Source organism: Mycolicibacterium sp. lyk4-40-TYG-92 (genome assembly GCF_030209435.1).
In the GTDB taxonomy this organism is placed as follows: Bacteria; Actinomycetota; Actinomycetes; order Mycobacteriales; family Mycobacteriaceae; genus Mycobacterium.
In genome coordinates this window covers 286,907-342,268 of sequence record NZ_JARVRX010000002.1, presented here as the reverse complement: position 1 = coordinate 342,268, position 55,362 = coordinate 286,907, and the positions used below count along the sequence as shown (strand labels likewise).

General features: G+C 63.7%; 51 protein-coding genes and 4 pseudogenes (1 of these 55 running past the window's edge). 15 read left to right on the top strand and 40 right to left on the bottom strand.

What is annotated here, in order from left to right; genetic code table 11:
- Both QRN63_RS06310 and QRN63_RS06305 read left to right on the top strand, forming a co-directional pair.
- Nucleotides 1-344: pseudogene (locus tag QRN63_RS06310) on the top strand (nitronate monooxygenase); the annotation flags it as partial.
- Nucleotides 341-742, top strand: coding sequence for a nuclear transport factor 2 family protein (locus tag QRN63_RS06305; RefSeq protein WP_285030003.1), 402 nt, complete (start codon nucleotides 341-343; stop codon nucleotides 740-742). The pseudogene QRN63_RS06310 and the gene QRN63_RS06305, both read left to right, overlap by 4 nt.
- 359 nt (nucleotides 743-1,101) lie before the next feature.
- Here the strand turns inward: QRN63_RS06305 and QRN63_RS06300 are convergent, their stop codons facing one another.
- Nucleotides 1,102-2,205 (bottom strand): Rv3169 family protein, encoded by a 1,104-nt coding sequence (locus QRN63_RS06300; RefSeq protein ID WP_285030002.1) that lies wholly within the window; start codon nucleotides 2,203-2,205, stop codon nucleotides 1,102-1,104.
- 12 nt (nucleotides 2,206-2,217) lie between these two features.
- Nucleotides 2,218-3,291: a phosphotransferase gene (locus QRN63_RS06295; RefSeq protein WP_285030001.1), complete on the bottom strand. Its 1,074-nt coding sequence runs from the start codon at nucleotides 3,289-3,291 to the stop codon at nucleotides 2,218-2,220.
- Between the two features lie 141 nt (nucleotides 3,292-3,432).
- On the opposite strand from QRN63_RS06295, the gene QRN63_RS06290 reads away from it, so the two are divergent.
- A complete protein-coding gene (locus tag QRN63_RS06290) occupies nucleotides 3,433-4,236 on the top strand; it encodes a TetR/AcrR family transcriptional regulator (protein ID WP_285029999.1) in 804 nt (267 codons plus the stop codon).
- A gap of 425 nt (nucleotides 4,237-4,661) precedes the next feature.
- Here QRN63_RS06290 and QRN63_RS06285 read toward each other — a convergent pair whose 3' ends face one another.
- The 7 genes and pseudogenes from QRN63_RS06285 to QRN63_RS06255 form a co-directional block, all read right to left on the bottom strand.
- Nucleotides 4,662-6,203, bottom strand: a complete 1,542-nt coding sequence (locus QRN63_RS06285; protein WP_285029998.1) for an acyl-CoA synthetase — start codon at nucleotides 6,201-6,203, stop codon at nucleotides 4,662-4,664.
- A 1-nt stretch (nucleotide 6,204) separates the two neighbouring features.
- Complete coding sequence (locus QRN63_RS06280; protein ID WP_285029997.1) at nucleotides 6,205-7,449, bottom strand: cytochrome P450; 1,245 nt, start codon at nucleotides 7,447-7,449, stop codon at nucleotides 6,205-6,207.
- 18 nt (nucleotides 7,450-7,467) lie between these two features.
- Entirely contained in the window at nucleotides 7,468-8,271 is an 804-nt protein-coding gene (locus QRN63_RS06275) for an aromatic ring-hydroxylating dioxygenase subunit alpha (RefSeq protein WP_285030027.1), read from the bottom strand.
- 24 nt (nucleotides 8,272-8,295) lie between these two features.
- Nucleotides 8,296-8,565, bottom strand: a pseudogene (locus QRN63_RS06270) (Rieske 2Fe-2S domain-containing protein); the annotation flags it as partial.
- Nucleotides 8,562-9,563, bottom strand: coding sequence for a PDR/VanB family oxidoreductase (locus tag QRN63_RS06265; RefSeq protein WP_285029996.1), 1,002 nt, complete (start codon nucleotides 9,561-9,563; stop codon nucleotides 8,562-8,564). The pseudogene QRN63_RS06270 and the gene QRN63_RS06265, both read right to left, overlap by 4 nt.
- The gene (locus QRN63_RS06260) at nucleotides 9,563-9,784 is read right to left on the bottom strand and encodes a hypothetical protein (protein WP_285029995.1); all 222 of its coding nucleotides are present in this window, start codon (nucleotides 9,782-9,784) and stop codon (nucleotides 9,563-9,565) included. The genes QRN63_RS06265 and QRN63_RS06260 overlap by 1 nt, the downstream gene beginning before the upstream one ends.
- Entirely contained in the window at nucleotides 9,784-11,169 is a 1,386-nt protein-coding gene (locus QRN63_RS06255; protein WP_285030025.1) for an aldehyde dehydrogenase family protein, read from the bottom strand. Before QRN63_RS06255 ends, QRN63_RS06260 begins: the two co-directional genes overlap by 1 nt.
- 533 nt (nucleotides 11,170-11,702) lie before the next feature.
- Between QRN63_RS06255 and QRN63_RS06250 the strand changes: the two are divergent.
- A pseudogene (locus QRN63_RS06250) lies at nucleotides 11,703-11,909 on the top strand (cupin domain-containing protein); the annotation flags it as partial.
- Nucleotides 11,910-11,941: 32 nt separating this feature from the next.
- Here QRN63_RS06250 and QRN63_RS06245 read toward each other — a convergent pair.
- The 18 genes and pseudogenes from QRN63_RS06245 to QRN63_RS06160 all read right to left on the bottom strand — a co-directional run.
- On the bottom strand, nucleotides 11,942-12,604 hold the full coding sequence (locus QRN63_RS06245; RefSeq protein ID WP_285029994.1) for a CAP domain-containing protein: 663 nt from the start codon (nucleotides 12,602-12,604) through the stop codon (nucleotides 11,942-11,944).
- Between the two features lie 28 nt (nucleotides 12,605-12,632).
- Nucleotides 12,633-12,989 (bottom strand): DUF732 domain-containing protein, encoded by a 357-nt coding sequence (locus tag QRN63_RS06240; protein ID WP_285029993.1) that lies wholly within the window; start codon nucleotides 12,987-12,989, stop codon nucleotides 12,633-12,635.
- A gap of 5 nt (nucleotides 12,990-12,994) precedes the next feature.
- Complete coding sequence (locus QRN63_RS06235; protein WP_285029992.1) at nucleotides 12,995-13,645, bottom strand: hypothetical protein; 651 nt, start codon at nucleotides 13,643-13,645, stop codon at nucleotides 12,995-12,997.
- On the bottom strand, nucleotides 13,642-14,271 hold the full coding sequence (locus QRN63_RS06230; RefSeq protein ID WP_285029991.1) for an Rv1363c family protein: 630 nt from the start codon (nucleotides 14,269-14,271) through the stop codon (nucleotides 13,642-13,644). The genes QRN63_RS06235 and QRN63_RS06230 overlap by 4 nt, the downstream gene beginning before the upstream one ends.
- Nucleotides 14,235-15,686 carry an MCE family protein gene (locus QRN63_RS06225; protein ID WP_285029990.1) on the bottom strand — a complete coding sequence of 484 codons (1,452 nt, stop codon included), beginning with the start codon at nucleotides 15,684-15,686 and terminating at the stop codon, nucleotides 14,235-14,237. The genes QRN63_RS06230 and QRN63_RS06225 overlap by 37 nt, the downstream gene beginning before the upstream one ends.
- A complete protein-coding gene (locus QRN63_RS06220) occupies nucleotides 15,687-16,841 on the bottom strand; it encodes an MCE family protein (RefSeq protein ID WP_285029988.1) in 1,155 nt (384 codons plus the stop codon).
- On the bottom strand, nucleotides 16,838-18,145 hold the full coding sequence (locus tag QRN63_RS06215) for an MCE family protein (protein ID WP_285029986.1): 1,308 nt from the start codon (nucleotides 18,143-18,145) through the stop codon (nucleotides 16,838-16,840). Before QRN63_RS06215 ends, QRN63_RS06220 begins: the two co-directional genes overlap by 4 nt.
- Nucleotides 18,142-19,482: an MCE family protein gene (locus QRN63_RS06210; protein WP_285029985.1), complete on the bottom strand. Its 1,341-nt coding sequence runs from the start codon at nucleotides 19,480-19,482 to the stop codon at nucleotides 18,142-18,144. The genes QRN63_RS06215 and QRN63_RS06210 overlap by 4 nt, the downstream gene beginning before the upstream one ends.
- Nucleotides 19,479-20,504, bottom strand: coding sequence for an MCE family protein (locus QRN63_RS06205; protein WP_285029983.1), 1,026 nt, complete (start codon nucleotides 20,502-20,504; stop codon nucleotides 19,479-19,481). The genes QRN63_RS06210 and QRN63_RS06205 overlap by 4 nt, the downstream gene beginning before the upstream one ends.
- Before the next feature lie 39 nt (nucleotides 20,505-20,543).
- Nucleotides 20,544-21,977 (bottom strand): MCE family protein, encoded by a 1,434-nt coding sequence (locus QRN63_RS06200; RefSeq protein WP_285029981.1) that lies wholly within the window; start codon nucleotides 21,975-21,977, stop codon nucleotides 20,544-20,546.
- A gap of 3 nt (nucleotides 21,978-21,980) precedes the next feature.
- Nucleotides 21,981-22,835, bottom strand: a complete 855-nt coding sequence (locus tag QRN63_RS06195) for an ABC transporter permease (protein WP_285029979.1) — start codon at nucleotides 22,833-22,835, stop codon at nucleotides 21,981-21,983.
- A 9-nt stretch (nucleotides 22,836-22,844) separates the two neighbouring features.
- Nucleotides 22,845-23,618 carry an MlaE family ABC transporter permease gene (locus tag QRN63_RS06190; protein ID WP_285029977.1) on the bottom strand — a complete coding sequence of 258 codons (774 nt, stop codon included), beginning with the start codon at nucleotides 23,616-23,618 and terminating at the stop codon, nucleotides 22,845-22,847.
- 517 nt (nucleotides 23,619-24,135) lie between these two features.
- A complete protein-coding gene (locus tag QRN63_RS06185; RefSeq protein WP_285029976.1) occupies nucleotides 24,136-25,197 on the bottom strand; it encodes a helix-turn-helix transcriptional regulator in 1,062 nt (353 codons plus the stop codon).
- A complete protein-coding gene (locus QRN63_RS06180) occupies nucleotides 25,194-26,342 on the bottom strand; it encodes a LuxR C-terminal-related transcriptional regulator (RefSeq protein WP_285029975.1) in 1,149 nt (382 codons plus the stop codon). Before QRN63_RS06180 ends, QRN63_RS06185 begins: the two co-directional genes overlap by 4 nt.
- A gap of 5 nt (nucleotides 26,343-26,347) precedes the next feature.
- Complete coding sequence (locus QRN63_RS06175; RefSeq protein WP_285029974.1) at nucleotides 26,348-27,796, bottom strand: wax ester/triacylglycerol synthase family O-acyltransferase; 1,449 nt, start codon at nucleotides 27,794-27,796, stop codon at nucleotides 26,348-26,350.
- A 161-nt stretch (nucleotides 27,797-27,957) separates the two neighbouring features.
- Nucleotides 27,958-29,526 carry a GMC family oxidoreductase gene (locus QRN63_RS06170; protein WP_285029973.1) on the bottom strand — a complete coding sequence of 523 codons (1,569 nt, stop codon included), beginning with the start codon at nucleotides 29,524-29,526 and terminating at the stop codon, nucleotides 27,958-27,960.
- A gap of 1 nt (nucleotide 29,527) precedes the next feature.
- Entirely contained in the window at nucleotides 29,528-30,139 is a 612-nt protein-coding gene (locus tag QRN63_RS06165; protein WP_285030028.1) for a hypothetical protein, read from the bottom strand.
- Between the two features lie 27 nt (nucleotides 30,140-30,166).
- Nucleotides 30,167-30,298: pseudogene (locus QRN63_RS06160) on the bottom strand (maleylpyruvate isomerase N-terminal domain-containing protein); the annotation flags it as partial.
- A gap of 639 nt (nucleotides 30,299-30,937) precedes the next feature.
- Here QRN63_RS06160 and QRN63_RS06155 point away from each other — a divergent pair.
- The 4 genes from QRN63_RS06155 to QRN63_RS06140 are packed head-to-tail and all read left to right on the top strand — an operon-like array spanning nucleotide 30,938 to nucleotide 34,723.
- Nucleotides 30,938-32,221, top strand: coding sequence for a cytochrome P450 (locus QRN63_RS06155; RefSeq protein ID WP_285029972.1), 1,284 nt, complete (start codon nucleotides 30,938-30,940; stop codon nucleotides 32,219-32,221).
- Nucleotides 32,218-33,657 (top strand): aldehyde dehydrogenase family protein, encoded by a 1,440-nt coding sequence (locus QRN63_RS06150; protein ID WP_285030024.1) that lies wholly within the window; start codon nucleotides 32,218-32,220, stop codon nucleotides 33,655-33,657. Before QRN63_RS06155 ends, QRN63_RS06150 begins: the two co-directional genes overlap by 4 nt.
- A gap of 16 nt (nucleotides 33,658-33,673) precedes the next feature.
- Nucleotides 33,674-33,862, top strand: coding sequence for a ferredoxin (locus QRN63_RS06145; RefSeq protein ID WP_285029970.1), 189 nt, complete (start codon nucleotides 33,674-33,676; stop codon nucleotides 33,860-33,862).
- A gap of 3 nt (nucleotides 33,863-33,865) precedes the next feature.
- A complete protein-coding gene (locus tag QRN63_RS06140; protein ID WP_285029968.1) occupies nucleotides 33,866-34,723 on the top strand; it encodes an SDR family oxidoreductase in 858 nt (285 codons plus the stop codon).
- A gap of 185 nt (nucleotides 34,724-34,908) precedes the next feature.
- Here the strand turns inward: QRN63_RS06140 and QRN63_RS06135 are convergent, their stop codons facing one another.
- Complete coding sequence (locus tag QRN63_RS06135) at nucleotides 34,909-36,114, bottom strand: alpha/beta hydrolase (RefSeq protein ID WP_285029966.1); 1,206 nt, start codon at nucleotides 36,112-36,114, stop codon at nucleotides 34,909-34,911.
- 131 nt (nucleotides 36,115-36,245) lie between these two features.
- Nucleotides 36,246-37,790 carry an acyl-CoA synthetase gene (locus QRN63_RS06130; protein WP_285029965.1) on the bottom strand — a complete coding sequence of 515 codons (1,545 nt, stop codon included), beginning with the start codon at nucleotides 37,788-37,790 and terminating at the stop codon, nucleotides 36,246-36,248.
- Between the two features lie 617 nt (nucleotides 37,791-38,407).
- Here QRN63_RS06130 and QRN63_RS06125 point away from each other — a divergent pair.
- Genes QRN63_RS06125 through QRN63_RS06115 form a run of 3 tightly spaced genes read left to right on the top strand, consistent with a single transcriptional unit; the run spans nucleotide 38,408 to nucleotide 40,555 of the window.
- Complete coding sequence (locus QRN63_RS06125; protein WP_285029964.1) at nucleotides 38,408-38,944, top strand: TetR/AcrR family transcriptional regulator; 537 nt, start codon at nucleotides 38,408-38,410, stop codon at nucleotides 38,942-38,944.
- A 52-nt stretch (nucleotides 38,945-38,996) separates the two neighbouring features.
- Nucleotides 38,997-39,629: a TetR/AcrR family transcriptional regulator gene (locus QRN63_RS06120; RefSeq protein WP_285029963.1), complete on the top strand. Its 633-nt coding sequence runs from the start codon at nucleotides 38,997-38,999 to the stop codon at nucleotides 39,627-39,629.
- The gene (locus QRN63_RS06115; RefSeq protein WP_285029962.1) at nucleotides 39,626-40,555 is read left to right on the top strand and encodes an SDR family NAD(P)-dependent oxidoreductase; all 930 of its coding nucleotides are present in this window, start codon (nucleotides 39,626-39,628) and stop codon (nucleotides 40,553-40,555) included. The genes QRN63_RS06120 and QRN63_RS06115 overlap by 4 nt, the downstream gene beginning before the upstream one ends.
- A gap of 1,400 nt (nucleotides 40,556-41,955) precedes the next feature.
- On the opposite strand, the gene QRN63_RS06110 is transcribed toward QRN63_RS06115, so the two are convergent.
- Both QRN63_RS06110 and QRN63_RS06105 read right to left on the bottom strand, forming a co-directional pair.
- The gene (locus tag QRN63_RS06110) at nucleotides 41,956-43,032 is read right to left on the bottom strand and encodes an ABC transporter ATP-binding protein (protein ID WP_285029961.1); all 1,077 of its coding nucleotides are present in this window, start codon (nucleotides 43,030-43,032) and stop codon (nucleotides 41,956-41,958) included.
- Between the two features lie 22 nt (nucleotides 43,033-43,054).
- On the bottom strand, nucleotides 43,055-43,918 hold the full coding sequence (locus tag QRN63_RS06105; protein WP_285030023.1) for an alpha/beta hydrolase-fold protein: 864 nt from the start codon (nucleotides 43,916-43,918) through the stop codon (nucleotides 43,055-43,057).
- Between the two features lie 661 nt (nucleotides 43,919-44,579).
- Here QRN63_RS06105 and QRN63_RS06100 point away from each other — a divergent pair.
- A complete protein-coding gene (locus QRN63_RS06100; protein WP_285029960.1) occupies nucleotides 44,580-45,629 on the top strand; it encodes an NAD(P)H-dependent amine dehydrogenase family protein in 1,050 nt (349 codons plus the stop codon).
- Between the two features lie 11 nt (nucleotides 45,630-45,640).
- On the opposite strand, the gene QRN63_RS06095 is transcribed toward QRN63_RS06100, so the two are convergent.
- The 9 genes from QRN63_RS06095 to QRN63_RS06055 all read right to left on the bottom strand — a co-directional run bounded on the left by QRN63_RS06095 (nucleotide 45,641) and on the right by QRN63_RS06055 (nucleotide 52,973).
- The gene (locus tag QRN63_RS06095) at nucleotides 45,641-45,844 is read right to left on the bottom strand and encodes a hypothetical protein (protein WP_267319263.1); all 204 of its coding nucleotides are present in this window, start codon (nucleotides 45,842-45,844) and stop codon (nucleotides 45,641-45,643) included.
- 195 nt (nucleotides 45,845-46,039) lie between these two features.
- A complete protein-coding gene (locus QRN63_RS06090; RefSeq protein ID WP_285029959.1) occupies nucleotides 46,040-46,876 on the bottom strand; it encodes a DegV family protein in 837 nt (278 codons plus the stop codon).
- Nucleotides 46,877-46,878: 2 nt separating this feature from the next.
- A complete protein-coding gene (gene octT / locus QRN63_RS06085) occupies nucleotides 46,879-47,631 on the bottom strand; it encodes a diglucosylglycerate octanoyltransferase (protein WP_285029958.1) in 753 nt (250 codons plus the stop codon).
- Complete coding sequence (gpgP, locus tag QRN63_RS06080; protein WP_285029957.1) at nucleotides 47,621-48,289, bottom strand: glucosyl-3-phosphoglycerate phosphatase; 669 nt, start codon at nucleotides 48,287-48,289, stop codon at nucleotides 47,621-47,623. The genes octT and gpgP overlap by 11 nt, the downstream gene beginning before the upstream one ends.
- Nucleotides 48,286-48,699 (bottom strand): ribosome silencing factor, encoded by a 414-nt coding sequence (gene rsfS, locus QRN63_RS06075; RefSeq protein ID WP_267319267.1) that lies wholly within the window; start codon nucleotides 48,697-48,699, stop codon nucleotides 48,286-48,288. Before rsfS ends, gpgP begins: the two co-directional genes overlap by 4 nt.
- Nucleotides 48,696-49,328, bottom strand: a complete 633-nt coding sequence (nadD, locus tag QRN63_RS06070) for a nicotinate-nucleotide adenylyltransferase (protein ID WP_166556114.1) — start codon at nucleotides 49,326-49,328, stop codon at nucleotides 48,696-48,698. Before nadD ends, rsfS begins: the two co-directional genes overlap by 4 nt.
- 52 nt (nucleotides 49,329-49,380) lie before the next feature.
- Nucleotides 49,381-50,823 (bottom strand): vWA domain-containing protein, encoded by a 1,443-nt coding sequence (locus tag QRN63_RS06065; RefSeq protein WP_267319268.1) that lies wholly within the window; start codon nucleotides 50,821-50,823, stop codon nucleotides 49,381-49,383.
- 8 nt (nucleotides 50,824-50,831) lie between these two features.
- Nucleotides 50,832-51,713: an AAA family ATPase gene (locus QRN63_RS06060; protein WP_267319269.1), complete on the bottom strand. Its 882-nt coding sequence runs from the start codon at nucleotides 51,711-51,713 to the stop codon at nucleotides 50,832-50,834.
- A 12-nt stretch (nucleotides 51,714-51,725) separates the two neighbouring features.
- Nucleotides 51,726-52,973, bottom strand: a complete 1,248-nt coding sequence (locus tag QRN63_RS06055) for a glutamate-5-semialdehyde dehydrogenase (RefSeq protein WP_285029956.1) — start codon at nucleotides 52,971-52,973, stop codon at nucleotides 51,726-51,728.
- Nucleotides 52,974-53,029: 56 nt separating this feature from the next.
- Here QRN63_RS06055 and QRN63_RS06050 point away from each other — a divergent pair, with 56 nt between their 5' ends.
- The 3 genes from QRN63_RS06050 to QRN63_RS06040 form a co-directional block, all read left to right on the top strand.
- Nucleotides 53,030-53,896 (top strand): ribokinase, encoded by an 867-nt coding sequence (locus QRN63_RS06050; protein ID WP_285029955.1) that lies wholly within the window; start codon nucleotides 53,030-53,032, stop codon nucleotides 53,894-53,896.
- A 60-nt stretch (nucleotides 53,897-53,956) separates the two neighbouring features.
- Nucleotides 53,957-55,207 (top strand): cytochrome P450, encoded by a 1,251-nt coding sequence (locus QRN63_RS06045; protein ID WP_285029953.1) that lies wholly within the window; start codon nucleotides 53,957-53,959, stop codon nucleotides 55,205-55,207.
- A 114-nt stretch (nucleotides 55,208-55,321) separates the two neighbouring features.
- Nucleotides 55,322-55,362, top strand: the start of a protein-coding gene (locus QRN63_RS06040; protein ID WP_285029951.1) for a DUF2306 domain-containing protein. Its footprint extends 1,123 nt past the window's final position; only the first 41 of its 1,164 coding nucleotides appear in the window; it begins with the start codon at nucleotides 55,322-55,324; the stop codon falls past the right edge of the window.

Below are 55,362 nucleotides of genomic sequence, written 5' to 3'. Positions count from 1 at the left end.
CGACCGACGAGCGGGGTACCGAGCTGATCTTCCGCAGCCTCAAGAACACCGCGCGGGTGGCGTCCAACGCGGTCTCGCGTGAGGTCGTCGAGATTCTGAAGAAGGGCGGCCAGTTCGAGGACGTCAAGGATCTGGTGGCCGGCGTGCGCGGTCGCAAGGTGTTCGAGAACGGCGACATCGACGCCGGCATCTGGACCGCGGGCACCGTCATGGGCCTGATCCACGACATCCCGACGTGCGATGAGCTGATCAGCCGCATCGTCGGCGAGGCCGAGGAGATCATCACCGGCCGCCTGGCCGGAGCGGTAACCAACACCTGTCAGGAGGTGGAGGTCAACGCATGACGCCACTGCCCATCGTCCGCTGGCTCGATTTCATTGAACGGGGACATACCGAAATCCTCGACGACCTGCTCGCCGAGAACGTCGCGTTCTACTCGCCCGCGGTGTTCACGCCTCAGCTCGGCCATGCACAGGTTTCGCGGTATCTGCTTGCCGCGGAACAGATGTTCCATGGCACAGACTTCCGTTACGTCGGTCAATGGTTCGGCGACCGGTCTGCTGTCCTCGAATTTGCGGCGGAACTCGACGGCATCCATGTCGAGGGAGTCGACATCATCTATTGGGATGAGCGCCACCAAATCACGTCGTTCAAGGTGATGGTTCGGCCGTTCAAGGCGACCCAGACCGTCATCGCCACAATGGGCGCACTGTTGACGGCCGAGGGCAAGAACCCGGCATGATCCGCTGAACCGTGACCCTGGCCTTGTGCCGTCCGATCGCGCCTTCGGCCCAAATGCTTGAATCCACGGCCGGGCAACAACTGGCGCATGGCGAATCCAGGCCGCGCACGGTCCTGTACTGCCGGGGTGTCCACGATGTCGACCCCCAGCATGGTGAACATGCACATGGTATCGCCACCGGGCGTGAATTCCTTTCCGTGCGAACCGATTCGAGCCGGAACGATCCAGATCACGCGGGTTGGTAGGGTTCGAGAGGTCCAACCGCGCTGGCCCATATCTGGCCCGACACCCGAAAGGTATTGCAGTCCGGGGAGAAGTTGCCCTGGGTCACCAGGGTGCGGTGCGGTGCGTTCGTGTCCTTACTTCGGCCCGAGGTAGGTATTGAACCCATAGCGGTGGTGGCGACCGAGCATGATCTGTTCGAGCACGCCGAGTCCCGTCTTGCCGCGCCATGTCGCCTGGACGAGTTGCTGTACGTGCAAGTTTTCGGGGCGCAGCGGATCCTCCGACTCCACGTCGTAATACTCACCGCCGACAGCGAGTTCGTCGTGCCAACGGCCGTGGCTCCAGGTGGGGTGGCCGTAGCCGATGCCTTTCATCTGAAAGGTCATCAGCGGTTCGAGATGCATCTCATCAACCGTGCCGTCCAAACCATGCGTGAGAAGCGTGGCCCGTTTGGCGCGACGGGCGCCGGGCCGCCATTCGATGTGATGCTCGACTCGCGCAAATCGAGTTGGCTCGGCAGCAGCGGCGACGACCTGGGTGCCCGGAGCAATCTTGGGAATGACCAGCCCCTCGTGTGCCCACTGGGACCCGTCGGGGTTCTCAAAAGTCAACTGGTGGAAGCACTCATCGTCGAAGTGGATTGGCGACCACAAGAACAGTACCTCCGGTGGCGCTTCTGGCGCGCCGTCGGAGAGGCGGCCGATGCGACGGGTGCCCCACGAGCGATCCTTGGTCGCAGGGATACCGCCCTTGAGGTCGACGGCCTTTCCGTCGACTACCAATGTGCCGGTCCAGGTGCCCCACTGAGTGGCGCGTGTGGCATCCATGAAGTTCAGTGCGCCGACGAACTTGATTTGTCGGGCCTCTTCGACAGCGGCAGTGGTCGCAGTGAAGATGAGATCGGCTTGCAGTCCGTGCTCTGGCGCCTCCACGATAAGCCGGTTAATGCGCATCGGTTCGACGATCTCGATGCGGATCGGCCCGATGTGGGTGTCCACGGGATCGGGGTTCGATCGGCCGCTGGCGAACACTGAGCGCTGAACGCCCTCGTGCACTACGGAAAACGCGCCGTCCATGATCTGGCGGTTCGGGTACGAGCCGAATGCGACGCCGAGGAACAGATCCTCGCGGAACCCGTTGAACCAGAACCGATCATAATGATGGGGGTTACCATTGCCGGTTTGCGTGAGGGGCAATGCCGATTGGTGGATCGGATAGTCATCGAAGCTGGTCAGCATTTGGCTCTCTCTTTATCCGCGGTGCCGCGCGAGCACGTCGTGGTCGGTAATCTGAGCCGCGGACCGTTCAAGCCAGCTGGACCACATCTGATCGCCGCGCTCAGTACGCTCCACTCGCACCGACGCGTGCACGGCCATGAACAACGCTGTGACTGCGTGATCGAGGTAGGCGCTCCACACTTCGTCACGGTCCGGGGCCTCGACGCCAGCGCCTACCAGCTCGTCGTGGTATATCGCGACCAGGTCGCGCTCGTGGGCGCGGCGGTCCTCCACCGCTAGCCCGCAACCGAGGAAGTAGCTGACATCAGCGATCGCAGGACCGTACGAGACGGTTTGCCAGTCAACTACTACCAGCGGATCGACGCCGCCATTGGCGTTAAAGAGCATGTTGTCAGGCCGGTAATCGTGATGCCATAGAGCGTAGCCATCAGAGGTCAGCCGGTGCCACGCTGGGATCACCTCGACAAGCTCATCGGTCAGCGCGAGGATGGGCTCGTCGACCATATCGCCGTAAGTCGCACGGAACTGGCGGTGCAAGTGCGGGAGATGCTCCACCGCCAGGTCCAGCACTGAGGCAAAAGAGGCCAACCACGGGATCTGAGCGAGTTCCTCGCGACCCCACGACGATGCATGCAACCTGGCAGCCTGCCGGATAGCAACCTCGGCGTACTCGGGAGTGCAGCCTTCAATTTGGTCGACCATCGTCGCTGGTGCGACATCCTCAAGCAGGAGCGCGAAACGTCCGTCGCCGGCGACTTCGGCATGCACCAGCGCGGGCGTGCGGACGGCCAAACTCGGCGCCAGCTCACGGTAAAACCCGAGCTCGCGGGCATAGAGGTCAGCTGAGATGGACAGGGCACGGCTGCTCTCGTCGCGTGACGCGAACTTCCCCACCAGAGTTGACGGAGCGTCTCCCTGATCACCGGCGTAGGTCAGCACGAGGCGCGCACTGTCGGCGGCCTGCCCGATGCTGAACGGGATTGCCTCGACGGTCGTGACAGCGCCGGGCAAGTCGTAGCTGCGGCGAAGGATCGCGGTAACCTTCGTCGGCGTGAGGGAGTCCACGTCGACGGCCTGAGCTGCCATTCCACCCATTCCTGCGCAAGAGACCGTGGCGGACGCGACGGGGGTACGCGGAGAGCCAGCGCTATCGACGAGCTGGCCGACAGCACGGTTGCTGCTATCCAATTGCATTTCAAGGCTTCTTTCGACAACGACGACTCAGATGTGACGTCGATCTTGTTGAGACCCACGATGTGGCAGACACCACAACATATCGACAGTATCGTCGATATGTTGGTGGTGTCAATATCCACCACAACGGCTCCGCGTCAGCCCGTATCCCAGTTCTCAAATGGGATAATGGTTGGCGTGTCTGAGATCCAGCGGCCGCGCGCCGGTTCCCGTGGCACCAAGCGAACCGCACCGACGCAGGCGCAGCGAGTGGCACATTCCCGCGAGAAGCTGCTGCGGGCGGCCACCGAGTTGTTCGCGGTCCAGGGATTCGGAGCCACTACCGCTGGCGAGATCGCCGAACGCGCGGGGTTTGTCCGTTCCATGGTGAACACACGCTTCGGCAGCAAGGACGGGCTTCTAGCCACGATGCTCGACAACTTTTGGATCGACGAGCTGCTCGCGGAGACACCTAAGGCTGCGAATGGCCTCGACGCAGTACTGCGGGTCGTGGCCCGGTTGGAGGCCTTCATCAACGAACAGCCCACCCGGCTGCGTGCGTTCTTGGTGGTCAGTTTCGAAGCAGCCGGGCCCTCTGCGATCCCCCTTCAACGGGTGTCCGAGCCACTTTTCGAACTTCAACAGGCCCTCGCCAACGCAATCCGCGCCGGCAAGGCCGATGGCAGCATCCGACAGGAGACCGACGCAGATTTCGCAGCAGAACGAGTCGTTGACGTTGGTCTCGGAATGGCCTACCGCTGGCTCATCGACCCACAGCAGTACAACTTCAGCCAACGTGTGCGTGCATGGCGAACCGAACTGGCACGCACCCTCGGTCCCGATCCACGGGAGCAGTAACCCTCATCGGGCACTATCCGATGCTACGGCTCGGCGGCGACTACGACGACGAAATCCCGCTGGGATCGGTCGCGTCCGCACCCGATTCACTCGCCTTGGGCGGCAAGGCATCCGAACGAAGTCACCTTGCACACGTTCTTCACCGACGAAACCCTGGTTCGGTGCGTGCAGACGGTCAAGAAAGCCGCCGAGGAGGCCGGCCACGACCCCGGCAAGTCAAGGTATGGTCCTGCCTGGCCACCATCGGCGATCACATCTCCGTGGAGTTGCAGTTGCTCAAACTCGTCGGTCGCCTCGCAACCTGCCTGCAGGGCTTACGCTCCTGTTCGACGACAATCCATATCCCTATACTCGTACCGCCACTGCGCCGAGCCCATCACCCGCTGAAGAATCCTTGGCGCTGACGACGCGGCGTACCGACATTACTACCTTGAAGGTGTGGCGTGCCGCTCCACCAACATGCGCTTGACCAGCTTCCCGGTCGGCGTACGCGGCAAACTGTCGACGAAGTCGACGGTCTTGGGTGCTTTGAATGCGGCCACTTTCGTCCGCGCGTAGGCGATGAGTTGCTCGGCCAGTTCCGCACTGGGCTCAATGCCATCTCTCAGTTGAACAACAGCTTTGACCTGTTGGCCCATCGCCGGGTCTGGCACGCCGATGACGGCCACGTCGAACACCAAGGGATGCAGCGTCAGCGCGTTCTCCACCTCCTGCGGATAGATGTTTACGCCGCCAGAGATGATCATGAACGACTTGCGGTCGGTCAGAAAGAGATAGCCGTCCGCATCGAGGTAACCGATGTCACCTACCGTCGTCCAGTTGCTGTGCGCCGGATGCTCGGCTTCCTTGGTCTTGGCGGGGTCGTTGTGGTACTCGAACGGCCGGACGTCACGCTCGAAGTAGACCAATCCCGCTTCGCCCGTGGGCAATTCGGCACCACGCTCGTCGCAGATGTGCACCGTACCAAGCATGCTTCGCCCGACCGACCCCTGCTTGTCCCGCCAGTCCTGCGAATTGATGACCGTGAAGCCACAGGCTTCCGTTGACCCGTAGTACTCGACCAGGATCGGCCCCCACCAATCGATCATCGCCTCCTTCACATCCGCAGGGCAGGGCGCGGCCGCATGAATGGCCAACCGGAGACTGGACACGTCGTATGACGCCCGTTGCGCTTCGGTCAGCTGCAGCATCCGCACGAACATCGTCGGCACGACCTGGACGACTGTGGCACGGTACTTCTCGATCGCGGCAAGAGTGGTTTCGGCCTTGAACCTTTCGAGCACCACGACGGTGCCACCGAGTGCCTGGACGGCGCCACACCAGCGCAGCGGCGCGGCGTGATAGATCGGCGCCGGCGACAGGTACACGTCGTCGGCGGTGATGCCGAACGCCGAACCCAACAATCCGGTGATGGGGTCGCCCGGTTCGTCGACCTGAATCGGCAGCAGCGGCGGCTTGATCCCCTTCGGCCGGCCGGTCGTGCCAGACGAGTAGAGCATGTCACTGCCGCGCGGCTGGTCGGCCAGGGTTCGATCTCCAGCGGAGGCCAAAAGGTCTGCATACGAATCGAATCCATTCAGGGACCCGTCAAAGCTGAAGGCATGCTCGACGCCCGGCGCCAGGGACCGCACCTCCTCGGCCAGTTCCCCGAGGCCACCGGCGGCGATCAGGACTTTGGCGTCGCAGTCGTTCACGATGTAGGCGACCTCGCCGGCAGTGAGGTGGAAGTTCACCGCGGTCAGGTACAGACCCGAGCGCAGGGCTGCCCAGTAGATGACGAAACACTCTGCGGCGTTGTCACTGAGCATTGCGATCACGTCGCCCTTGACCAGCCCGAGATCAGCCAAAGCGACTGCGAGTTGCCTTGAGCTGTCGTCGAGTTCGCGGTATGTCAGCCGCCGACCGGAACCGGCCATGATCACCGCGGGCTTGTCGGGCGTCACCAGCGCACGGGTTCCGGGGAACATCTCAGCCCTCCCGAGTGCCGGGCGTGAAGGTGACCGGCATCGAGGTCAGCTCGTTGGAGAAACTCGAGACCAGCCGCGACACCGGTCCTGCGATCTCCATGTCCGGAATGCGGCGCATCAGTTCTTCGAACAGCACCCGTAGCTCGAGACGGGCCAGCTGGTTGCCGAGACAGAAGTGCGGTCCGCCACCACCGAACGCCTGGTGCGGCATCTTCCCCCGGGACACGTTGAAGGTCTCGGGGTCGTCATTCTTCTCCGGGTCGCGGGAACCGGCGCCGTACCACATGACAACGCGCTCACCTTCTTTCAGCGCGTGCCCGCCCACAACGGTGTCGGCAGTCACAGTCCGGGTGAAGTAGACGACAGGGCTGACCCAGCGCAGCATCTCTTCGACCGCTCCGGGAATCAGCTCGGGATCACCGATCAGCTTCTGCCGTTCGGCAGGGTTCTCGATGAGCGCCCGCATGCCGCCCGACGCCGTATTCCTGGTGGTGTCGTTGCCGGCGAACATCAGGATCGCGAAGAAGAACGTGACCTCTTGCTCAGACAGGCTCTCCCCGTCAACCTCGGCCACCAACAGCCGCGACAATAGATCCGGCCCTGGATTGGCCTTGCGCTCGGCGGTCAGCGCCGTCAGGTAACCGCCGATCTCCAGCAGCGCGCCAAACCCCAGTTGTGCGTCGCCAGTGGCTGCAGCCCGGGAGAGCGTGTTGGTCCACTCGAACAACTGTCGGCGATCGTCCTGCACCACGCCGAGCATGTCGGCGATCACGATCAGCGGCAGCTCTACGGCGATCTCATCAACGAAATCGCATGCGCCCTTTTCGATGACGCTGTCAATAAGGCCGGTCACAGTCGCCCGGACCTCGGCCTCCATCTGCCGGATCATCCTCGGAGTGAACACGGCCTGCACAACGTTGCGCTGCTGGGTGTGCCGCGGCGGATCCATGCCAAGAATGATCTCGCGCAATACCTCGACCGGTGTGGGGCCCATCGTGGCTGTGAAGAAGACGCCGCCACGAGCCGAGGAGAACAGCTCCGGATTGCTGCTGATGGTCGCGATGTCATCGAATTTCGTGAAGGACCAGAAGCCCGGCTCGTCGTCGTTGTGCAGCGGATTCCAGTGCGGGCCGGCCTCTTTGCGCATCCGGGCGAACAACTCGTACGGCGGGCCGTCCTGGAAGTACGTCAGATCGGTGAGGTCAACTTTGGCCAGGTCGACGTCGGCGAAGCTCTCGGTGGTCATTGCGGACTCCTTTGTCTACTACTTGAAGATCGGTTGGACTGAATTGCGGTTTAGTTGATCGGCTTTCGTGTGCTGCACGCCGGGACGTAGCGGCGCGCGGCCGGCTTCTTTGGCCAGCATCACGGCGACGATGCGCCGCGCTTCGAGTGCGGCGGTGTCGGCCTGGAACTCGACACTGGACCGCCAGCCGTCGTAGCCGACACGCGCCGCGGCCATGTCGAGGATGCTGCGGTCGCGGTCCACGAGGTCGTCGAGGAACGTTTCCAAGTACTTGGCAACGGCCTTGTCGCCGGGCGCGTAGTTCCAGGACGCTTGCATAAAAACGTGCGTTGAGTCCGGTGTTTCCGGAGTGATCGCATGGGTTCGGACGCTGGCGTAGGTCACGCCGTCGGCAACAATCTCCCAACGTTGGACATGAAGGGCCGGCGACGCGAAACTTCCACTCTCGCAGCGAGCGTAGGTACGAGACGCGTCCAGGCCGGTGGCCCTCGCCTCCCACTCAGCCAAAGGAGCATCTGGCAGGCTCCGCCGATAGGAGACTGTGGTCTCGGTGACCACGACATCGTCGACTGCCGGAAGCCGCTTCGTCCCCGGCGGTAGTTCGTCGTGGTACAGCACCGGGGCGTACGAGAAATCCAGGTAATGTTCGTGCGCCATCAGGTAGTTCGCACGCAATCGCCATGCGCTGCCGAACGACTGCCAACCCGGGTCGGTCAGCCATGGCGTACTGGGAGGCCGACTACCGAACGCCGATCCGGTCGGCCCCAGCCAGATCCAGATGAATGGCGAACTCTCGATGGCGGGAAACACCGGCACGCTCATCCCCGGCGGAACGTACGGTTGCGTCGGCACCTGCACGCACACCCCGTTTCGATCGTAGGTACAGCCGTGGTAGCCGCAAACCAGGCTGTCCCCCATCGGTTTCCCGTGCGAGAGCGGAAAGCCTCGGTGTGCGCACCGGTCCTCGAACGCGACAACGTGGCCGTCTTGGGTCCGCCAGAGCACCACGTCGCGCCCCAGTATCCGGCGTGCCAACGGCGCCTCACCCACTTCTTCCGAAGTCGCGGCGACATACCAGCACTTGGTCGGGTAGACCCCGGTCAGTGTTCCAGTCATAGGTCCAGCACCAACTTCTCTGAGCGGGAATGCGATACACAAGGCAAGATGATGTTTCCGGAGGCGCGCTCAGCCTCGGTGAGCAGCGAGTCGCGATGATCCGGCGCACCTTCCAGCACGGTGGCGCGGCAGGTGCCACAGACACCTTCACCGCATGAGGACATGATCGCTATACCCGCGTCCTCCAGTGCGTCCAACATCGGCACGCCGTCCGACACTTCGACGGTAATGCCCGAGCGCTGACACACCACCTGGTAACTGTCGAGCGCTGCTGCCAGAGTCTCTGCCGACGGCGCCCTGGCCGCGAACCGTTCCACGTGCAGGCTGCCCACCGGCCAATGGACACAGTTCTTTTCGATCGCGGCGAGCAACGGTTCCGGCCCGCAGCTGTAGATCAGCGTGTCTTCGGCCGGCTCCGCCAAGGCCGCGGCCAGGTCGAAGAATCCCCCGCGCTCCTCGTCTGACCAGACTGTGACGCGGTCGCCGAAGGTGTCCGACAATTCCCGCTGGAACGCCATGGTCGCGCGACTGCGGCCCAGATAGAGCAAGGTCCATTCGATGCCTGCACGATCGGCACTCTCGGCCATGGCCTTCATCGGCGTGATACCGATGCCGCCAGCGATGAAGAGGTATTTTGGTGAGTCGACGAGCGGAAAGTGGTTGCGGGGGCCTCGAACTCTAATCCGACTGCCCTCGTGAAGATGCTGGTGGACGTGTCGCGAACCGCCACGGGTATTCGGGTCGAGCAACACTCCTACCTGCCACACGCCTGCATTACGGGTTTCGCCACACAACGAGTACTGCCGAACCAGTCCCTCATCGAGCAGCAGGTCGATATGGGCACCCGGCTCCCACGACGGCAGCTCCCCGCCGCCGGGATCAGTCAGCTCCAAGGTGACGACGCCCTCGGCAGCCATCTCACGCCGTTGCACCACCAATTCGGTGGTGAATTCGTGCACCGTTGTCGCCGGCGTCGTCACCACTTCGGGTAGAGACATCAGTCCGGCCTCCTTTCTCTGTTGACCACGGCTGCCAGTTCGTCCCGTTCCTGCCAGAAATCCGCCAGCAGCTCCGAGACATCCAGAGGAGGGCCTGCGTCACCGAAGATGTGATCGTCCAGGTCGACCTCGGCAGGGACGAACGCCACCCCGCTGAAATGCGACCTGAAAATGTGGTACGCGGCGAAGAACTGGGGGATTAGACCCGGAAGACGTTGCATCAGAGGATCTTTCGCATGAGCTTGACGGCCAGCCGGGAGTACGGCGGATAGAACATCTTCGGGTCCGGATTGCTGCGCTTGGCGAGCACCGCTCGACGATGACTCATCGCTTCGAACCCCCACCGGCCGTGATAGGCACCCATACCGCTCGCGCTCACCCCACCGAAGGGCAGCTGCGCGACCAGGCAGTGCATCGCGACGTGGTTGACCACCGCGCCCCCGGACGGGACGGCATCGATAATTGACCGCGCCAGCTCTGGCGATTCGGTGAACAGATACAGCGCCAACGGTTTCGGTTTGGCATTGATGTACCCGATCGCGGCATCGAGCGAGGCGACCGTAACCACCGGCAGGATGGGGCCGAAGATTTCTTCCGCCATGACGGCATCGTCCGCCGCTGGGTTGAGGATCACGGTGGGCTCCATGCGCAACGTCGCCTGGTCAACTCCACCTCCGGCCACCACCGAACCGGTGGTAGAGCTGACGAGCCCGGCCAACCGCTCGAATTGTCGGCTATTGACGATTGGCTGCGACTTGATCTGCTCCCGCGCCCGAAAGAGGTTGAGATTTTCGACGATCTTCCCCACCAGTTCGTCAGCGATTGACTGTTCCGCCACGACATAATCTGGGGCAATGCAGGTCTGACCCGAATTGATGAGTTTGACCCAGACGATCCGGCGGGCGGCAACGTCGATATCGGCGTCGGCAGCGACGACGACAGGGCTCTTTCCGCCGAGCTCAAGGGTGACTGGTGTCAACGTTGGCGCCGCGCCCGCCATGATCTTCTTTCCGACTTCGGTGCCACCGGTGAACAGCGCGTGATCGAAGCCCTGGGCGAGCAGCGCCTGGGTCGTGACCCCGTCACCTTCGACAACCTGAATCGCTTCCGGGTCCAGGTACTGCGGCAACAATCGCGCCAGCAGTGCCGATGTTGCCGGCGCCAGCTCCGACGGCTTGACCACCGCGCAGTTACCGGCGGCGACCGCGGCAACGAGCGGCCCAAGACTCAAGTAGAACGGGTAGTTCCACGGGCCGATCAGTAGCACCACACCGAGCGGGTCGTATTGCACCCATGCCCGAGCCGGCCGTTGGCTCAAGGGCAATCCCACGCGCTGGCGGCGCATCCACTTGCGGACATGCTTACGGGCGTACTGTGCCTCCGCTTTGGTAGAGGCGACGTCGGCAATCCACGCTTCAAACGCGGAGCGGCCCAGGTCCTTCGCTAACGCCTCGGCAATCTCTCGTTCTCGCTCGTCGCACAGCCGCTCAATGCCACGCAGTTGCGCGATTCGCCACGCCAGGTCGCGGGTGCGACCTGTCGCGAACACCGTCCGCAGCTCCCCGATTAGAGCATTCTCCCGCCCACGCGCTATTGGACTCGCCATTCGCTTCACCACCTACGTCGGATCATCTTGCGCTGAAAGGTCGTAGAAACTCGTCACCTGGGCGGAACCATTCCGAACGGCCAGAATCACTGCTGCGCGATCGACGCCGCATTTCTCCACCTTCGCGGTGCCCCTAAAACATAATCCTAGTTATGTCACAGCGTCAAGACCAGGATTTAACCAAAATTCAATGAGAGTGCCGGCAGCCGCGCCGAACTGAAAGGTCCGCGCAAATAACTGTCTTTTGCGAAAATTTCGCTACGTTGACCATGATCGATGTCACCGACCGTGTTGCCGAGAAGGTCCCCCTGAATCTGCATTAAAGCAGCGCGACTGGGCATCTGCGGTCCGCCACCAAATGCGTCCGACACCTTCATCATGGATTTCGTCGAACAGTGGCGCGTATCCAAAACTCTCGCAGCGCCCTTCAACTACGTGATGCACCGTTCCCTTCACATTGGGAGGTTCTCGATGACAACGCGCTCGATCTGGACTACCACCTAAGTCATCTGTCGCGCCACCATGAAGGTTTCCTTCCTGTGCATGACGGCCAGGAGTGGCTCTACACACTGTCGAGAAATCTCCGGCTGCTCCTCGACGACCACGACTTCACCATCAAACCCGGTGAGGCCGTGGAGTTCTCGACCTGGGCACCACGCTGGTTCGGCACCGCCGACGGCCCCGTCGAGCCCATTGCCGTCTCCGGCCCGCACGGCGAGAAGTTGCACGTGCGCAACTGAAGTCTTCAGCGCGTTGCGAACCGAGCGCGAGGCTAGTTGGCCGGATAGGCCGGTGGCGGGTGGACGCCGCGGAGGATCCACGGGAACCAGTTGAAAAAGTGCTCGACCTCGTCGCTGCCGTCGTAGTCGGGACTGGGGTCGAACCCGTTGTTGTAGCCGCCCTCTTTGTCGTCGCGGTGCGGCGGTTCGGGCAGCTGGCCGTAGACGGCGACGACGACGGTACGGTCCAGGCTGTTCTCGGACCACACGCCCATCTGGTTGTTGGCGCAGTTGGCCATGATCTGTTTGATGACGGGGTCGTAGTACCACTGGTTGATCAGCTCGACGCCGCTGATCGCCAGCGCCGGGTTGGTGGCCACCGTCTGCGCCACCGGACCACCGCGGTAGCCGGCGTCCGCGGCCCGGGTCTGCGGCGTCGAGCCGTCAGATCCGATGTCGCCGTCCAGATTCCGGTTGGCCATCATGTCCCTGGCCTGCCGCGCGGCGGCCTCCTGCAGCTGGGGATTGACGGCAATGTCGTTGGTACACCCCGCCTGATGCTGCACGGTGTAGACGTTGGATACCACGGAGTCGTTGAGCCGCTTGTTGTTCGGAATGAGGGTGTTGCCGTTGTCAGCGTGTGCGAACGGCGTGCAGAGCACAGCGCCGACGGGCACGACGGCCAACGCGGACAGCACCAGCGGACGGCATCTCATGGTGGATTCCTTTGGTTCAGAAGTGCTTTCAGGGGTGAACGCCGGGCGGTGATTGGTAGTGCGCGGCCGAGCGGCGCAGCTGCCAGATCTGCGCGGGGCACAGTTCGTTGACGGCCTGCGAGACGAGGTAGGACGCCTGGTAGTCATCGTCGGTGCCGAAATCGCCGCGTACGTCGCCCATCACCTGAGCGAAGGGCTGACCGGCCGCCACCTTGTCGCAGATGCCGTAGCCATAGCCCAGCGCCGCATCGGCGTTGGGAAAGTTGTAGCCGGGCCGTACGGTCACGCCGATCAGATACGCCGTCGCATCGGCGTGGGCAGTGGGTGCCGACAGCACCGGCAGCACCGCCGCGGCGAGCAACGTGCAAGTCCACCGTCTGGTCATGGGGCTCACATCGGATCGAATTGCGAGATGAGCCAACGGTTGTCGACCTTATCGAGGGTCACGCGGACGCTCGACGCGGTGCTGGTCGGGGCGCTGTCACCGATGATCATCGTCTGATCCACGAACAACATCACCACCGCATGGTTCGGCGATGCCTTGGTCCAGGCCGCCGCCGGCACGGTGGCGACGGCCGAGATCTTCTTCTGCTTGGACCCGGGAATCACCACGTCGCGCGTGAGCGAGGTGTAGGAGTCCAGGAAGTTGCCGGTCATGTACTTCTTGGCGGCTTCCAGGTCCTTTTCGACCGTCTCGGGTTTGTAGGACAGCAGCGCGATGGTGCCGTCGGTGGCGGCCTTCGTGGATTCCTTTTTCGCTGTGTCGGTCTGACTGAGCGATACGTCTTTCCACTGCAGGTAGCCGGTCGCCCCGCCGAGCGCCAGGACGAGGGCAGGCAACAGGCCGTAGACGGCCACATTCGCCCACGCGACGCGACGCAGCGGCGTTTCAGGCACCGCGTCGGTGATTTCTGCGGACGCGTCGATCGACTGTGCGGGCACGTCGGCGGCGACGTCGTACTCGACCTCGCCCTCCGAAGGCATTGCTTCAATGGGCTTTTCAGCGGCCTTGTTCTCGCCGCGGGACTTGATCAGTTTCACGGTACAAACTCCACGTTCGACACCTTCATGACATCACCGACTTTCTGCACCGCGATGCGCATCCGCCACTCGCGTGGTTGTTGTTCGGGCGCCCCGACATTGGAGGTTTTGACGGCCACCGCGACCAGCACCTGCGCCGCGTCACCGGACTCCGATTCCAGCCCGGCCTCGGTGATGGACCCGGTCGACGTCGACTTCGCTTCCTTGACGACCTTGATGAAAGGTGCTGAGCGCTTGGCGAAGTCGTCGTAGAACTCGCCGGTCGCGCTGTCGAGGATGCGCTGTACGTCGGCGTCGGCGCGCTGCCAGTCGATGGTGGTCAGGTTCAGCGCGCCCTGCCGGGCGGCCTGGACGATCTGGCTCTGCCGCTCGTCGACGCCGGTCGCGCGGTGCGTCCGGACCACCAGCCAGCCGACCAGTGCGCTGAGCGCGACCACCAGGATCAGCCCGGCCACCGCCGCGACCCGGCGCACCCGCTTCGGCTTCCCGGCCTCGTCGACCCGCTCCTCACCACTCTCGATGTCGGCGTCATCCAGCTCGTCGACGTCGTCGAGTTCGGGATCGAGTACGGCGACCCCGCCGCCGTCGGTCAGCTCTCCGGCTGCGGCGTCATCATGCTTTGCCATGTCTTCTCCTTTGGAGCCGTGTGCGCCAAATCGGCTTGGGTATAGGTCTTTCCGTCAGGGCCGATGTACGTTCCGCTCGCCGGGTCGTACTCGGCCACTGCAACCGGCGGCGGTTTAGCCGCACCCTCCGGCGGAGCCGCACCTGGCCGCAGTTGCGGCACGTCCTGCCCGGTCCAGGTGGCGTTGGGATCGCCCTTCCAGTTGTAGCCGTCGTTGAGCGGCACGTAGGGCTCGTTGCTCTCGCATTGCTTGACGGTGGCGGCGCGCTTGCCGGGCACTGTCTCGCACGGCAAGTTCTTGGCGCCGCGCACATTGAACATCGAGTCCTGCGGGGTGCGGCAGTACACGTCGCCGGACGGGACGTCCGGGTAGTCCTCCAGCGCCGGGTTACGCATCTGCTGCGCCGGCAGGTACCCGGTGGTGCAGGGCGGCGGCAGGTTGATGTTCAGGTTGAAGCTCAAGAACCCGCCCTTGTAGGCCTGCTTCGTATCGCGGTTGGCCAGCACAATACCTTGCGCCGATTCCGTTGTGCGGGGCAGCAACACCAGCAGCTGCTCGAGGTTCGGTTGATACGTCACCGCGACCTTGTTGATGGACACCAGGTTCTGCAACAGGATCGGCAACGTCGGCTGCAGCCGGTTGAACAACTGCCCCATCTCCCCGAACGCGGGACCGCCCTTGTCCAGCAGGGTGCCCACGGCCTTGTCCTGTGCCTGCAGCTCGCCGGTGACCGTGGCCAAGTTCGCCGCCCACGCCTGGATGGCACCCGAGGTGTTGTTCTGCGAGTCGAGCACGGGTTTGACCTGATCGATGAGATTCAGCAGCGGGTCGAGGTTCGCGCGCGCATCGATGGCCAGCTGGCTGCCGCCCTTGACGATGTGTGAGAGCTCGGGCCCCAAACCACCCACAGCGGTGGCGGATTCGTCGATGACCGTCTTCAGGTTGTCCTTGGGCACGGCCTGCAGGCCCTTAGTCAGCGAGTCGATGACGGTGTTGATGTCGGGCGGTACCGACGTGTGCGCCAGCGGGATGACGTCACCGTCTTTGAGCGGCCGAGAATTCGCGCTGCGCGGTGTCAGGGACACGAACTGCTCACCGATCGCCATCTGGCTGTGCACGTCAGCCTGCACGTCGGACGGGATGTCGGTGCCGGAGTTGAGCGACAGCTCGGCCTGGACCCCGGTCGGTGTCAGCCCGACGGACTGCACCCGCCCGACGACGGTGCCGCGGTAGGTGACGTTGCCGGTGGCGTAGAGCCCGCCGGTCTCGGGCAGCTCCATCTTCACCACGTAGCGGCCGATGCCAAAGAGCTTGGCGGGCAACTGCATATAGATCAGGCTCATCATCGTCACGGCGGTCAGCGCGATGACGGCGAAGATGGCGAGCTGGATTCTCACGCGTCTGTCGAGATGCATTTACGGCCCCTGATCCCAGCGGTACGGAATGGTCAGTGGATTGCCCGGGTTGTTCGGCCCGCCCGCGGTGCACGGGCTGGGGAATTGACCGATGGTGCGTCCCCACTGCAGTTCGAGTTCGGTCAGGTCGCACTCCCAGCGGGTCCCGGTGAAGAGACCGGCATCGATCCGACTTAGTGTGAGGTCGACCACCGCGGTGAGGTTGGCGTAATCGCCGCGCTCATACTTTTCGAGGGTTTCGTTCGGAAAAGGAATGGTGGCGATGAAGCTCAGTGCCCGGGTCATCGCCGGCCCGGCGTTGGCGAGCTGCTCGAGGGTCGGTCCCAGGGCACGTAATTCCTTGACCACGTTCTCTTTTGACCGGTTCACGGTGTCGGTGGCCAGGGCCGCGAACTTGCTGAGTTTGTCGGCGGCCGTGACCAGGTTCTCGCGCTCGCCGTTGACCACGGCCAGCGCTTCGGGGATGGTGTCGATGGCCTTGTCCAGGACAGGCTGGCTCGCGGCCAGCTTGCCGACGACGTGGTTCAGGCTCTCCGACGCCGCGATGATGTCCGGGGTCTGGTCTTTGACGTTCGCGGTGAAGATGTCGAGCTGTTTGATGAGGCTGCGGAGGTCCTCGGCGCGTCCGTGGAACGCTGTGCTGAAAGCCTCGGTGATGTCCTGGACGTTGCCGATGCCGCCGCCGTTGAGCACCATCGACACCGCCGACAGCGTCTGCTCGACCGACGGGAAACTGCCGCTGTTGCCCAGCGGAATGACCGAGCCCTGGTGCAGTTTGCCTTGCGGGCGGCCGTCTTTGGGTGGTCCGAGCTCGATGTGCAGCGTGCCGAGCAGGCTCGTCAGGCCGAGTTTGACCGTGGAGTTGGCGGGTGCGTCCACGTCACCGTTGAGCCGCATGGTGACCAGCGCGTGCCAGCCTTGTCGCTCGATCTTGGTGACCGTGCCGACGGTGACGTCGGAGACCCGCACCCGCGAATTCTCTTGCAGGTTGGTGACGTCCGGCATCTGGGCCTGGATTTCGAATGCGCCGGGTCCCCCGCCCTCGGTGCCGGGCAGCGGCAGGCTGTTCGCGCCGCGCCACCCCGAGCAGCCGGCCGAGGCCAGCAGTGCCAGGGCTACCAGGACGCCTCCCCCGGCGGAACGCAGGCGGCTCATGACCCACCTCCGGCCGGCGGGGTCATCATCCCGGCCAACCCGGCGTTGGCGTCGGTGCTCACTGTCTGTGGTGCCGGCGGCTCAGGCGCCGCAGCCGCCTGCTGTGCCACCGGTGCTGCCGGACGCGATGGCGGGACGTAGTCGGGCCGCATCCAATCCTCGCTGTAGGTAACCTCATTGGGCCGGGCCTGTGCGCCAACGAACAGGTTCTCGCCCAGCGGCAGGAAGTTGTACTGCCGGTTCTTGACGATCGGCGCCAGGTACTGCGCGCACAACTTCGCCGACTGATCCGCGCCCAGCCGCGACGCGGCCTGGATGGCCCCGCAGATGAAACTGACCGGGTTGGCGAAGTTGTTGATCGCAAGCGCACCCGTCAATGCGCCGTTGGCCGGCTCGTAGATATTGTTCAAATCGGCGAGCGCGGTCGGCGCTGAGTGCAACACCTGCTTGATGTCGTCGAGGCTGCCCACGATCGCGGTGCTGATCGACGACGCCTTGTCCGATGCCGTGCCGACGGCTTCCTTGTTGTCCGCGACGAAGGATCGTAGGTCGTCGACCACGGAGCTCATGTCGTGCAGTGCCTGACCGACCTTGTTGGGGTCGTCGGCGACCAGACCGGTCACCTCGGCCAGGTTGGTGTTCAACCGTTCCAGCAAGCCGGTGCTGTCCTGCAACGCCGATACCAGGATCGACAGGTTCTTGAACGTCGTGAACAGGTCATTGCTGTGGTCACCGAGGATCGACACCGCCTGCGACAGTCGAATCACCGATTCCCTGATGCTGGCGCCCTGCCCACGCAGATTGTCGGCGGCGGTGTTGATGAACCCGCCCAGGGTACTCACCCCGCCGGGCTGATCGGGCTTGAGCAGATCGGCGACCCGCTGTAGCTGGGTGCGGACCTGATCCCACTCCACGGGCACCGCCGTGCGATCGAGCGGGATGACGGCGCCGCCGCGCAGCGTCGCCCCACCGCGGTAGGGCGGGATCAGCTGAATTGCCCTGCCGGTCACCAGCTGTGGCGACAGGATGACCGCCTTGGCGTCGGCGGGCACCTTGTACTTGTCGTCGATCCAGAAGGTGACCTTGACCTTTTCGGGTCCCGGTTCGATCTTCTCGACCTTGCCGACCGGCACCCCCTGGATCAGCACATCGTCACCGCTGAAGAGCTGATTGGTGTTCTGGAAATAGCCCACCACTTCGTTGCGCGATGCCCGCTGGAACGCCTGCACCGCGAAATAGCCGCCGCCCACGACAAGGGCCAGTACGGCTGCCACGACGAGCAGACGCGTGGACAGTTTGCTCATTGCTGTCCTCCTGGTGTCTCAACGGGATCCGACACGTGTACTGGCGGGGTCTTCGGTGGTTCCGGCATGGCGGACTGCCCCGGTGCCAGCGGCGGCGGTCCGGGCGGCGGCCCACCCGGCGGCGGGGCCGGTTGCGGTTCGCGCACCGGGTAGCAGCCGGGACCAGGCAGCGGAATCCCCGGTGGGCCGCACGCGGTATCGCCGGGCTTGCCGGTGATGGCGTCCGGAATGGTCATCCGTGGGTCGCCGGCCTGGCCGGTGCGCGGGAACGGCACCGGCAGCGGCGGGGTGCCGGGCTGCCCGGTCTGCGGATCCTGAAGCTGCGACGGCAGTTTCGTGTTCGGATCGACCCCGAGGTCCGAGAACGCGGCGTCGACGAACGGCTGCACGAACTGCCCGGGCAGCAGGTTGACCACGTAGGCCTTGAAGAACGGGCCCGAGCTCACCGAGTCGCCCAATGCCAGGGCATATGCACTAATTCCCTTCACAGCCTGCTGCAAGCGTTCCTTGCGGTTGTCGAGGATCGTCAGCACGCCGTTGAGCTTGTCCAGCGCCGGCTTGAGCTGAGTCCGGTTCTCGGCGATGAGTCCCTTGAGTTGCACCGAGACCGCCGACAGGCTGTTCCAGAGCCGGCTCACCGCGGCGCTCTGCGAACGCAGTTGCACCAGAAGCGCATTGGTGTTCTTGACCAGGCTCACCACCTGGTCGCTGCGCTTGGCCAGCACCGTCGTCGCCTTGGCGGCGTTGTCCAGCAGGCCGCGCAGTTGCGCGTCGCGATCGCTCAGCGTCTTGGAGAACCGCGCGATGCCGTTCACCGCGTCCCGCAGATCGGGGGCGGTGTTCGCGAAGGCTTCTGAGACGGTGGCGAGCGAGTCCGACAGCTGATGGGTGTCCAGGCCGCTGATCGCGTTGGTCACATCGCCGAGGGCGTCCGGCAGCTGGTATGCCGACACGGTCCGCTCGAGCGGGATGGTGCCCTTGAGGTCGCCGTCGCCCTTGGGGACGACCTCCAGCATCTTGCTGCCCAGCAGGCCCTTGGTCTTGATGGCGGCCTCGGTGCGCTCCCCGAGGTGCACGTCGTCGTCGACGGTGAACTTGATCAGCACGCGCGGACCGTCGAGGTCGATGCTGGCGACCCGGCCCGCCGGAAAACCCGAGATGTCCACGGGCGCACCGGTATGCAGGCCGCTGGCGTCTTCGAAGTATCCGGAGTACGTGGTGGTTCCGCTGACGAACGGAATCTTCTGGAACAGCAGCGCAACGGTCGCGACGATCACCACGGCGCTGATGCCTATCGCGCCCAGGGCGAAATGACTTCGCTCGGCAAAAGGTTTCATTTCGGCGCGCACCGTCCCGTGGTCTGGCTGGCCACCTTCACGTAAACCGGTTGCCCGCCCTTGCCGTTGAGCTTGAGCACCGCGTCGCAGAGGTAGAAGCTGAAGAAGTCGCCGTAAATGCCCTGCCGGGACAACACTTTGTACTTGTCCGGCAGGGTGTTGAGGAGATTGTCGAAGTAGTCGTGGTCGGCCACCACGATTCCGGCGGTCCGGTCCACCTCGTGCACCGTCTTGGCCAACGGCGGCCGCGCCTCGGTGAGCAGGCCGGCGATCGAGTTGGCCGCCGCATCGGTGTACGCCACCGCGTTCGAGACGTCGGTCTTGCGTTGTGCCAGGCGGTCAACCAGCTCCGACAGTGAGACCACGGCCTTGTCGAGCTTGTCGCTCTTGCCGCCAAAGGACGTCAGCACCGTGTTGAGGTTGGTGACGACCTGCCCGATCAGCTGATCACGATCGGCCAGGGTGTTGGTCACCACCGCGGCCTGCGCCAGGAACGACCCGATCGAGGGGCCCTGGCCCTGCAGCGCCTGGATCAGCTGCCCACTCAGGTCGTTGATCTTGTCGGGACTCAGGGCCGAGAACAACGGGCGAAAGCCGCCGATGACGGCATCGAGGTCCAGCGCGGGCTGGGTCCGGTCGACGGGAATGGTGTCACCCGCATTGAGCTTCTTGGTGCCGCCGGCACCTTCCTCGAGGGCCAGGAACCGGTCGCCGACAACGTTGTCGTACCGGATCACCGCACGGCTGCCTTCGGTCAGCACGATGGAACTGTCAGCGGTGAATTCGACCGTCACCGTCGAATCGCGGTTGATCGACACGTTCTTGACCTGGCCGACCTCCACTCCCGCGATGCGAACGTGGCTGTCCTTCTTCATATTCGAGACGTTGACGAACTTCGCAAAGTAGGTGTGGCCCTCGTCGAACCGCAGGTCCGCGAACACCGCCCAGAGCGCCACGGTGCCGAGCAGACATACCGCCAGGAAGGCAGCCAGGCGCAACAGCGTGCCTTTAAGGTTCTCCATGGCTTCCCTCCTGTGTTGGTCGTTGGTTGATGGTCACGGTCAGTTCCCGCCTGCCTCGGCCGGCAACGCCGGGGCGTCAGCCGGTAGTGTCGGCTCCCCTGCAGGTGCCGGGACCGATTGCGGTTGTGCATCAGCCGGATTCGGCGGCGCCGGTGGCACGCCCGGCCACAGCGGCACCCCGCCGGGTCCGTACAGCGCCGCGCCGTAGGGCGGCGCACCGGGGTACGGGATCGGACCAGGAGCCGGCCCCGGCAGACACTGCCGGATGCTCGGGGCCTGCGGCACCGCGCGGGTGCTCTGGAACCACTGGCCCCAGCAGGGGCTGCCGATGCCCGGGTTCGGCCGGATGTCCAGCCCGGTACCCCACCCGGTGTTGGTGATCAGTTGCCGCACCGGGAAGTTCTTGGCCACATCAGGCAGCGAGCCACAGCCCGGTTGCCCGCCCGGTCCACCCTTGGCGCCGTTGATCGGCAGGTTGTCGGGGAACGCGTAGGGGTTCTTGCCCGGCAGCAGCGCTACATCAAGGATCACCGTCCGGCCGTCGGCCCCGCCGAACATGCTGTAGCCACCGGCATCGAGGAACTTCTTGGTGCCCTCCAGCCAGCACGTGTATCCCGGGCTGTACTTCAGCAACAGACTCGTCGTCGGTTCCAGCCCGTTGATCGCATCAACGAGGTTGTCCCGGTTCGGGCCCAGCAGATCCGTTCCGGCCTCGGAGAATCCGATGACGTTCATCAGCAGGCTGTCGAGTGCCTTGGCCTTGCCCGTCACCGTGCTGCTGGTGGTGCTGGCGGCGTTGAGGATCTTCACGATGTTGTCGGCGGCCGCGCCGTAGGTGTCGCTGAACTGTTTGAACGACCGCCAGTCGTCACGAATCTTGTCCGAGCGCGCGTTGAGCGCCGTCAACACCTCGTTCAGATCCGTTGTGGCCTGGCCCATTCGCTCACCCTGGCCACGAACGCCCTCGGCGACGGCGCTGAGCACCGAGTTCAGCTTCGCCGGATCCACCATGTCCAACAGATTCACGATGTTCTCGAAGACGGTGTCGACCTCAGTCGTGGTGTGGACAGAATGGAGCAACGAACCCGCGGTCAACCGCGCGCTGCTGGGGGTCTGCGGATACACCAGGTCGACGAACTTGGCGCCGAACGCCGTCGTCACGCTGATCTGCGCACCTACATTGGCGGGGATGTACTTCACCTGGTCCGGGTCGAGATTCAGCTTGAGAGTGGCCCCGTCCTTGTTCGGATCGATCTGGCTGACGCGGCCCACCAGCACGCCGCGCATCTTGACCTTGGCGTTGTTCTCCAGCACCAGACCCGCACGGTCGGCCATAACTGTAACGGGCACATAGGATTTGGCCGCGCCGGTGAAGATGACCACGGTCACCACCATGAACAACACCGTGAACACAATCAGGGCCAGTGCCCACCACGATTTCGAGATTCGCGAATCTCCCTTGCGCGCGTTCACCCGTCAACCCGCCATGTTGAAGTTGCCGGACTGGCCGTAGATGGCCAGTGAGATGAACACGATCTCCACGGCGGCGATCACCATCGACAAACGGACGGCGCCGCCGACCGCCTCACCTACCCCCGCCGGGCCGCCGGAGGCAGTGAACCCGAAGTAGGTGTGCACCAACATGATCACGACGGTGATCGCGACACACTGGACGAACGACCAGATCAGATCGGTCGGGTTGAGGAAGGTGTTGAAGTAGTGGTCGTACACGCCGGCACCCTGCCCGTAGACGGTGGTGGTACCCATGCGGGCGGCCAGAAACGCCATCATCACGGCCACGCAATACAGCGGAATCACCACGACCACCGCCGCCAGCACCCGCGTCGAGGCCAGGTAGGTGATGCTGCGAATGCCGATCACCTCGAGGGCGTCGATCTCCTCGTTGATCCGCATCGCACCGATCTGCGCCGTGGCGCCCGCCCCGATCGTGGCCGACAGCGCCACCGCGGTGGTCGCCGGCACGATCAATCTGACGTTGAGAAACGCCGACGCGAACCCGGTGAGAGCCTCGAAGCCCACGGAGGAGAACTGGTTGTAGCCCTGGATCGCCACCAGGGCACCGGTCGTCATGGTGAGAAAGCCGACGATCGCGACGGTGCCACCGACGACGACGAGCGCACCGGTACCCAAACCGGTCGCCGCGATCAGCCGCAACAGCTCGGCGCGGTAGTTGATCACCGCATCCGGAATCGAACGGACGGCGGTCACATAGAACTGGGCCTCGTCGCCGAGCTTGTTCCACCGACCGGAGGCAGTCTTGACCAGCCTGTCCAGCCGCGGGTGCAGGCTACTAGGTGCATCAACAGTCATCTCGTTACCTCACGACACCGTGTACTGAATCGCGACCGCGGTCACGACGACGTTGATGGCGAACAGCACCATGAAGGTGAACACCACCGTTTCGTTGACGGCGTTGCCGACACCCGCCGGACCACCGCGCACGGAAGTGCCCTTGTAACAAGCGATCAGGCCGGCAGCCATGCCGAACAACGTCGCCTTGATGAGCGCGACGATGATGTCCCCGGGACCGGTCAGCAGGTTCAGTCCACCGACGAACGCACCCGGCGAGACGTGCTGCACCATGACGCAGAACAGGAACGCACCGATCAAGCCGACCAGGATGACAGTGGACGACAGCGCCAACGCGACCGTCGTGGCGGCCAGCACGCGCGGCACCACCAGCGACCGGATGGGGTTGATGCCCATCACGCGCAGCGCATCGAGTTCTTCGCGAATGGTCCTGGCCCCAAGGTCGGCGCACATCGCCGTCGCACCCGCCCCCGACACCACCAGCACCGTGACGATCGGACCGATCTGGTTCACCGTGCCGATCGCGGTACCGGTGCCGGAAAAGTCCGCGGCGCCGAATTCGGTCAGCAGAATGTTGAAGGTGAATGTCAGCAGCACCGCGAACGGCATTGTCAACAGCAACGCGGGCAAAACCGACACACGCGCGACAAACCATGTCTGAAAGACGTATTCGCGCCACGCGAACGGCGGCTGGAACATTTGCACGAAAGTGTCGAACGTCATTGCGAAGAAACCACCCAACGCGGTGACGGGCGCCTTTGCTGCACGAGTGATCGCTACCATTGGTTACCGCTCTCCAAATTCACCGGACTCTGCAATCCCCTATTTCGGCTATTCACATAGCGGCGTTCCACATTTATATGCGCGACGTGCGAATGGGTGATTCTCATTCGATCTGCGCAACGCAGCGTCGACGCTCCACAATGTCGGCCGACCTGCGCGCTCAGGGGGCCGAGGCCTCCAGTCACAGTCAGGCGCCGACAAATGAATGCGGGAGCCGACATAGCTGGAAACGCTACCAACGCCGCCGATGTACCGAATATCGTCAGTTGGAGGGATACACATCCTCCAACGGGGGTACTTTTACCCGGGCCGCCAACGGCAATAAAAATTTCTCCAGAGTAAATTAACTGCGACAGTGAGCGACTGCAGACAACTGCACATCGAGTCATGCCTTTCTCCGTCGCGCAATCGTTTCAGCATCCCCATTATTGATACTTTGCAAAGAAATCGTGCCTAATAAATTCGGTGTGGATCGGCCGCGCCCGACTGAATTTCGATGATCGCGGAGCCGCGAGCCTTAGTGACCGGGTCGCTCCGGTCCGTCGACATACAGGGTAATTGCTTCAAGGCGATTGGCTGCGCCGACTTTGCGTAGTATTCGCTTTACGTGGGTCTTGACGGTCTCCACGCTCACTACCAGTTCCCGGGCGATCTGCGCGTTGGATTCGCCCTGCACCATCCGTTCGAATACTCGACGTTCACGGTTCGTCAGGTTCGCCGTGAAAACATCCGGCGCCGGTGTCGTGCTACCGCCGACGTGCTCGCCACCCATTTCGAGGCTGATCGCGGCGCCCGCGATGCGGTCCACCTCTTCGGCCAACTGTGCGGCGGCTCCGATGATCGACACCCGGAGTTGTTCCACCCGAGCGGAATTCAGCATTCGCTCGTAGAGTACCGAGTACAGTGACAACAGCATTCCCAGAGCTTCGTAGTCATGATCGGTGATATCGACTCCGACCCGGCACACGTGAACAATCGCCACGACCTTGGTCTTGGCGACAACCGGGGCCACCAGATATTCGGTCGAACCCAGCAATTCGCAGTAACCTTCGGTGGCAGGTGAATCGCCCATACCGGCACGAACAAGCCTGCTGAATCGGACGCAGTCCTGTTCGGCAGCACATACGACTCGAGGCAACGGCATTCCGATGCCGCCAAATTGGTCGGCTGTCTGGGGGACGAAACTATCGGCTGTCACGAAAGATATCAACGCGCTATCAAACCCGACGGCCCGACAAAGCTCGATGCACATCTGGCGCTGCAGGGCTTGTGCTGATTGAGCCAGCTTCATGCGCCGGATCGCATCGGTAATCGACCGCAACATGGCGCCAGAGGCGTCCCCAACCAGCAGACGCGCCTCAACCTGTGCCTGCAACGATGCTATGAGAAGGCGCTGCGCCACCGGTGAAGCAACGGCGGGAAACCCCGTGCCTCCGAAGGTGACCTGCTCGGTGGTCGCCGCAGAGTTGACAATGGCTTCCTCGAGAGTCGTTGCCTTGCCAACACTCTCGAGCCCGAGCACACTGCGCAGCTGTCCGTCAATCAGGTTGAGCCTGGTCACCATCGCGCGGTAGTTCATCGCGGGACTCCAGCCCCCGAATCAATTTCCGCCGTCAGATACATCGCGAGTGCGGCCGCCCTGTTGGTCGTATTGAACTTCTCTGCAATATGTTTCAGGTGTGACTTGACTGTGGCCTCAGAGATCGACAGGCAACGGGCAATGTCACGATTAGTGGCACCGGTGGCCACGTGAGACATGACTTCCCTCTCACGGGCAGTCAGCTCAGACGGCGCAGCATGGTCGCTCATACACGGAATCCCGCTGTCCGGCGACGATGTCGGGAACTCCGAGATCTCGTCGCGGGTGATCCGCCCCAATAGTTGATCGACAGTGGCACTCAGCTTGTCGACCTCCAATCGTTGCCGCTCAACCATTCCGTCTAAAACAGCACACTCGTACACTGCTGCAAGGCACTCAGCAAACGCCTCGAGCGAGGCTAAACGGCCCTCAGCAGTAATCCCCGCAGGCTGCGGGGACTGGGCATGTAGCATCCCGATCACCTTGCCCCCCAAAGTGATCGGCGCCACCATGTAGTCGTGGCAGTTCGACACCGCAGGCCCGGGCACGAGCATCCCACGCCGGCTGCGTACCACGTCTGCCTCAGGCCCGGACGTGGCCAAAGCAACCGGCACTCCCACCGAGAAACCATGGAAGGTCTGCGATCTCGACTCTCCAATACCGCGCACATGTAGATATCGCGGTAGCCACTCGTGGTCTTGGATGGTCGATACCAGTACCCGGGCAAAACCGAAATCCCTGCACAGCATTGCCGCTGCCATCTTGAACGTCTCGCGCGGAGACGCCCCGCGCAGCGAATTGACCGCGTCTCGGATCCTCGTCAGCTCTCCGAATTCGAGTGCTGCCCGGTGATCGCTCAATTCGCGTCGCAGTCGTTGCACTGTTGCTAACAGATCCTCTGTAGCCCCACTGGCGAGCGTACGTTGCTGGCTGAATCGGTGGTTCAGACAATCTAGCTGACGCTGCAGGCGAACATCGTCGCGTGTGGGGGTTGACGCACGCAGCGACGCCGACAGCTTGATTTCGCTCGAATCTGTTTGTGGCAGGCTGTCATCGCATGCGTGTCGGGTACGTTGCTGGTAAGTATCATTCGAATCGTCACGTTGCGCGTTCGTCGATGTCGTTGGCACCTTCAGTTCTGTCATGTCTGTCATGCGGTGCTCAGCGCTTCTGCATGCAAGCGGTCGATTTCGGCTTCGATGGATGCCAGAAGCGACCACGTGTCCTCGTCGTGGGCACCGACGATGCCCCAGTCCATGTGGTCCAAGTAGCTCAGCACAGTGATGTTCAGCGCGAGGTTGTGGAAGATGGCGGAGACGGGGTACTGGGCTTCGAGACGGGCGCCTGCCATGTTGAGAGGCACCGGCGATCCAGGAATGTTCGAGACCAGAAGGTTGGGTCCAACAGCCATGCCTGCTTGAGTACCTAGGGCCATCGATGCTCGTGCGGCGCGGCCGAATAGCGCCGGCGGGATGAGGTGGTTGGCATCTTGCAGCAGCGTCGCAGGCACGGCAGCGTGGCGGCGTTTGGCGCGGTCCATTTCGGCGTGTACGAATTCCAGTCGGCTGCGCGGGTCGGACAGATGCGTGGGAAGCGTGGCGTACAACATGCCGATTCTGTTGCCGAAATTGTTGCCGTCATCGGGTGCACGCACTGAGATGGGAACCGTAGACACCATGGGACGGTCGGGCAATTCGTCTCGCTCGGCGAGCCAACTGCGCAGGGCGCCAGACACCACGGCCATCACGACGTCGTTGACCGTCACACCGAAGGCGCTCTTGATCTCTTTGATCGCAGTCAATGACACGCTGGTGAACGCCACGCTGCGGCCTTCTTCGATGCGTCGATTGAAGCGGGTGCGTGGGGCGCGGACCCCTGGCTGCCGCAGCACCGCGCCGTCCGTGTCTGTGCTCATCGCACGTCGGATTCGCCGCACCATCTGGGCCGCAGTAGTGGTACCAGGCAACGTGTTGACGTTGGGGACGACATCGAGGTGCGGTACAGCGCGAGGAAGGCTGCGCAGAGTGCGAAGCGGATGTATCACGCTGCCAATCACGCCCCGCGCGAGCATCTCCGCTGACGTGGGCATGGGAGGAATGTCTGTGTGCCGAAATGGCTTAGACGGACCGGATTGTTGTTGTTCAGTGTCAAGCAGTGTGGCGATGAGCTGCTCGCCGGACACCCCGTCGATCGCAGCGTGATGCAACTTGGTCAACACAACGACTTTGCCGTCCTGAAAGCCTTGGGCCACATGGATTTGCCACAGGGGCCGCGCTCGATCGAGCGGTTGTGCAGCAATGCGTTCGGTCAGCCGCGCCAGGTCCCGATGGTCACCACCCTGGAGGTCGGGCGCCTCCCGAATGTGCCAGTCGAGCTCAAAGGCGGGATCCTCGACCCAGTAGGGGTAGTCGATGCCGAACGGGACCTCAATCAGCTTCGAGCGTAAAGGTGCAAGTAGGTGGATTCGCGCGGCGACCAGCTCACGTACCGTTTCGACGGTGAGTCGGCCATCAGGTGCAGTCGCGGGATCGTAGACACCCACCCCGATAACATGGCCGTGCGTCCTTCCGTCCTCGACTGCGAGGAACTGGGCGTCCAACGAACTAAGTTGGCGCATAAGGGCTTCCTTCCTCCACTGGCGTATTTCATATTCATTGCTTGTTTTTCGAAGACCGCACTCCACCGGTCGGCTAACTCATAGGTTGCTATGCGTGCCGACATCAGTTGCCGCTGAGGCGCTGCGCTATGGCCAAGCTGTTGCTAGGGCGTCACGTTCGCGTCCTCCCTCACAAATTGGGCGCAACGTTCGCCGAATAGGATCGCAGGTGCATTCGTGTTGGCTCTCGGGATCGCAGGGAAGGCCGAAGCGTCGGCGACCCGCAAATGCTGCACTCCGCGCACCCGTAGGCGCTCATCAAGCACACTGTCCGGATCAGTACCCATCCGGGCGCTGCAGGCGGGATGACCTGTGGTGCCGGATGTTTCACGGATCCAGCGTTCCAGGTCGGCGTCTGACCGGACGGCCGGTCCCGGATGAATTTCCTTGCCTAGAATCGATGCCAACGGCTCGGCGGCAACGATTTCTCGGGTTCTCCGTATCGCGCGGATGAATGCCTTGACGTCGCTACCGGCCTGCATTTGATTGAGCCGAATCCTGGGAGCCTCGGTGGGATCGGCCGAGCGGATCTGCACCGAGCCGGTGCTCTGTGGCGTCCAATACGATTGAATGACGGCCATCGCAGGGCGTGGGTACGCCGCGCGTGCAAAGTCCCAGATGTATGCGGGTCCGCAGATCAGTTGAAAATCCGGCGCGGTCAAAGTGTCCGTGGTGCGAATGTGCGCCAGCGCCTCCATGAAGTTGCTGGCAAGTTTTCCGTTGCGCCGCAATAGCCATCGCAAGGCCCATCTGGGATGTCCTGCGTCGGATAATCCGACGCGACCGGGCATAAGTTCCCAGTTCATGTACGTAGCAGGGTGGTCGGTCAGATTGGCGCCGACGTTCGGGCTGTCCACGATGGGGAGGATCCCAACGCGGCGCAGATGATCGGCGGGCCCGATACCTGACAGCTGCAACAGCTGCGGCGTTCCGAATGCGCCGGCACACAGGATGATTTCGCGTCGGGCACGGACCTGGCGCAGTTGGCGGCGGTGCCCGAACCGCACACCGACGGCATTCCCGCGCTCGATTACGACCTGGTGCACGGTCGATCCGGTGGCAACAGTCAAATTGCGCCGCCGGCTGGCTGAATCGAGATAGGCACGGGCGGTGCTCCAGCGTTGACCTCGCCATATGGTGACGGGCGATAGCGCGGCACCATCGAGTTGCGGGCCGCTGATGTCATCGTTGGCCGCTTCGCCCGCATTGCGGGCGGCAGCCACGAATCGCGTTGCCTCGTCGGTGGGTTGGGCCACGCGCGTGACATACATCGGCCCTGTGCCGCTATGTCCGTCGTTCTCGATTCTGCGAAAGACGGGTTCCACATCCGCCCAGGACCAACCGGGCACGTTCCAGCTGTCGTAGTCATGGCTGCTACCCCGTACCCAGACCATGGCGTTCATGGCGCTTGTGCCGCCGAGGACTTTCCCACGTGGTTGTGGAATCCGTCGCTGCGCACAATGGGGTTCGGGTTCAGTTTCAAACGCCCAGTCCGTTGCCTTGCCGAATTGTCCGCTATAGCCCAGCGGCGCACGCACCGACAGATGCCGGTCACCTCGCCCGGCTTCGATCAAAAGCACCGACTCCGTCGGGTCGGCGGACAGACGTTCAGCCACCGCGCACCCCGCCGAACCGGCGCCGACGACGATGTAGTCATACTCAGAATCGGTCACGTCACACCACGTTGATCTGGTCGAGAAGGTGTTCGGCGTACGCCTGGTCACCAACGATGCTCACATCACGCGAACGCCAGTTGGCGCGCTGGGTCGCCCACTCGGGAAACTCTGTCGCGCAGGCAAACACCGTGGTGTCGGCTGGCCCGCCTGAGTCGGAACGGACTCCTCCGGGTGAATCGAGGATCCACTCGCTGGCGCCAGGACCTCGGAGAGAAATTCTCAGTGGCCGAGTGAAATTGGCGGGTGGTGCCATGCGCCACTGGTTGCCAAGGACAGCGAACATCCATTGCAGCACCAACGACATCCGTCGACCGTCCGTTGGGGGAGCCGGACGGTTGAGCGCGGGCGCCATGTCGAAACGCAGGTGCGTATGGTGATCAAAAGTCATCGCACCACACAGGATCAGGCCCAGCCGGAATCGGCCCAGCTCGGCCAGGGGCACCGGGATACCAGCCAGCGGGGTAGTTTCGATTGCCGCGGCGACCCCCAGCGCAGCACCGCTCCACCGTGCGTATTCAGCGCGGACGCGCGGAGTAGTCCAATCACAGCGGCGGCCGACCAACAAGTCGTTGGTACGCTCAATATTGTTGCTGCGCAGCAGCGTTAGCATCGATGGAGAGAACATCGCCCGGCACCCAGAGCCGATGTGCGCGACAACGTCTTGAATCCGCCATCCCGGTGCGGCGCTTGGCGCTGCCCATTCAGCGGCGCTCAGTGATCCGCAGAACCTCAGCATCGTTGCTCGTTCGCGACGTAGCGCGGCAGCCATTTCAGGGAGCATCAGGAGTCGTTCACCACGCCATCGGCCATCGTCCACCCACGGCGGCGAGCGTGCCCATCAAAGGCCTCACCGACGTGGCCTTGGTCGCCAACTGACCGCAGCGCGCTGTCCGGCATCTCGCTTTTCATAAACATAACTATGCATCCAGCTTCATCCTCATCGCGTCTCATCTGCTCGCTAACTCGGGAAAAGCCCTGGCCGACCTTATTTATCGCGGGCGTCAAGGCTGGGTCACAGTGCATCGATGATGTGTTCCAGCTCATAGCGAAAGGTACCATAACATAATCCCAATTACGATCGGAACGGCATGCGCGGATACCTGAGGCGAAGTCCACCTGTGTAACCAGCGGCTTCTGGCCTCCCGCCACGGCTCCCCATCCCGCTCGGCAGGCGCGCTAGCGCAAAATAATCCGGCTTACGCCAGGTTCCGATTCAGGCTGCGTGTACGGTGAGCGGATTCGACCATCGCGCATTGAAATCGCGCATACAACAAGCAGTGTCGCAACCGATCCGCGCGGCCACAGTCCTGATCGCGACACTTGAACATAAATTCCATTATGTTAATATGTGACCTAGGTCATGCGGCAACTGCTGCTGGATGCCAGCCACACCCGAAGGGAGAACAGAATGACCGGGACCGCCACCGAGCGTGAACACGACGCCATCGACCTGTCGGCTCCTCTGTTGTGGTCGGGGCCGAGCGAGGAGCGTGAGCAGCTTTTCGCCGAACTGCGTCGTGATCGACCGGTGAGCTGGCAGCGTCCCATCCGCAGCCCGATGATGGATCTGATGGGACAGTCATCACCTCCGGGTTACTGGGCGGTGACCCGGCTCGAAGACATCGTGACCGTGAGCCGCAATGCCGCGGTGTTCTCCTCCGCTAGCGGCGGGGTGACGTTCGAGGACATGCCCAACGAGGTACTCGAAGCCGCGTCGTCAATCCTGTCGATGGATGAACCGCGCCACGGCAAAGTGCGCCGGGTCGTGAGCTCTGTGTTCACTCCACGCCGTATTGCCGCGATCCGCGATCAGATTTACAGCCAAGCCCGGCAAATCGTCGATGACATTGCTCAGCTAGACCAGGATGTCGAGTTTGTCCATGCCGTCTCGACGCGGCTGCCCATGTGGACTGTATCGGAGATGATCGGCATTCCAGATGAGCAGCGCGAGGAAGTTACCGACGCCGCCGCAGCAATGGCGGCCTGGGATGACAGCAGCGAGGCAACGGACGCGCTCACGACCATGTTTACCGGTATCTCCACGCTCCACGCTCGGTGCCAGGAGCTCATTGACGTCCGCCGCAGAAGACCACGCGAAGACCTCATCTCTGCGTTGGTACAGGCAGAGGTCGACGGTCACCGTCTAACAGACGAGGAAATCCGGTCTTTCTTTGTTTTGTTGTGTGTGGCGGGTAACGACACCACAAAACAAACCACGACGCATTCGATCCTGGCGTTGACGAAGCATCCTGACCAGCGCGCCTACCTGATGGAGGACTTCGACGGGCGAATCGACTACGCCATCGAGGAATTCATCCGCTGGGCCACGCCGGTGATGACGTTCCGCCGCACCGCGGTCCAGCCATTCGAGCTGGGCGGAGAGAGCATCGAGCCCGGCGACAAAGTGGTGATGTTCTATAACTCCGGCAACCGCGACGATCAGTGGTTCGACGACCCTTACCGATTTGACCTGAGCCGTAAACCCAATCAACACATCGGTTTTGGAGGGCGCGGCCCGCATTACTGCTTGGGCAGTCACGTGGCGAAGCTTCAGCTCAAAGCGATCTTCAGCGAACTGTTCGGGCGCCTGCCTGACATCGAGACAATAGGCGAACCCGATTACCTCACAAGCAATTTCATCAATGGGATCAAGCACCAGATGGTGCGTTTCACGCCCGAGTCCCGGCCATAGCGCGGCCGCGCGTTCACTTTAGGAGCCCGATGCCGACGTCATCCTCCACACATGTATCCGCCGGCGCGTCCGCGGCCAGCGATTCGGTAGTGGCCGAACTGCGGGCTGTCTTCAAGTCTGGCGCAACAACCGAATTGTCGTGGCGACTAGCCCAGCTCGACGGGATCATCGCTCTGCTCTCCGAGCAAGAACCAGCGATTGCCGCTGCGCTAGCTACCGACCTCGGGCGTAACGCTACCGAAGCTTGGTTGGGAGACATCGCGGCGACGAAAGCAGAGGCCATATACGCCCGCAAGCATTTGCGCAGCTGGATGCGGAAGCGGCGAACCACTCTGCCGCTAGCGCAACTACCGGGGCGCGCATGGATTCAGCATGATCCGCTCGGTGTCGTGCTAGTGATCGGTCCGTGGAACTACCCCGTTTATCTGACGTTGGGCCCACTGGTCGCTGCCGTCGCGGCAGGTAACGCGGTAGTACTCAAACCTTCGGAAGTAGTACCTGCCACCGCGGCGCTGCTAGCTAGCCTGGTACCGCGTTATCTCGATCCTCGTGCGGTCCGGGTGGTCGAGGGAGATGCGCTCGTCACCCAGCATCTGATCAGTGAAGGCGTCAACCATATCGTCTTCACCGGCGGCACGGACATCGGCCGCAAGATCATGGCGGCCGCGGCCCCCACACTCACCCCGGTGCTGCTGGAGTTGGGCGGCAAGAGCCCGGTCGTGGTAGCCGCAGATGCCGACCTGGATGTGGCCGCGCGCAGAATCGCCTGGCTTAAACTGGTCAATTCGGGCCAGACGTGCATCGCCCCCGACTACGTGCTTGTTGACGCGTCGGTGGCCGACGTGCTGGTCACGAAAATCTGTGCCTCGGTGGCCGAATTCCGATCGAAGGAAGCTGATTCGCGCCTTCGGATCGTCAACGAGCGCCAGTTCGATCGCTTGGCAACGCTCATCGCCGGCACCACCGGCAGAGTGGTCAGCGGCGGCCAATTCGACCGGGACGCGTTGTTGATCGAGCCCACGGTTATTGCCGATCCGGGAAATGACGACCGGGTGATGGCCGAAGAGATTTTCGGTCCAATCCTTCCTGTTGTCCGTTACGAATCCATCGACGCAGCAGTGGAGTTAATCAACAGCAAGCCAAAACCGCTGGCACTGTATGTTTTCAGCGCCTCACGGGCTTGGGCCTGCGATGTCATCGACCGGGTGCCTTCCGGCGGTGCGGTGGTCAATCATCTGGCCATGCACTGCATGGTCCCACAGCTGCCCTTCGGCGGCGTCGGTGCCAGCGGGATGGGCGCTTATCACGGCCGGTGGGGCTTCGAAGCCCTCAGCCATCAGCGCGCGGTCCTGGTCAAGTCGACTTGGCCTGATCTACGACTGGTGTATCCGCCCTACACCGATCGGGCGCTGGCGATCATGCGCCGGCTCTTCTAGAAGAAAGGATCGCTTCATGCAGGTATCCGTTGATCGCTCACGCTGCTCAGGAATGGGTTTGTGCGAGTTGACCGCTGCCGACATCTTCCAGATCGGAGACGACGCTCAAACTCACGTAGTGGGCACCGTCACAGCCGCTAACGCGGCCGTAGTCGAGGAAGCTGTCATGAACTGTCCGACGTCGGCTCTGAGACTGGAGAACTAGGCCGTGAACAACATCACCGGAAAGACCGTTGTCATCACTGGGGCCGCGCGCGGAATCGGTGAGGCCACCGCAGCAGCGTTGCTGGACCGTGGCGCGCGCGTGATCATCGGAGACCGCGACCCCGAGGAACTGGCGAAAGCCGTTGTGCGGCTGAAGGCACGTGGTCCTGCCAGCGGTCATCACGTCGATGTCACCGATCGAACTTCGTTTGCTTCCTTCCTCGATTTGGCACGCGCTGACGGGCAGGGTCGCATCGACATCCTCATCAATAACGCCGGAGTGATGCCGATCGGCGCTTTCATCGATCAGTCACAGGAGTCCATCCGCTCGGCTATCGAAGTCAATTTCGGTGGCGTCATCCATGGATGTCAGCTGATCCTGCCCGAAATGGTGGCGCGACGGGCGGGCCATATCGTCAACATTGCCTCGATGGCCGGCCTCGTCGCCGTCCCCGGTCAAGCCGTGTACGCCGGCAGTAAGTTCGCCGTCGTAGGGTTCTCCACTGCGCTGGCCGACGAATACGCCCCCCGTGGCGTCTCCGTGTCAATGGTGCTTCCTACCTTCACTCGCACCGACCTGATCGCCGGCACAACGCCCAGCGCAGCTCAGGGTCTGGTCACACCCACGGCCGTTGCCGGTGCGGTCGTCAAAGTTCTCGAAAAGCGTCTGCCGCAGCGCTCCGTGCCGGCGCATCTGCGATTCCTGGGCCCAATCATCGCGCTGTTGGGCACCCGAGTGCGCCGGTTCATTAACAAAGTTATGGGTAATGACAAGACGTTCCTGGATTTCGACGCGACCGCACGACGTGCCTATGAGGATCGCGTACGCGCATCGGCACCTCCCAGCAACGACGAGCACTGAGCGCCGTCCGAGCCATAACGCCCGTGGACCGCGTCGAAAAGTGCCATTTCTGCGCGGTTTACCCTCACCGATAGCCAACGGCGTAGCGGCACAGGAAGGGTCGGCCCCCTTCTTCCCGATAGGCGGATTCGGCGATCGACGGACGAAGGAGCCGCACCAGCCATGAAAGTGCGGCTGTCGAACAGCTATCCGGTCAACGGAGCGGCGCCCTCACGCGAGCGGCAATGACGCGCATAGACAATGCCGAGGAAATCCGCGATCGCGGCGGTGGTGAGCGTGGTCCGAATAGTGGCGAAGGCATCGAATGCATGCTGCGCATCAGGTATCTCGACGTACGCTACCGTCGGCGCGCCTACGTTGCGCAGCGCATTCCGCAGCCCCCTCGCCTGAGCCGGTGGTATGAATGTGTCGCCGCCGCCGTGCACAATCAGAAACGGTGGGGCATCGGCACGGGCAAATTGTAGCGGTGAAGCACACGCAAAGAGTTCAGGAGCTTCTGCGCGCGTGGTGCCCATAACGAAACGCTCCAGGTACGGCAACATCATTGGGTGCATCGGCACGCCGCCGGAGACATCGTAGACGCCGTACAACGGGACCACCGCCTGCACTGGTTTGGGCGTTGCCGAGTCGGTCCAGTGCTCCGGTTCATGTGGGGCCAGCGCGGCCAGCGATGCCAGGTGAGCGCCGGCCGAGCCGCCAGTCAGTGCGATGAATGTCGGGTCGCCCCCGTACTCCGCAATGTGGTCACGCACCCAATCAATAGCGCGGTGGACATCTTCGATGTGAGCGGGCCATCGGTGCCGCGGACTCATCCGGTAGTTCATCGAAACGCAGATCCAACCGTGGCGAACCATCCGCTCCAGCAGGGGGTGCGCTTGACTGCGCTTGTCCCCCGATGTCCATGCGCCGCCGTGAATCTGGATGAGCACCGGCGCCGGCTCCGAACATCCTGTGTCCCGGTCCCGCCAGATATCAAGGAGGTTATCGCGGCCGTGCGGCCCGTAGCTAATGTCACGCAAGTCGGCGGCCACATAGCGACGTCGGGCTAGAATTGTCGGGATTACCCCCGACGGCGCCGACGATGAGATGGACACCGGGTGGCGGACCTGATCGCGGTAGCGGGCACCAAAAATCTCGGTGAGCCCGTCGTCGAGGGTGCAGTCCGCTCCGCGCGCAGCACGTACTGTTGCGGCCGACCGACCGGCGGAGGTCGTTCCCAGGGTCGCCGCCAGCTGGTCGACGATCGCTGGCGGCGCACATTCCGACCAAACGAGCGAGGTCAACCAGTGCATCACCGAGGGAATCATCGAGATTCGAAACATACTGTCGCTGAGTATTTTCCACTTCACTTCAGGCACACCGTTCGTAATTGCCACCGTGATGATCACCACCGGCGGCTGTCAGTCTTGATTTTGCGTGGGCGAGGTGATCGCTAGCCCAAGCTCGCGGACTCCGATGAGTCACATTAGCGGCCATCCCCTGCCGGCAACCGCTGTCGCTTGTCCGGAGGCCGCCAGATGCCTTACGGCGCAGGCACACCAGCCGTGGTGCTGTACTGGTCCTTAAGGACACGTTTGACCAGCTTGCCGGTCTCCGTGCGCGGCAGCGAGTCAACGAAACGGACGACACGAGGGGCCTTGAATGCAGCGATCTTGCTCTTAACGAAACTGATGAGCTCTTCGCCCAGCGCGTCCGTCGGCTGTACGCCGGCGTTTGGCTGGACAAATGCGGTGACCGTTTCACCCATCTCGGCATCCGGCAAACCGATGACCGCCACGTCGAACACAGCTGGATGTAACGTCAGTGCGTTCTCTGTTTCTTGGGGGTAGATGTTTACGCCGCCGGAAATGATCATGAAGGCTTTGCGATCGGTGAGGAACAGATAGCCCTCGTCATCGACATAGCCAATATCGCCGAGCGTGGTCCAAAGCGGATGGTCAGGATGCTGTGCAGCACGGGTCTTTTCGGGATCGTTGTGATACCTGAACACTTCAACGTCACGTTCGACGTAGACCGTGCCCACCTCCCCGGACCCAAGTTCCCGACCGTCGTCGTCGCAAATGTGCAGGACACCGATTGCTGCCTTTCCGACCGTTCCCGGTTTGGTGAGCCAAGTGGCGCTATCGATAATGGTCATGCCGTTGCTTTCGGTGCCGGCGTAGTACTCGACCAGGATCGGTCCCCACCAATCGATCATCTGCTGTTTGACCTCGACGGGACAGGGCGCCGCGGCGTGCACCGCCACGCGCAGGCTACTGGTGTCAAATCGCCGTCGGTTGCTTTCAGGCAGCTGCAGCATTCTGACGAACATGGTGGGAACGAACTGTGCGTGGGTGACGCCGAACTGCTCAATCACGCGCAGCGCTGTCTCAGCGTCAAACTTCTTTGTCACCAGAACAGTTCCGCCGAAACTTTGTACTGCTGTGCACCAACGTAAGGGCGCGGCGTGATACAGCGGAGCGGGACTGAGGTATTTCGTGTCCGGCCCGAAACCGAAGTGGGTGCCGAGCAGCGCAGTCATCGCATCGCGCACTACGGTGATCTCTCCGTCGGGTAGTGCCGGGCGCACGCCTTTGGGGCAGCCGGTGGTTCCTGACGAGTACAGCATCGGCATGCCGTGCGGCTGTCGTTCAAACGGCACCGAGGACGCGACTGCCAGGGCATCGGTGTACGACGTGAACGTCGCGATATCCCCGCCGAAAGACAGACGCAGACCCACCTCTGGGGTCAATGGGGTGACAGCCTGGGCGAGTTCAGCTTTCGCTGCGCTGGCGACAACCGCACGGGCACCGGAATCGTTGACGATGTAGGCGACTTCCTCCGCCGACAGGTGATGGTTGACTGCCGTCACATACAGACCCGAACGCAACGCCGCCCAGTACACCTCGAAGGCCCGCAGGTTGTTGTCGGTCACGAGTGCCACGACGTCTCCCGGACGCAGTCCCGCGTCGAAAAGTACGTGCGACAAACGCACCGACGCATCCTCAAGCTGGCCGTAGGTCAGCGTTTCGCCAGTGTCAATCGAGATGGCGGCGGCGTGATCCGGCGCATAGTTTCCGGGCAGCATCCCTGAACAATCCTCCATTGGCATAAACTCACTTATGTTTTGACAGCGTAGGTGATGTGGGCCACACGAGCAATACCCGGTCACGATTCAGGGGCACGACACCGACACCTGCGCCAATGACGCAGCACAGGAACGATTGACGGCGCGCGGCAGCCGGTCCCAGGCGGCATGGGTGCATCGAGCCAGCCCAGACGGGGCCCACTCTTTCATAGCGTGCATTACTTTTTCGTCGAATGCGTTAGGCAGGGTGCAAGGGCGAGTCGGACGCACTATCGCCTAGTAGTCGGGAGAGCATTCGGGGTGCCTCGCGCATAACAACCCCGTCGAGGCCGGGTATCCCGGCCGCGAGCCTTCAACTTCACGCAGTTCGGTCACCTACCAGAGATGGAGCTACCTCTCATGCCGAAAATCGAGCCAAGGCGATTGCACGTGGCTATCGCACACAAGCTTCGTAACCATCAATATGTTTGCCGCCGCCGACGATTCACGGATACAACCTCGCCACTGCAAAATATATGGCATTGACATGCAATAATGAACTTAAGCGCGACCGGCAGCCACCTCAGGGGCGCGCGACGACTCGACGAAAACGTAACCTTCACTATCAGGATGGAGCCATGGCGAGCGTCAACCGCGATGATTACTTTCAGGGTGCGCTGGACCTGCTAGCCAAAGAGGGCTACGGCGCGATGCGGCTCACCACCCTGTGCAGGTCACTGGGAATGTCCACGGGGTCGTTCTATAACTGGTTCCGCGACTGGAACGACTTCGTCGATCAGTTCCTCGCCTACTGGGAATCGGAGTTGACTGAGCACCTGCTGACGCGTGTAACAACCACCGAAGATCCTGCTCTGCGTCTGGACCAGCTACGCGAACTTGCCCGGGCGGTGCCGCATGACGCTGAAGTGGCATTACGCGCGTGGAGCAATGGCGAACCGCGGGCTGCACACGTACGCGACCAGGTCGACACCGCCCGCCGCGAATTCATCTTCGACACTGTGCATGCTCTGGTCAGCGACACCGAGATAGCAACGCGACTAGCCTCGATGGGGTTGTCGATCGTGGTGGGCCACCAGCACCTGGATGTGGCCACCATGGATTGGGCGTTGTGGCAGTTCAATGCTCTGGTGCGGTTTCATGCCGACATCCGCTAGCGCCATTCCGCACCTGCGATCGTCGCCACCGCAACAAAACTACAGTGACCTCATGACTACCGACGACTCGAGCGCGTTGTCCAAACGGCAGTTGCAGCGCGCGGCATCGGTGACCCGCATAGTCAACGCTGCCGAAGATCTGCTTTCGGAGTCCGATCGGTTTTCTGACATCTCGGTTGAGCAAGTGATTGCACGGGCTGGGATTTCGCGGTCGACGTTCTACAACTACTTCGACGATATGGGCCATCTACTGCGGGCCGTCGGCGAAGGCGTGGTGGGCGAAGTAGTGACCTCGGCACGCAAGTGGATGGATCTGGATACCGGCGCCACCGAGGCACAATTGGTTGACATCTTCACTGACCTGGTTGCGACCTACCATCGGCGCGCGAAGCTGCTCGCCGCGCTAGCCGAAGCCTCCGTTTACGATTCAGGTGTTCGCGAAGAGTGGCACAGATTGCTGACTACCGGCCACGTCGAACTTGCCAAACACATTCGACGAGCGCAAAAAGTTGGCGGGGCCCGCGCCACAATCGACCCCGAAAGCACTGCGGCTTGGCTGGTATGGATGGTTGAACGCGGCCTGTACCAGCAGGTCCGGCCAGCCAGTGCCGCTCAAAGGCGCCGACATGTTGCGTCATTGGCATCGATCGTCTGGCACACCCTCTACGCACCGGATCCATCGTGATCGATCTGAGTGGCATCAACGCCATCGTTACCGGGTCGACCCGTGGCCTTGGCCTGGCGATCGCTAGCGCACTTGCCAACTCGGGCGCCAACGTGGTGATCAATGGGCGCTCTGCACAGGCTTGCAGTTCAGCGATCACCTCGCTCGGACATACCAGAGGCGCAATCAGTTACGTCGTCGGGTCGATAGCCGACGAAGGCACGGCGCAGGCGTTGGTGGATCATTGCCAAACGCAGTTCGGCCCGGTCACATTCGTGGTCAACAACGCCGGAGTCACCCGTGACAAGAGCCTGGTGAACATGACGGTGGAGGAATTCGACGAGGTCGTTTCGGTGCATCTGCGCGGTAGCTGGCTGATGTGCCGAGCCGCAGCCCGCGCAATGAAGTCCGCCGGTGGAGCCATCGTCAATGTGACATCCGGCAGTGCACTATTCGGCTTGGTGGGACAGAGCAACTACGCAGCAGCCAAAGGCGGTGTCAATGCACTGACCCGGGCCCTGTCGGTGGAACTTCGTCGCTACGATATCCGCGTTAATGCCCTGTACCCGGTCGCGCTGACTGACATGACCACCCCGGTGCTCGCCCTATCGGGGGGCGCGGCCAGTCCACTGCACGATGTTTTTGGCGAACCCGCCGACGTAGCGAGAATTGCTGTAGCACTGGCCGACTCGCGAGCGAGGCAGGTAACCGGTCAGATCATCGGATTCGACGGCCACGAGTTGGCCTTGTGGAGTCATCCTGAGCGGGTGTACCGCATAGAGCGGCCAGCCCCATGGTCGGATCATTCGCTGTTGGGAGCGATTCAGCGTCTGATCGCCAACCCCGCCCCGCTCAATCCCGACGAAGTCGGCGCTCGGACACGAGCAGCTCTAGCGGCTCACCGCTCGACGCCGCCGGGTTCGGATGCAATCAATGGCAACAGGTAACTGCCGCCAATCTGATCCCCGAGGCGCAAAGCTCCACAACATCGTCAACGCAGGATGGCATGCATCCATCATCGGGTCCGATCTATCCAACGGCGCCGAACGCTTTGCCGTGATCAGCACTATCAGACAGTAGTTCGGTCGACGAGACTCTCCGGGCGGCACCTTACGCGCCGGAGGCGCTTGCGTCAGGGCAACGCTCCTCCGATGCCTTCGCTCGCCGCCCAAGTAAACACCGCAATAGCAGCGGATTCCGCAATACGCTGAACATCTCGCTCAGTCCCGCCCAAGTCAGAAACGCGGTCCACTATCGCCGATCCGATGAGTTCGGAACATCTCCCTAACAGATCCGTCATTGTGCAACGATGCCCCGGCCCATCGACTATTCCAGACGCATCGTTGTTCGCATCAGTCCGAACGGAAGTAGGTCCGCTCCGAAGACGCACGACTTCCCCCACCATTGCTCCATCTCCACGTTGATGTTTCATCGGATCGACACCCCCTGCTGGTCACACCGGCTATTGATAGCCAACGACATTCGACATCGACGCATATTCCGAGGCCGCAGCGATGCTTCACATTGCCACCACGCGCGGGTGCACTTGAGCGAGCATCGCGCGTCAGCCTCTGCGTTGCTTCACCATCGCAGCGGGTCTCACCTAGAGCTCCGCTGTCGGGTACTAGCTACGCGAACGTCAGGAACGCCGAACCCGTTGTCATTGAGCTTTTTCCAGGCATCCAACGGAACAGAGTGCACATCGCACATATTCGCCGGCCCGATCACACAGTCGTCACCTCCATCAGCTTTGCCAGTGGCAGCCGTTCGCAGGTACATCACCAGGACTGCAACGACGAACGCCGCACGAAGCAACGCGACCACGGACTGCCGGACAAGTCGTCGCTCAGGACTACCACCATCGTCTGCGTTCAGCTGCGCGCCGATGTCAGCATTTTGTGCCACATACTCTCCTTCGTTTGAGGCGGGCGTGAGGGGCTGTTGGCCGTATCAGCCCCGGTAGCGACTCGTCCTGTTCTCGCGGCCACTCGCACCCTCCTGAGCAGATTGAGGAGTTCGTTCTCCGATTCGCTTCCCCGGCAGGCTGTAGCCCAAGTCAACAACCGGGCATGGAGCTCCAAAGGCAACTCGGTTTCCGTCTTCACGTATCCGCGGAGAACGTCAAGGATCACCTGCTCGTGTTCGCCTGCACCGATGTAGGCGTATGCCCACGCCCGTGTTTCCCTGTGTAGGAACGGTCTCGCTCGGTCGGTCAGCTCCCAAGCGAGGTCTCGATGATCAATGCGATTCATAGCAGCGACATCGGGTCGCAGGCGCGAGCGCGGAGGGTACGCGCGGTCCTCCAGGAGATTCGGATGCCGAATGGCAGTTTCGCCCCGCGCACGTGTTAGCTCGCTCCCCCAACGAGAGTTGCCTGGACTGCGACATCACCTTTGGCACGGTGTCGTGCAACATCTTCGGCGATCATCGGGTCGTCGGCGTGGCCGTTCTTGTTGAGGTCCTGCAGGATGGCGGCCTGTGCGGCGGGCGGCAGGGTGTGCAGGATCGAGCGCACCCGAGCCTGACGACGGGCCACCGCCTGGCGGACCGGCATTCCCGGGGTCACCTCGATCTGCGGCGGCACGCCCTCGGCCTCTTCGACACCACCGTCGGAGTGACCGGCGTCGATCGCGGCCTGCTCGGCGGCCGCGGTCGCGGCGTCCTTCTCCTCGGACATACCGATGGGGCCGATACGACGACCGTTGAGGAACTGCTTGACCGCGGGCTCCTCACTGGTCAGCAGCACCTCGCGGGGGCCGAACATCACCAGGTGCTTGCGGTAGAGCATGCCGATGTTGTCCGGCACCGTACGCACGACGTTGATGTTGTGCGTCACGATCAAGATGGTCGCGTCGATCTGGGCGTTGATATCGATCAACAACTGCGACAGGTAGGCGGTACGCACCGGGTCCAGACCGGAGTCCGGCTCGTCGACCAGGATGATCTTGGGGTCGAGCACGAGGGCGCGGGCCAAGCCGGCACGCTTGCGCATACCACCGGAGATCTCACCCGGGAACTTGTGACCGTCGTTGGGCATACCCACGACGTCCAGCTTCTCCATGACGATCTTGCGGATCTCGGACTCGGACTTCTTGGTGTGCTCGCGCAGCGGGAAGGCCGTGTTGTCGTAGATGTTCATCGAGCCGAACAGCGCGCCGTCCTGGAACAACACACCGAACAGCGTGCGGATCTCGTAGAGCTCCTTGGCCGAGCACTCCAGGATGTTGGTGCCGTCGATGACGATCGAGCCGCGCTCGGGGCGCAGCAGGCCGATCAGCGACTTCAGGAACACCGACTTACCGGTACCGGACGGGCCCAGCATGACGCTGACCTCACCGGCGGGGATGGTCAACGTGACGTCTTCCCAGATCTTCGACGACCCAAAGGACTTACTCAGCCCCGTTACGTCGATCTGAATACCCATATGAATTCCCTTCCACCAAAACCTATTTGATAACGCTGACTAGTTCGCCCGACATGGCGCCGAGCTGACCGCTCCAGCTGCCCCAGTCGTGCTGGGGGCCGTCCGGGAAGTCGAAGTGCCCGTTGTGGCCGCCCACGCTCCGGTAATGCGCGTAGAAGGCGCGGTTGCTGCCCTGCGCCTGGTCGCAGTAACCGATCATGGCCGCCGGGTCGCTGCAGGTGACCGTCGACGGGCTGAACACCCAGATCCGGGTGTTGTTCTGGTTCAGCAGGCTCACGTGCACATCCGGGTCGTGCCACTTCCAGCGGCCCAGCTGGGGGGCGCCCCACATGCCGTAGGTGTCCACGCCGCCGAATTCACGCATGCCGGCGGTGATGGCGCCGTTGAACGTCGTCGACGACGGCGTCAGGAAGCCCGACAGCGAGCCCGCGAAGCGGAACCTGTCCGGGTGGAACTCGGCCAGGGCCAACGCGGCGGTGCCGCCCTGGGCCGCACCGACGACGCCGTGGCCGTTCGGGGCCAGGCCCTTGGTGGCGGCCAGGTAGTCGGGCAGCTCCTGGCTCAGGAAGGTCTCCCACTGCTTGCTGCCGTCCTGCTCCCAGTTGGTGTAGAAGCTGAACGCGCCGCCGGCGGGTGCGACCACCGAGATGCCCTTACCCGCCATCGTGCCCATGGCGTTGCCGGCGGTGACCCAGTTGCTGACATCCGGGCCGGCGTTGAAGGCATCGAGGAGATAGACCGCGTGCGGACCGCCGGCCTGGAACGACACCGGGATGTCCCGGCCCATCGCGGCCGAGGGCACCATCAGCGTCTCGACGCCGGCCGCCTGCGCTGCGCCGGCTCCGAAGGCCAGCCCTGCGGTAACGAGCAACACTGCGCCGGCCATGGCCGGTAGCCGTCGCAGGTCGATCAACGATTTCCTCAAAACTCCTGCACCTCAGTCATATTCGAGCTAGATGGCCCATGTTCGTTTCGTGACGACAGGCTTTGCACCATGCTCACCACTGCATCAGGAGATGCCGAGTTCGGTCTCGATCACTTGGCTCGCATTCCACAGAAACTTCGAGCGGCGACCGACGACGGGAACGTTCGGCATGCACGTCGCCGGACCCACGCGTAGTTTCATAATTCGAACTATGTAGACGAGAACACTTTCTCTGCTTCTTCATCGCCGTTGCTAGACCCAAACACGTTGTGTCACCGGATTTGTCGCCAGCGTCAGCCGGTGTCACAACCCGCATCGGATGTGCTCTGGATCATACGCAGCGATCACACTAACATAATGCCGCTTACGTTGTCAGGGGGTTTCATCCGGCGACCACTTACCCTCGGCACCTGGTGCATTAACTCGCCGCACGTCTGCGGCCCTTGGGAGATCGGGCTATCTTGTCCCTGCCCAGGGCACGCCAGCCGCCGCGGTCAGGGGTCCGACCCAGCTTTTTGACATCCATGTGATGAATCGCCCGGACACCGGGACGCCGGAAGCCGGGTAGACACCTGCGGCATAGTGTCTAGTGAAAGCGCACCGCCCCAACGAGGAGGCCTCCATGACCACCGACCGCCCGCTCCGCGTCATCCAGTGGACCACCGGCAACATCGGCAAGCGGTCCCTGCACGCCATCATCGCCCGTGACGACATGGAGCTGGTCGGCGTCTACGCCTACGGCGTCGACAAGGTCGGGGTGGACGCGGCCGAGCTGGCCGGCTGGTCCGAGCCCACGGGCATCAAGGCCACCAACGACATCGAAGAACTCGTTGCCCTCAAGCCGGACGCCTGCTGCTACAACCCGATCTGGCCCAGTGTCGACGAGCTGGTGCGCCTGCTGGAGTCCGGCATCAACGTCTGTTCCAGCGCGGCCTGGATCACCGGTGGCAAGCAGTCTCCGGAGGACCTGGCGCGCATCCAGAAGGCCTGCGAGGCAGGCAATTCCACGATCTTCGGCAGCGGCGCCCATCCCGGTCTGACGAACATGATGGGCATGGTGCTGTCGAGCGCGTGCGAGAGCGTCGACGAGATCCGCATCACCGAATCGGTCGACTGCGGCGTCTACGAATCGGCGGGCACCATGGCCGCCATGGGATTCGGCAAGGACCCCGAGACGCCGGGCCTGGCCGAGAGTGTGCGGCTGGAAAGCGAAGTGTTCGCCGAGTCAGCCGCGATGATGGCCGACGCCATCGGCGCCCACCTGGACCGGATCACCTTCGACGTCACCTTCACTCCCGCCACCGAAGACTCCGATTTGGGGTTCATGCAGATTCCGAAAGGCACCGTCGCCAGCGTCTACGGGTATCACCGCGGCTGGGCCGGGGACAAGAACGTCGTCAGCGTCGGCTTCAACTGGATCATGGGCAACCACGTCACCCCACCCAAGCCCGTCGCACACGGTCACGTCATCCAGGTGTTCGGCGTGCCCAACATGCGCACCGTCGTCTACTGCCTCCCGTCGAAGGACTGGAGCGAGGTCAGCCTCAACGGCCTCGGCATGATCTACACGGCGCTGCCGGTGACCAATGCAGTACCCGCGGTGGTGGCCGCGGCGCCGGGCATCCTGACGCTCAAGGATCTGCCGCCGGTCACGGGACGGTTCGCCGGATAGCCCAAAAGCGTTCACAGCCGGTACATTTCGCGCGCCATCAGCGCATCCTCGATGAAGTCCAGGTGCGTGTCGTAGACGGGGGTCGCGGGGTGCTCGTCTGTCAACCGGTGCACCGCGTCACCGATGACATGTTCGGCATTGACCACCCACCGGGGCATGGTCGGCGCATGTACGGTCAGGGCGTGGGTCCAGCCGAGGTTCACGGTGTGGCTCATCATCGTCACCTTTCAAAGGGGTTCGCGGCGATGGATTGCCGCTGGGGATTTCAGAGTGCAACCACAGCGACGCCAGGGCGCGAGTAGACGGGTACTCGAAAGCGGAGCCGCGCCGCGGCCCCTGATCTGCGTAGGTGGGCGTTACCGGTCCGGGCATGTACGCACCGGGCCAAGGAAACGAGCACCGGGCGGGCGCTACTCCGCGGTGTTGACGATCACGCCGACGGCGCCGGAGCCGACGTGCACCGCCAGCACCGGCCCCATATCGGTCACCACGAGCGATTCGACCTGGGGCAGAAGGGAAGTCAGCGCGGCACCGATCTGGGCGGCATCGTCGTGATTGTCGACATGGTGCACGGCAATCGACGCGGGCCGGTCGCCGACCAGCGCGACCACCCGCTCGATCATCGCAGCGTGTGCCTTGGCGACGGTCCGGATCCGTTGGTCCAGCACGAGGCGGCCATCGATGTCCAACTGCAGCAACGGCTTCAGCGACAACGCGGTGCCGAGCCAGGATGCCGCCGTGCCGATGCGGCCACTGCGACGCAGGTTGTCCAGCCGGTGCACGACGATGAATCCGTGTTGCTTGCCGGACTCCGAACGCGCCTGCGCCTCAACAGCATCGAGGTCCGCGCCGGCCGCTGCGGCTCGAGCCGCGGCCAGGGCCACGAATCCGACGCCCATCGCCGCCGACCGTGAATTAACCACGCGCACAGCGGAACCCAGCTCGCGTCCGACGGCTGCGGCGGCACTGAACGTGCTCGACAGACCTGCCGAAAGATGCACCGCGACCACGCCGTCGCCGCCACTGTCGGCCAGCGCCTGCTTATAGATGTCGGTCAGGTCCGCGGGCGCCGCGCCCGAGGTGGATACGTGCGACCGGTCCTGGATGTCCTGCGGAATCGGGTCGACCCCGTCCTGGTAATCCATGCCGTCCTGCAGGACATGCAGCGGCACGACCCGGATGTCCCAGCGCTTCAACTCATCTGGATCAAGCCGCGCCGACGAGTCGGTGACCACCACCACTGTCATCGCTAGTCGTCAGTCCGCTGCGACACCACACCGGCCTCGGCCAGTCCCTTGAGCATGAGTTCGGCGACGGCACGGTGCGCCTCGAAGTTCCAGTGGATACCGTCCGGGTTCGCCCGGCCCGACATCACCTCGTCACCGACGGCGGCCTTGAGGTCGACGACCGGAATCTGCTTCTGGTCAGCCCAGTCGGTGATCGCCGAGACCGTGGCGTCACGCCACCGGTGCGAGCTGCCATAGGTCTCCGCGATGTGCACCGACGGGATGGTCGCCACGAATGGAATGCCGGGACGGTTGAAATCGATTGCCCCGCGGGTCTCTTCGAGATATTCGACCGTCAGGTGTGCCGGCAGCGCGGGCCGGGCGAGCGGGGACAGCCGTGGCTGCAGCCAGCCGTAGCCGTCCCGCACGATGCGGCGCAGCCACGGCGGCCGCACGTAGCGGATCAGTTCCCGCAGCGCCGTCGGGAGCGGCGACGGCAGCGAGTCCATGCCGCAGGTAGCGAAGATCACCGCGCCGGCCTTCGGCAGCGCCGCCCATGACCGTGGGTCCTGCGTCGCGGCCCACCACACGTCGCGGCACGTCCAGCCGATACGGCCGATCAGTTCCAGGTCCCAACCGAGTTGCGAGGCAACGATGTTGGGCCAGATGCGCGGATCGTCCGACGGCAGGCCGCCGGTCGGTCCGTAGTAGGACAGCGAGTCGCAGAAGACGAGGAGAACGGGCTTCTTCGGAGTAGTCGGTGTCTCAGAGGACATCGTTGGCCACCTGAGCCGAGGCGTTCCACACATCCAGACGCCACTTGACGGGGTCGTCGTCCGCCAGTCCGGCGCTGTGCCCGGACAGCTGCACCCAGCTGGCGTTGCCCATGCCCCCGAGTATCGGCCAGTTGTCCACCGGCAGCTCGAGCAGGGCGGCGGTCAGGGCGGCGATCAGCCCGCCGTGCGCGACGAGCACGACGGGGCGGTCGACCTCGTCAACACCCCATTCGGGCAGATTGCGAATCTGCTCGGACACCACCGGAAGGCTGCGGTTCGCCACGTCCACCCGGCTCTCGCCGTTGTGCGGTGCCCAGCGGGCATCGTCACGCCAGGCCAGCCGCGCCCCGGGCGCGATGGCGTCGACCTCGTGATGGGTCAGGCCCTGCCAGTCCCCCAGGTGCGTCTCGCGCAGCCGTTCGTCGATCGACACCGGCATCCCGGCCTGGTCCCCCAGCGTCGTCGCGGTGTCGAGAGCCCGGCGCAGGTCGGACGACACGATCACCAGGGGCTGACGCTTGGCCAGCACCTCGGCCGCCGCCACCGCCTGCGCCCGGCCCAGATCACTGAGGTCGGTGTCGAGCTGGCCCTGCATCCGGCTGGTGGCGTTGTACTCCGTCTGACCGTGACGCAGCAGCAGGAGGCGGCGGTTCCTCACTCGCCGTCCTCGTCGGACGCGTCGTCACCGTCAGGGTTCACCGGCAGCTCCCCATCCAGGTCGACCTCGACGGCCGGGCAGTCCCGCCACAGCCGGTCCAGCGCGTAGTACTCGCGCTCTTCCTGGTGCTGGATGTGCACCACGATGTCGACGTAGTCGAGCAGCACCCAGCGGCCCTCGCGGGCGCCTTCGCGACGGGCCGGCTTGTGGCCCGCCCAGCGCATCTTCTCCTCGACCTCGTCGACGATGGCGTTGACCTGGCGGTCGTTGGACGCCGAGGCGATGACGAAGTAGTCGGTGATGACCAACTGATCCGAGACGTCGATGACGCTGATGTTCTCGCCGAGCTTGGCGGCCGCCGCACGGGCGGCGACCGTCGCCATGCTGAGGGCTTCTTGCGTGGCAGTCATGAACTCTCCTGCTTGTCCGTGGCCTGATAGAGCCCACGTTTGGATACGTATTGGACGACACCGTCGGGCACCAGGTACCAGATGGGCCGGTTGGCCTGGGCGCGGCGACGGCAGTCGCTCGACGAGATGGCCAGCGCGGGCACCTCGACCAGTGTCAGGGCGTCGGGCGGCAGTTCTTTCTGGGCTTCCTCGATGTGCTTGCCGTCGAGCTCGTAGCCGGGCCGGCTGACCCCGATGAACCGGGCCGTGGAAAACAGCTCCTCCCAGTTCTGCCAGGACAGGATCGAGGCCAGCGCGTCGGCGCCGGTGATGAAGAACAGGTCGGTGTCGGGATTTTGGCGGGCCAGATCCCGCAAGGTGTCCTTGGTGTAGGTGGGGCCGCCGCGATCGATGTCGACGCGGCTGACCGAGAACCGCGGATTGGCGGCCGTCGCGATGACCGTCATCAGATACCGGTCCTCGGCGGCGGTGACGTGTCGGTCCCGCTTCTGCCAGGGCTGCCCGGTGGGGACGAACACCACTTCGTCGAGTTCGAACAGGTCAGCCACTTCACTGGCCGCGACGAGGTGTCCATGGTGGATGGGGTCGAACGTCCCACCCATCACTCCCAGCCTGCGTCGAGTCACGATTGGCCAGCTTACGGCAGTGTTCGGAGCCAACTCGGGGGCAGGACCTCGCAGGCTAGACCGGCAGCAGGTTGTCGATCACCGACGCGAGCTGCTTGGCGGACCGGCATTCGTGCATGGTGATGACGTCCTGATACTTGGCGGTCGCCGAGTCGCCGCTGCCCCACAGGTGCTTGGGCTCGGGGTTGAGCCAGTGCGCGTGCCGGCTCGCACTGACCATGTGGGCCAGCAGGTCGGCCTGGGGATTGCGGTAGTTGTTGCGGCCGTCGCCGAGCACCAGCAGGGCCGTGCGCGGCGAGAGCGCATTGGGCCACTTGTCCATGAACGAGACGAAGGCGTGGCCGTAGTCGGAGTGCCCGTCACGGGTGTAGACGGCCGCCTCGCGGGTGATCTTCTGTACCGCGACGGCCAGGTCGGCGTCCGGCCCGAACAGCTCGGTGACCTCGTCGGTCGTGTCGATGAAGGCGAAGACCCGCACCCGGGAGAACTGCTGGCGCAGCGCGTGCACCAGCATCAGGGTGAAGTGGCTGAAGCCCGCGACAGAGCCGGAGACGTCGCACAGCACCACGAGCTCGGGACGGGCCGGGTGCGGTTTCTTGAGGACGACATCGATGGGCACGCCGCCCGTGGACATCGACTTGCGCAGCGTCTTGCGCAGGTCGATCTGACCGGCGTGCGAACGACGCCGGCGCGCGGCCAGCCGGGTGGCCAGCGTACGGGCCAGGGGCGCAACGACATTGCGCATCTGGCGCAGTTGTTCGCCTGATGCCCTGAGGAATTCGACATTCTCGGCGAGTTGCGGGATGCCGTAGGTCTGCACGTGATCGCGGCCGATCTGCTCGGCCGTGCGCCGCTTGGTCTCCGATTCGACCATGTGCCGCAACTGCGAAATGCGCTTGGCGGCAATCGCTTTGGCAATCTGTTCCTGGGTGGGCGTCGGCTCGTCGCCGTAGGGCGCCAGCAGTCCGGCGAGCAGTTTGCCTTCGAGCTGGTCGAGGCCCATGGCTTTGAGCGCCTGGTACGACGAGTACGACGGGCCGCGGCTGGAGTTGTACTTGCCGTAGGCGTCGACGATCTGCGCGATCATCGCCATCAGGCGATCGTCGAGGTTGGCCATGTCGGCGTCGGACAGCAGGTCGATGAGTGCCGACCGCATGCCCTCGACGTCCTCGGGCGGGATCCGGTCGGGCCGGTTCTCCGGGTCGTCTTCGTCGTCGAGTTCCAACACGGCTCGGTCCCCCATCGCCGCGGGGAACCACAGGTCGAACAGCGCGTTGTACGTCTCGCGATGGTCGGGCCGGCGCAACACCGCGCATGCCAGGCCCTCGCGCAGCACCATGCGGTCACCCAGCCCCAGGGTGGCCATCACCCGGCCGGCGTCGACCGTCTCCGACGGCCCGACGTTGATGCCCACCTTCCGCAGGGCCTCGACGAATCCCACGAGGTGGCCCGGAATGCCTTGCGGGGCAAGCGGTTGCGCGGGTGTCCGTCCAGTCATGGCGAGTCCTAGTTCAGTTTCAGCTCGCCGGCGGCGCGCACCTGATCGGACTGGTGCTTGAGCACCACGCCCAGCGTGGCAGCGATCATCGCGTCGTCGAGGGTGTCCATGCCCAGCGCCAGCACGGTGCGGCCCCAGTCGATGGTCTCGGCGACCGACGGCAACTTCTTGAGCTGCATGCCGCGCAGCACGCCGATGATCCGCACCAGCTCGTCGGCGATCTTCTCCGGCAGCTCGGGCACCCGGGACAGCAGGATGCGCCGTTCCAGGTCGGGGTCGGGGAAGTCGATGTGCAGGAACAGGCAGCGACGCTTGAGCGCCTCGGAGAGTTCGCGGGTGGCGTTCGAGGTCAGCACCACCAGCGGCGTCTGCTGGGCCTTGATGGTGCCCAGTTCGGGCACGGTGACGGCGAAGTCCGACAGGATCTCCAGCAGCAGACCCTCGATCTCGATGTCGGCCTTGTCGGTCTCGTCGATCAGCAGCACGGTGGGTTCGGTGCGCCGGATGGCCGTCAGCAGCGGGCGGCTCAGCAGAAACTCCTCGCTGAACACGTCCATCTTGGTCTGGTCCCAGTCGCCGGACTGCTGGCCGGACTGAATCCGCAGAATCTGCTTGGCGTGGTTCCACTCGTACAGCGCGCGGGCCTCGTCGACACCCTCGTAGCACTGCAGCCGCACCAACTCCGAACCGGTGCACTGGGCGATGGCCCGGGCCAGTTCGGTCTTACCGACACCCGCCGGTCCTTCGATCAGCAGCGGCTTGCCCAGCCGGTCGGCCAGGAAAACCGCTGTGGCCGTTGCGGTATCGGGCAGGTATCCGGTCTCTGCGAGTCGCTTGGCGACGTCATCGATGTCCGCGAACAGCGGCACGGAACGAGCGGGTGTACTCAAGTTCTTCTCCTCTTACACGGGCCGGGTCTGGCCGTCGCCCCACACGATCCATTTGGTGGATGTCAGTTCCGGCAGCCCCATCGGGCCGCGGGCGTGCAGTTTCTGGGTCGAGATACCGATCTCGGCGCCGAAGCCGAACTGCTCGCCGTCGGTGAAGGCCGTCGACGCGTTGACCATCACCGCGGCGGCGTCCACCTGTTCGGAGAACCGCTGGGCCGCAGCAAGATTGGTAGTGACGATGGATTCGGTGTGCCCGGTGCCGTATTCGTTGACGTGCGCGATGGCGCCGTCGACACCGTCGACGACGGCAACCGCGATGTCCAGCGACAGGAACTCGGCCCGCAGCTCGTCCTCACTCGGGTCCAGGTGCACCGTCACCCCGGCGTCCTGCAGGGCAGTCACCAGCCGGGGCAGCGCGACGTCGGCGATGGCCCGGTCGACCAAAAGGGTCTCTGCCGAGTTGCACACGCTGGGGCGGCGGATCTTGGAGTTGAGCAGGATGCTCTCGGCCATGTCGAGATCGGCCGCCTCGTGAACGTAGACGTGGCAGTTGCCGACGCCCGTCTCGATGGTCGGCACGGTGGCGTCGCGCACCACGGCATCGATCAGGCCGGCGCCGCCGCGCGGGATCACCACGTCGACCAGACCGCGGGCCTGGATCAGGTGGGTGACGCTGGCGCGGTCCTCGCTGGGCAGCAGCTGTACCGCGTCCTCGGGCAGCCCCTCGGCAGCCAGCGCCGCCCGCAGCGCGGTCACCAGGGCCTCGTTGGACCGAGCCGCCGACGAGCTGCCGCGCAGCAGCGCCGCGTTACCCGACTTCAGCGCCAGCCCGAACGCGTCGACCGTCACGTTGGGACGGCTCTCGTAGACCATGCCGACGACACCCAGCGGCACCCGCTGCTGACGGATCTGCAGGCCGTTGGGCAGCGTGCTGCCGCGCAGGACCTTACCGACCGGATCCGGTAGCCCGGCGACCTGCCGCAATCCGGCAGCGATGCCGTCGAGTCGCTGCGGGTTCAGGGCCAGCCGGTCGATCATCGCCTCGGCGGTACCGGCGGCGCGCGCCGTCTCGATGTCCTCGGAATTGGCGGCGAGCACCACGTCGGCGGCAGCCAGCACGGCATCCGCGGCCGCATGCAGCGCGCGGTTCTTGGCTTGAGTGGTCAGTGTGGCCAGCGCACGGGATGCGACCCGGGCCCGCCGGGCGGCGTCATGCACCTGCTGGCGAAGATCGGTGTCCGTAGCTGCGTGCACACTCATTAACCCAGGGTAACGAGGTATCCGCGGTTCAGGCCTGTCGGGGCTACCGTGGCCGGGTGACTCGGATCACTGTCGTGGGCAGCGTCAACATGGACCTGGTGTTCGGCCTGGCCGACCTTCCAGAACCCGGAGAGACCGTGCTGGCGTCGTCGCTGCATTCGGAGCCGGGCGGCAAAGGCGGCAATCAGGCCGTCGCCGCGGCCCGCGCGGGCGCCGACGTCCAGCTGGTCGCCGCACTCGGGACCGACGCCACCGGGACGGCATTGCGAAAGCACCTGCAGGACAACGGTGTCGGCCTGGACGGGGTCGTCGAGCTTCCGGCACCCAGTGGCACGGCAGCGATCATGGTCGGCGGCAACGCCGAGAACATGATCGTGGTGGCACCGGGCGCCAACGCCCACCTGACCCTGGGTTCACCGCATATTCGTGGGGTGGTCGCCGCCTGCGACGTGCTGTTGCTGCAACTGGAGATCCCGCCGTCCACCGCGTTGGCCGCGGCACGGCTGGCCAAGGAGAGCGGCGCGACCGTCATGCTCAACGCCTCTCCTCCCGGCACCGATCCGCGCCTGCTGGCCGACTTGGCCGCCGTCACCGACGTGGTGATCGTCAACGAAACCGAAGCCGCCGGGTGGCACTGGCCCGTCGCACATGTCGTGGTCACCCAGGGCGCCCGCGGCGCCCTGCATCGAACTCCCGACGGCGAGACGCACGTCGCGGCGCCCGAGGTCGAGGCACTCGACACCACCGGTGCCGGTGACGTGTTCGCCGGGGTTTTGGCCGCCGGCTGGCAGACGGACCCGCAGCATGCCCTCCTGCGGGCCGTGACGGCCGGCGCGCTGGCCACCCTGGTTCCCGGTGCGGGGAACTGCGGACCGTACGACGAGACCATCGAGGACGCGGTGGCGGGCGGCGGGCATAACTGACGCGCAGATATACGCCACTTAGCGGATGATGTGCCGGCCGCGACGCCGGATAGTCGATACATGACCACCGCAGCCGGTATGCCGAGTGTCTTCGACGTCGAACTTCCGGCCATCGACTACTCGAGCGCGCAGGGCCCCGACGAGGCACAGGCGATCCTCCGGGCGGCGCGTGCGCAGTCGCCGGTCGCCATGGGGCCGCACGGCCCGGAGGTGCTGACCTACGACCTGGCGCACGAGGTGCTGCGGGACCCCAGATTCCGGATTCCGCAGGGCATGTTCCTCGTCGCTCAGGGCATCACCTCGGGTCCGGTGTGGGACCGGGTCAGCTCGTCGATCATCAGTATCGACGGCCCGGAGCACACCCGCTTGCGTCGACTGATTGCGACGGCCTTCAGCCGCCGCGCCATCGAACGCCTGCGCACGACGGTCGTCGACGTCGTCAGCGACCTGATCGACCGCCAGGTGGCGCGCGGCCACTGCGATGTGGTGACCGACATCGCGCGGCAATACCCCACCCCGGTCATCTGCGCCCTGCTCGGCGCACCCGCCGACGACTGGGAACAGCTGTCTGTCTGGGTCGACGACTTCATGCAGGCATTCGACTGGAACGTCGCCGAGCACGAAGCCGCGATCCTGACCGCCTGGCAGGCCCTGGACGATTACATCGATGACATGGTCGCCCGGCGTCACGACCACCTCACCGACGACCTCCTCTCGGATCTCATCCGCGCCGAGGAGGACGGCGACCGGCTCAGTGCCGACGAACTGCGGATGCTCTCCACCGGTCTGCTCGCCGCCGGTACCGACACCACCCGCAACCAGGTCGCCGCTTCGGTGCAGGTGCTGTGCGAGCACCCCGACCAGTGGGCCCTGCTGGGCGCACATCCCGACCTGGCCGACCGCGCCGTCGAAGAGACCATGCGGCACTCCCCTATCGTGATCAGCTCGCTGCGGATGGCCCGTGAGGATGTCGAACTTGCCGGGATGCTCATCCCAGCAGGAACTTTCATGCAGGTGAACACCGGCGCGGCCAACCGCGACCCCGCCGTGTACGACGATCCCGACCGCCTCGACATCACCCGTGCCGGCGCCCCGGCGATGCAGACCTTCGGCGCCGGGATGCACTACTGCCTCGGCGTGCACCTGGCCAAGATGGAGCTCGCCGAAGCGCTCGCCTTGATGACCCAGCGCATGCGCGGCGCCCGCGTGACCGGACCGGTGCCGTGGAAACCCCTGGTGGGCTTGAGCGGACCGATCACTCTGCCCATCGCCTTCGACCGCATCGATCAATCATGGCGGGCGGCTTCCTGAGCGGGCCGCCCGCACGCGCCGGGTGAGCGCGCTACCGAACGAAACCCATGCGTCAGTCCCGACTCAGCAAATACTGCAGGTTAGCCCTGGGTGGCCATAGAATCTGACGTTCAAATGGACGGCCACAAACGAATCGCGGTGTCACGGCGATTCTT

Excerpts from the sequence above, each read along its gene's own strand:
- QRN63_RS06155 (WP_285029972.1), top strand. The coding sequence starts at position 30,938 with ATGACCGGGACCGCCACCGAGCGTGAACACGACGCCATCGACCTGTCG.
- rsfS (WP_267319267.1), bottom strand. The coding sequence starts at position 48,699 with ATGACTGCCACGCAAGAAGCCCTCAGCATGGCGACGGTCGCCGCCCGT.
- QRN63_RS06145 (WP_285029970.1), top strand. The coding sequence starts at position 33,674 with ATGCAGGTATCCGTTGATCGCTCACGCTGCTCAGGAATGGGTTTGTGC.
- octT (WP_285029958.1), bottom strand. The coding sequence starts at position 47,631 with ATGTCCTCTGAGACACCGACTACTCCGAAGAAGCCCGTTCTCCTCGTC.
- QRN63_RS06180 (WP_285029975.1), bottom strand. The coding sequence starts at position 26,342 with ATGACAGAACTGAAGGTGCCAACGACATCGACGAACGCGCAACGTGAC.
- QRN63_RS06045 (WP_285029953.1), top strand. The coding sequence starts at position 53,957 with ATGACCACCGCAGCCGGTATGCCGAGTGTCTTCGACGTCGAACTTCCG.
- QRN63_RS06130 (WP_285029965.1), bottom strand. The coding sequence starts at position 37,790 with ATGCTGCCCGGAAACTATGCGCCGGATCACGCCGCCGCCATCTCGATT.
- QRN63_RS06190 (WP_285029977.1), bottom strand. The coding sequence starts at position 23,618 with ATGGTAGCGATCACTCGTGCAGCAAAGGCGCCCGTCACCGCGTTGGGT.
- QRN63_RS06095 (WP_267319263.1), bottom strand. The coding sequence starts at position 45,844 with ATGAGCCACACCGTGAACCTCGGCTGGACCCACGCCCTGACCGTACAT.
- QRN63_RS06280 (WP_285029997.1), bottom strand. The coding sequence starts at position 7,449 with ATGACCACCGAGAGCTTCGCCGACGTCGACCTGGCCAAAGTTGACCTC.
- QRN63_RS06240 (WP_285029993.1), bottom strand. The coding sequence starts at position 12,989 with ATGACCAGACGGTGGACTTGCACGTTGCTCGCCGCGGCGGTGCTGCCG.
- QRN63_RS06100 (WP_285029960.1), top strand. The coding sequence starts at position 44,580 with ATGACCACCGACCGCCCGCTCCGCGTCATCCAGTGGACCACCGGCAAC.
- QRN63_RS06285 (WP_285029998.1), bottom strand. The coding sequence starts at position 6,203 with ATGTTCCCCGGAACCCGTGCGCTGGTGACGCCCGACAAGCCCGCGGTG.
- QRN63_RS06295 (WP_285030001.1), bottom strand. The coding sequence starts at position 3,291 with ATGGCAGCTCAGGCCGTCGACGTGGACTCCCTCACGCCGACGAAGGTT.
- QRN63_RS06245 (WP_285029994.1), bottom strand. The coding sequence starts at position 12,604 with ATGAGATGCCGTCCGCTGGTGCTGTCCGCGTTGGCCGTCGTGCCCGTC.
- QRN63_RS06065 (WP_267319268.1), bottom strand. The coding sequence starts at position 50,823 with ATGACTGGACGGACACCCGCGCAACCGCTTGCCCCGCAAGGCATTCCG.
- QRN63_RS06255 (WP_285030025.1), bottom strand. The coding sequence starts at position 11,169 with ATGGCGAGTCCAATAGCGCGTGGGCGGGAGAATGCTCTAATCGGGGAG.
- QRN63_RS06210 (WP_285029985.1), bottom strand. The coding sequence starts at position 19,482 with ATGAAACCTTTTGCCGAGCGAAGTCATTTCGCCCTGGGCGCGATAGGC.
- QRN63_RS06110 (WP_285029961.1), bottom strand. The coding sequence starts at position 43,032 with ATGGGTATTCAGATCGACGTAACGGGGCTGAGTAAGTCCTTTGGGTCG.
- QRN63_RS06125 (WP_285029964.1), top strand. The coding sequence starts at position 38,408 with ATGGCGAGCGTCAACCGCGATGATTACTTTCAGGGTGCGCTGGACCTG.
- QRN63_RS06055 (WP_285029956.1), bottom strand. The coding sequence starts at position 52,973 with ATGAGTGTGCACGCAGCTACGGACACCGATCTTCGCCAGCAGGTGCAT.
- QRN63_RS06185 (WP_285029976.1), bottom strand. The coding sequence starts at position 25,197 with ATGAACTACCGCGCGATGGTGACCAGGCTCAACCTGATTGACGGACAG.
- QRN63_RS06220 (WP_285029988.1), bottom strand. The coding sequence starts at position 16,841 with ATGAGCCGCCTGCGTTCCGCCGGGGGAGGCGTCCTGGTAGCCCTGGCA.
- QRN63_RS06275 (WP_285030027.1), bottom strand. The coding sequence starts at position 8,271 with ATGAGCGTGCCGGTGTTTCCCGCCATCGAGAGTTCGCCATTCATCTGG.
- QRN63_RS06300 (WP_285030002.1), bottom strand. The coding sequence starts at position 2,205 with ATGCTGACCAGCTTCGATGACTATCCGATCCACCAATCGGCATTGCCC.
- QRN63_RS06225 (WP_285029990.1), bottom strand. The coding sequence starts at position 15,686 with ATGCATCTCGACAGACGCGTGAGAATCCAGCTCGCCATCTTCGCCGTC.
- QRN63_RS06195 (WP_285029979.1), bottom strand. The coding sequence starts at position 22,835 with ATGACTGTTGATGCACCTAGTAGCCTGCACCCGCGGCTGGACAGGCTG.
- QRN63_RS06105 (WP_285030023.1), bottom strand. The coding sequence starts at position 43,918 with ATGGCCGGCGCAGTGTTGCTCGTTACCGCAGGGCTGGCCTTCGGAGCC.
- QRN63_RS06260 (WP_285029995.1), bottom strand. The coding sequence starts at position 9,784 with ATGCAACGTCTTCCGGGTCTAATCCCCCAGTTCTTCGCCGCGTACCAC.
- QRN63_RS06215 (WP_285029986.1), bottom strand. The coding sequence starts at position 18,145 with ATGAGCAAACTGTCCACGCGTCTGCTCGTCGTGGCAGCCGTACTGGCC.
- QRN63_RS06090 (WP_285029959.1), bottom strand. The coding sequence starts at position 46,876 with ATGACAGTGGTGGTGGTCACCGACTCGTCGGCGCGGCTTGATCCAGAT.
- QRN63_RS06305 (WP_285030003.1), top strand. The coding sequence starts at position 341 with ATGACGCCACTGCCCATCGTCCGCTGGCTCGATTTCATTGAACGGGGA.
- QRN63_RS06120 (WP_285029963.1), top strand. The coding sequence starts at position 38,997 with ATGACTACCGACGACTCGAGCGCGTTGTCCAAACGGCAGTTGCAGCGC.
- QRN63_RS06205 (WP_285029983.1), bottom strand. The coding sequence starts at position 20,504 with ATGGAGAACCTTAAAGGCACGCTGTTGCGCCTGGCTGCCTTCCTGGCG.
- QRN63_RS06230 (WP_285029991.1), bottom strand. The coding sequence starts at position 14,271 with ATGGCAAAGCATGATGACGCCGCAGCCGGAGAGCTGACCGACGGCGGC.
- QRN63_RS06165 (WP_285030028.1), bottom strand. The coding sequence starts at position 30,139 with ATGCTAACGCTGCTGCGCAGCAACAATATTGAGCGTACCAACGACTTG.
- QRN63_RS06265 (WP_285029996.1), bottom strand. The coding sequence starts at position 9,563 with ATGTCTCTACCCGAAGTGGTGACGACGCCGGCGACAACGGTGCACGAA.